This window comes from Rhizobium mesoamericanum STM3625 (assembly GCF_000312665.1).
Taxonomy (GTDB): domain Bacteria; phylum Pseudomonadota; class Alphaproteobacteria; order Rhizobiales; family Rhizobiaceae; genus Rhizobium; species Rhizobium mesoamericanum.
This window is the reverse complement of record NZ_HF536772.1, coordinates 1833604-1889874: the sequence shown is the minus strand read 5'-3', so window position 1 is coordinate 1889874 and position 56271 is coordinate 1833604. Positions and strand designations below refer to the sequence as shown.

The 56271-nt window shown below is 60.7% G+C and carries 51 protein-coding genes, 2 tRNA genes and 2 pseudogenes (1 of these 55 only partly in view); 22 read left to right on the top strand and 33 right to left on the bottom strand.

Annotated features, from left to right (window positions below):
- The 4 genes from BN77_RS09155 to BN77_RS09140 all read right to left on the bottom strand — a co-directional run.
- The coding region (locus BN77_RS09155; RefSeq protein WP_040676955.1) for a T1SS-143 repeat domain-containing protein at positions 1–7588 on the bottom strand (7588 nt) is incomplete at its 3' end.
- Positions 7589–7918: 330 nt separating this feature from the next.
- Complete coding sequence (locus BN77_RS09150; RefSeq protein WP_007530844.1) at positions 7919–8698, bottom strand: VOC family protein; 780 nt, start codon at positions 8696–8698, stop codon at positions 7919–7921.
- A gap of 51 nt (positions 8699–8749) precedes the next feature.
- Positions 8750–9217, bottom strand: coding sequence for a DUF1579 domain-containing protein (locus BN77_RS09145; protein WP_007530842.1), 468 nt, complete (start codon positions 9215–9217; stop codon positions 8750–8752).
- A gap of 32 nt (positions 9218–9249) precedes the next feature.
- Entirely contained in the window at positions 9250–9978 is a 729-nt protein-coding gene (locus BN77_RS09140; protein ID WP_007530840.1) for a DUF899 domain-containing protein, read from the bottom strand.
- Positions 9979–10067: 89 nt separating this feature from the next.
- On the opposite strand from BN77_RS09140, the gene BN77_RS09135 reads away from it, so the two are divergent.
- Positions 10068–10514, top strand: a complete 447-nt coding sequence (locus BN77_RS09135) for a MarR family winged helix-turn-helix transcriptional regulator (RefSeq protein ID WP_007530838.1) — start codon at positions 10068–10070, stop codon at positions 10512–10514.
- 21 nt (positions 10515–10535) lie between these two features.
- On the opposite strand, the gene BN77_RS09130 is transcribed toward BN77_RS09135, so the two are convergent.
- The 3 genes from BN77_RS09130 to BN77_RS09120 form a co-directional block, all read right to left on the bottom strand.
- Positions 10536–11291 carry an RES family NAD+ phosphorylase gene (locus BN77_RS09130; protein ID WP_040676952.1) on the bottom strand — a complete coding sequence of 252 codons (756 nt, stop codon included), beginning with the start codon at positions 11289–11291 and terminating at the stop codon, positions 10536–10538.
- Positions 11251–11634, bottom strand: a complete 384-nt coding sequence (locus BN77_RS09125; protein WP_007530835.1) for an antitoxin Xre-like helix-turn-helix domain-containing protein — start codon at positions 11632–11634, stop codon at positions 11251–11253. Before BN77_RS09125 ends, BN77_RS09130 begins: the two co-directional genes overlap by 41 nt.
- Before the next feature lie 86 nt (positions 11635–11720).
- Positions 11721–12143 carry an organic hydroperoxide resistance protein gene (locus BN77_RS09120; protein ID WP_007530833.1) on the bottom strand — a complete coding sequence of 141 codons (423 nt, stop codon included), beginning with the start codon at positions 12141–12143 and terminating at the stop codon, positions 11721–11723.
- 124 nt (positions 12144–12267) lie between these two features.
- On the opposite strand from BN77_RS09120, the gene BN77_RS09115 reads away from it, so the two are divergent.
- Positions 12268–12735: a MarR family winged helix-turn-helix transcriptional regulator gene (locus BN77_RS09115; protein WP_007530831.1), complete on the top strand. Its 468-nt coding sequence runs from the start codon at positions 12268–12270 to the stop codon at positions 12733–12735.
- 21 nt (positions 12736–12756) lie between these two features.
- Here the strand turns inward: BN77_RS09115 and BN77_RS09110 are convergent, their stop codons facing one another.
- On the bottom strand, positions 12757–13587 hold the full coding sequence (locus BN77_RS09110) for a winged helix-turn-helix domain-containing protein (protein ID WP_007530829.1): 831 nt from the start codon (positions 13585–13587) through the stop codon (positions 12757–12759).
- A gap of 190 nt (positions 13588–13777) precedes the next feature.
- Between BN77_RS09110 and BN77_RS09105 the strand changes: the two genes are divergently transcribed.
- On the top strand, positions 13778–14041 hold the full coding sequence (locus BN77_RS09105) for a DUF1127 domain-containing protein (RefSeq protein ID WP_007530827.1): 264 nt from the start codon (positions 13778–13780) through the stop codon (positions 14039–14041).
- 76 nt (positions 14042–14117) lie between these two features.
- Here the strand turns inward: BN77_RS09105 and BN77_RS09100 are convergent, their stop codons facing one another.
- From BN77_RS09100 to BN77_RS09080, 5 genes are all read right to left on the bottom strand, one after another.
- Positions 14118–14843, bottom strand: coding sequence for a L,D-transpeptidase (locus BN77_RS09100; RefSeq protein ID WP_007530825.1), 726 nt, complete (start codon positions 14841–14843; stop codon positions 14118–14120).
- A 166-nt stretch (positions 14844–15009) separates the two neighbouring features.
- Positions 15010–15846: a L,D-transpeptidase gene (locus tag BN77_RS09095; protein ID WP_007530823.1), complete on the bottom strand. Its 837-nt coding sequence runs from the start codon at positions 15844–15846 to the stop codon at positions 15010–15012.
- Positions 15847–15958: 112 nt separating this feature from the next.
- A complete protein-coding gene (locus BN77_RS09090; protein ID WP_007530821.1) occupies positions 15959–16882 on the bottom strand; it encodes an alpha/beta hydrolase family protein in 924 nt (307 codons plus the stop codon).
- A gap of 110 nt (positions 16883–16992) precedes the next feature.
- Positions 16993–18621: a cisplatin damage response ATP-dependent DNA ligase gene (locus BN77_RS09085; RefSeq protein ID WP_007530819.1), complete on the bottom strand. Its 1629-nt coding sequence runs from the start codon at positions 18619–18621 to the stop codon at positions 16993–16995.
- Positions 18621–19631 (bottom strand): ligase-associated DNA damage response exonuclease, encoded by a 1011-nt coding sequence (locus BN77_RS09080; RefSeq protein WP_040677662.1) that lies wholly within the window; start codon positions 19629–19631, stop codon positions 18621–18623. Before BN77_RS09080 ends, BN77_RS09085 begins: the two co-directional genes overlap by 1 nt.
- 120 nt (positions 19632–19751) lie before the next feature.
- On the opposite strand from BN77_RS09080, the gene BN77_RS09075 reads away from it, so the two are divergent.
- Together BN77_RS09075 and BN77_RS09070 are read left to right on the top strand one after the other, a co-directional pair.
- Entirely contained in the window at positions 19752–21122 is a 1371-nt protein-coding gene (locus BN77_RS09075; RefSeq protein WP_051177177.1) for a TIGR03808 family TAT-translocated repetitive protein, read from the top strand.
- A gap of 98 nt (positions 21123–21220) precedes the next feature.
- Complete coding sequence (locus tag BN77_RS09070; protein ID WP_007530813.1) at positions 21221–21880, top strand: glutathione S-transferase family protein; 660 nt, start codon at positions 21221–21223, stop codon at positions 21878–21880.
- Here the strand turns inward: BN77_RS09070 and BN77_RS09065 are convergent, their stop codons facing one another.
- Positions 21881–22777: a LysR substrate-binding domain-containing protein gene (locus BN77_RS09065; RefSeq protein WP_007530811.1), complete on the bottom strand. Its 897-nt coding sequence runs from the start codon at positions 22775–22777 to the stop codon at positions 21881–21883.
- A 359-nt stretch (positions 22778–23136) separates the two neighbouring features.
- On the opposite strand from BN77_RS09065, the gene BN77_RS09055 reads away from it, so the two are divergent.
- Positions 23137–23490, top strand: coding sequence for an MmcQ/YjbR family DNA-binding protein (locus BN77_RS09055; RefSeq protein WP_007530806.1), 354 nt, complete (start codon positions 23137–23139; stop codon positions 23488–23490).
- Between the two features lie 47 nt (positions 23491–23537).
- On the opposite strand, the gene BN77_RS09050 is transcribed toward BN77_RS09055, so the two are convergent.
- Positions 23538–24155, bottom strand: a complete 618-nt coding sequence (locus tag BN77_RS09050; protein ID WP_007530804.1) for a glutathione S-transferase family protein — start codon at positions 24153–24155, stop codon at positions 23538–23540.
- A gap of 90 nt (positions 24156–24245) precedes the next feature.
- Positions 24246–24602 (bottom strand): hypothetical protein, encoded by a 357-nt coding sequence (locus BN77_RS09045; protein WP_007530802.1) that lies wholly within the window; start codon positions 24600–24602, stop codon positions 24246–24248.
- A 121-nt stretch (positions 24603–24723) separates the two neighbouring features.
- Here BN77_RS09045 and BN77_RS09040 point away from each other — a divergent pair, with 121 nt between their 5' ends.
- Positions 24724–25479 carry a DeoR/GlpR family DNA-binding transcription regulator gene (locus BN77_RS09040; protein ID WP_040677660.1) on the top strand — a complete coding sequence of 252 codons (756 nt, stop codon included), beginning with the start codon at positions 24724–24726 and terminating at the stop codon, positions 25477–25479.
- Here BN77_RS09040 and BN77_RS09035 read toward each other — a convergent pair.
- From BN77_RS09035 to BN77_RS34715, 3 genes and pseudogenes are all read right to left on the bottom strand, one after another.
- Complete coding sequence (locus BN77_RS09035; RefSeq protein ID WP_007530798.1) at positions 25454–26203, bottom strand: hypothetical protein; 750 nt, start codon at positions 26201–26203, stop codon at positions 25454–25456. The two genes, BN77_RS09040 and BN77_RS09035, sit on opposite strands and share 26 nt — an antisense overlap.
- Before the next feature lie 139 nt (positions 26204–26342).
- Positions 26343–27350 (bottom strand): asparaginase, encoded by a 1008-nt coding sequence (locus BN77_RS09030; protein ID WP_007530796.1) that lies wholly within the window; start codon positions 27348–27350, stop codon positions 26343–26345.
- A 96-nt stretch (positions 27351–27446) separates the two neighbouring features.
- A pseudogene (locus BN77_RS34715) lies at positions 27447–27754 on the bottom strand (helix-turn-helix domain-containing protein); the annotation flags it as partial.
- On the opposite strand from BN77_RS34715, the pseudogene BN77_RS09025 reads away from it, so the two are divergent.
- Positions 27755–28207: pseudogene (locus BN77_RS09025) on the top strand (MFS transporter); the annotation flags it as partial.
- Here the strand turns inward: BN77_RS09025 and BN77_RS09020 are convergent.
- From BN77_RS09020 to BN77_RS09010, 4 genes are all read right to left on the bottom strand, one after another.
- The gene (locus tag BN77_RS09020) at positions 28204–29199 is read right to left on the bottom strand and encodes an NAD(P)H-quinone oxidoreductase (RefSeq protein ID WP_007530794.1); all 996 of its coding nucleotides are present in this window, start codon (positions 29197–29199) and stop codon (positions 28204–28206) included. The pseudogene BN77_RS09025 and the gene BN77_RS09020 overlap by 4 nt on opposite strands.
- A 78-nt stretch (positions 29200–29277) precedes the next feature.
- Entirely contained in the window at positions 29278–31083 is a 1806-nt protein-coding gene (locus tag BN77_RS09015) for a GGDEF domain-containing protein (protein WP_007530791.1), read from the bottom strand.
- 142 nt (positions 31084–31225) lie between these two features.
- Entirely contained in the window at positions 31226–31468 is a 243-nt protein-coding gene (locus BN77_RS31980) for a ribbon-helix-helix domain-containing protein (protein WP_007530789.1), read from the bottom strand.
- Positions 31469–31651: 183 nt separating this feature from the next.
- Positions 31652–32200: an HdeD family acid-resistance protein gene (locus tag BN77_RS09010; protein WP_007530787.1), complete on the bottom strand. Its 549-nt coding sequence runs from the start codon at positions 32198–32200 to the stop codon at positions 31652–31654.
- Positions 32201–32341: 141 nt separating this feature from the next.
- Between BN77_RS09010 and betI the strand changes: the two genes are divergently transcribed.
- The 3 genes from betI (at position 32342) to betA (ending at position 36268) form a co-directional block, all read left to right on the top strand.
- Positions 32342–32941 carry a transcriptional regulator BetI gene (gene betI / locus BN77_RS09005; protein WP_007530785.1) on the top strand — a complete coding sequence of 200 codons (600 nt, stop codon included), beginning with the start codon at positions 32342–32344 and terminating at the stop codon, positions 32939–32941.
- Positions 32938–34407, top strand: a complete 1470-nt coding sequence (betB, locus tag BN77_RS09000) for a betaine-aldehyde dehydrogenase (RefSeq protein WP_007530781.1) — start codon at positions 32938–32940, stop codon at positions 34405–34407. Before betI ends, betB begins: the two co-directional genes overlap by 4 nt.
- Before the next feature lie 208 nt (positions 34408–34615).
- Positions 34616–36268 (top strand): choline dehydrogenase, encoded by a 1653-nt coding sequence (gene betA, locus BN77_RS08995; protein WP_007530779.1) that lies wholly within the window; start codon positions 34616–34618, stop codon positions 36266–36268.
- 75 nt (positions 36269–36343) lie between these two features.
- Here betA and BN77_RS08990 read toward each other — a convergent pair whose 3' ends face one another.
- Positions 36344–36790: an RrF2 family transcriptional regulator gene (locus BN77_RS08990; RefSeq protein ID WP_007530776.1), complete on the bottom strand. Its 447-nt coding sequence runs from the start codon at positions 36788–36790 to the stop codon at positions 36344–36346.
- A gap of 411 nt (positions 36791–37201) precedes the next feature.
- Between BN77_RS08990 and BN77_RS08985 the strand changes: the two genes are divergently transcribed.
- The 3 genes from BN77_RS08985 to cysN all read left to right on the top strand — a co-directional run bounded on the left by BN77_RS08985 (position 37202) and on the right by cysN (position 40502).
- Entirely contained in the window at positions 37202–37948 is a 747-nt protein-coding gene (locus BN77_RS08985) for a phosphoadenylyl-sulfate reductase (protein WP_007530774.1), read from the top strand.
- 111 nt (positions 37949–38059) lie between these two features.
- Positions 38060–39013, top strand: coding sequence for a sulfate adenylyltransferase subunit CysD (gene cysD, locus BN77_RS08980; RefSeq protein WP_007530772.1), 954 nt, complete (start codon positions 38060–38062; stop codon positions 39011–39013).
- Position 39014: 1 nt separating this feature from the next.
- Complete coding sequence (gene cysN / locus BN77_RS08975; RefSeq protein ID WP_007530770.1) at positions 39015–40502, top strand: sulfate adenylyltransferase subunit CysN; 1488 nt, start codon at positions 39015–39017, stop codon at positions 40500–40502.
- A 44-nt stretch (positions 40503–40546) separates the two neighbouring features.
- Here the strand turns inward: cysN and BN77_RS08970 are convergent, their stop codons facing one another.
- Together BN77_RS08970 and BN77_RS08960 are read right to left on the bottom strand one after the other, a co-directional pair.
- On the bottom strand, positions 40547–42385 hold the full coding sequence (locus BN77_RS08970; RefSeq protein WP_007530768.1) for an ABC transporter ATP-binding protein: 1839 nt from the start codon (positions 42383–42385) through the stop codon (positions 40547–40549).
- Between the two features lie 264 nt (positions 42386–42649).
- A complete protein-coding gene (locus BN77_RS08960) occupies positions 42650–43471 on the bottom strand; it encodes a bifunctional allantoicase/(S)-ureidoglycine aminohydrolase (RefSeq protein WP_007530763.1) in 822 nt (273 codons plus the stop codon).
- 125 nt (positions 43472–43596) lie between these two features.
- Between BN77_RS08960 and BN77_RS08955 the strand changes: the two genes are divergently transcribed.
- Entirely contained in the window at positions 43597–43812 is a 216-nt protein-coding gene (locus BN77_RS08955) for a hypothetical protein (protein WP_007530760.1), read from the top strand.
- A gap of 81 nt (positions 43813–43893) precedes the next feature.
- On the opposite strand, the gene BN77_RS08950 is transcribed toward BN77_RS08955, so the two are convergent.
- Positions 43894–44127, bottom strand: coding sequence for a hypothetical protein (locus tag BN77_RS08950; RefSeq protein WP_007530758.1), 234 nt, complete (start codon positions 44125–44127; stop codon positions 43894–43896).
- Between the two features lie 221 nt (positions 44128–44348).
- Positions 44349–44425: transfer RNA gene (locus BN77_RS08945), tRNA-Pro, on the bottom strand.
- Positions 44426–44695: 270 nt separating this feature from the next.
- Here BN77_RS08945 and BN77_RS08940 point away from each other — a divergent pair.
- Together BN77_RS08940 and BN77_RS33440 are read left to right on the top strand one after the other, a co-directional pair.
- A complete protein-coding gene (locus BN77_RS08940; RefSeq protein ID WP_007530756.1) occupies positions 44696–45109 on the top strand; it encodes a hypothetical protein in 414 nt (137 codons plus the stop codon).
- A 239-nt stretch (positions 45110–45348) separates the two neighbouring features.
- The gene (locus tag BN77_RS33440; protein ID WP_007530754.1) at positions 45349–45510 is read left to right on the top strand and encodes a hypothetical protein; all 162 of its coding nucleotides are present in this window, start codon (positions 45349–45351) and stop codon (positions 45508–45510) included.
- A 93-nt stretch (positions 45511–45603) separates the two neighbouring features.
- On the opposite strand, the gene BN77_RS08935 is transcribed toward BN77_RS33440, so the two are convergent.
- A tRNA-Gln gene (locus tag BN77_RS08935) sits at positions 45604–45678 on the bottom strand.
- A gap of 160 nt (positions 45679–45838) precedes the next feature.
- On the opposite strand from BN77_RS08935, the gene BN77_RS08930 reads away from it, so the two are divergent.
- Genes BN77_RS08930 through BN77_RS08920 form a run of 3 tightly spaced genes read left to right on the top strand, consistent with a single transcriptional unit; the run spans position 45839 to position 47507 of the window.
- The gene (locus BN77_RS08930; protein WP_007530752.1) at positions 45839–46135 is read left to right on the top strand and encodes a cupin domain-containing protein; all 297 of its coding nucleotides are present in this window, start codon (positions 45839–45841) and stop codon (positions 46133–46135) included.
- Positions 46136–47053: an MBL fold metallo-hydrolase gene (locus BN77_RS08925; protein ID WP_007530750.1), complete on the top strand. Its 918-nt coding sequence runs from the start codon at positions 46136–46138 to the stop codon at positions 47051–47053.
- A 4-nt stretch (positions 47054–47057) separates the two neighbouring features.
- Positions 47058–47507, top strand: coding sequence for a thiol-disulfide oxidoreductase DCC family protein (locus BN77_RS08920; RefSeq protein WP_007530749.1), 450 nt, complete (start codon positions 47058–47060; stop codon positions 47505–47507).
- Positions 47508–47549: 42 nt separating this feature from the next.
- Here the strand turns inward: BN77_RS08920 and BN77_RS08915 are convergent, their stop codons facing one another.
- A complete protein-coding gene (locus tag BN77_RS08915) occupies positions 47550–48458 on the bottom strand; it encodes a DUF1499 domain-containing protein (protein ID WP_007530747.1) in 909 nt (302 codons plus the stop codon).
- Positions 48459–48676: 218 nt separating this feature from the next.
- Here BN77_RS08915 and BN77_RS08910 point away from each other — a divergent pair, with 218 nt between their 5' ends.
- Positions 48677–49063, top strand: a complete 387-nt coding sequence (locus BN77_RS08910) for a hypothetical protein (RefSeq protein ID WP_007530744.1) — start codon at positions 48677–48679, stop codon at positions 49061–49063.
- Between the two features lie 16 nt (positions 49064–49079).
- Here BN77_RS08910 and BN77_RS08905 read toward each other — a convergent pair whose 3' ends face one another.
- Positions 49080–49325, bottom strand: coding sequence for a hypothetical protein (locus tag BN77_RS08905; RefSeq protein ID WP_007530741.1), 246 nt, complete (start codon positions 49323–49325; stop codon positions 49080–49082).
- Between the two features lie 173 nt (positions 49326–49498).
- Between BN77_RS08905 and BN77_RS34710 the strand changes: the two genes are divergently transcribed.
- Positions 49499–49774, top strand: coding sequence for a hypothetical protein (locus tag BN77_RS34710; protein ID WP_051177175.1), 276 nt, complete (start codon positions 49499–49501; stop codon positions 49772–49774).
- Here the strand turns inward: BN77_RS34710 and ppdK are convergent.
- Together ppdK and BN77_RS08890 are read right to left on the bottom strand one after the other, a co-directional pair.
- Positions 49707–52424 (bottom strand): pyruvate, phosphate dikinase, encoded by a 2718-nt coding sequence (ppdK, locus tag BN77_RS08895; protein ID WP_007530736.1) that lies wholly within the window; start codon positions 52422–52424, stop codon positions 49707–49709. The two genes, BN77_RS34710 and ppdK, sit on opposite strands and share 68 nt — an antisense overlap.
- Positions 52425–52810: 386 nt before the next feature.
- Positions 52811–56271, bottom strand: partial view of a chromosome segregation SMC family protein gene (locus BN77_RS08890; protein ID WP_007530733.1) — the 3' portion only. It continues 1 nt past the right edge of the window; the window shows 3461 of its 3462 coding nt (coding positions 2–3462); the start codon is cut by the window's right edge — 2 of its three bases fall inside, at positions 56270–56271; its stop codon occupies positions 52811–52813.

The following is a 56271-nucleotide window of genomic DNA, read 5'->3' as shown; positions in this document are numbered from 1 at the left end:
AGAACACGTAGCTGGCGTTCGACCCTTCCGTCGTCGTCGAAGCCGTCAGCGACACCGTCGTCGGAGTAATCGTGTCGGTGATCTGTGCCGTTGCCGAGCCGTTGGCCGCATCGGGAACCACGCTCTCGAAGCCGCCTCCGGTCACAGACGTGATCTTGACCGTCAGGCTCGACGGGTCGGTGTAGACGTCCTCGTGGTTCGGGTTGTCCACCAGCAGCGTGCCGGTGGTTTGGCCGTCGTGGATCGTGATCGTGCCATGATCGGTCACGACCGTGGTATCGCCCTGCGAGGCATTGCTCAGCGTGATCGTGAATGCGATCTTGCCATCGGCTTCCGTTACGGTCGCGGGGGTGTTCGACGCAGCGATGCTCGCCGTCGTCACGTCCGTCGAGCCGTCCGTAACATTGAACGACACTTTCGCCGTGGACGTATCGCCGTCGCCGTCCGTTACCGTGACCTGGGAGCTGGACGATCCGCCGTCCTTGTAGACGTCAGCGCCCTGCGCAGTGAACTGATAGTGGCCGTCAGCCGTGACTTTGAGCGTGCCGTGCTCCATCGCAATGCTCTGCGACCATCCGTCGTTGCCGAACGTCAGGGTGACGTTCCCGATCTTCGAGACAGAGGCGCCGTCGGCGCCTTGGACGAAATCGAGCGTGCCGGTGACAACCGAGCCTTCGGCAACCGATTGTACGGTCACGTCACGCGCCGTCGGCACGTCGTCCTTGATGTCGACGACGACATTGGCGGTGCTCGTCGTGCCGCTCGTGTCCGCGACGCTCACTGCGAAGCTGTCGCCGCCTGTCACGATGTTGGTGCCATTGCCAGGGCCGGTCACCGACGAGGTGAGCGTGTAGGAGTAAGACAGCACGCCAGTCGAGCTGTCGTAGCCATAGACCGTCAGCGTACCATGGTCGCCGTTGACTGTCTGGCCAGTGGCGGCGGTGGTCCCCACGAGGGTTGCCACGGCGAAGGTGTGGCCACTAATGGTCACCGACTGGACGTCGTCATTGCCATTCGCATCGGCCACCGTGAGGGTGCCGCTCGTCGTGATACTGCCGGAGCCGGCATGATGCGAGCCCGCCGAAAGCGCGGCCTCGTCCACGAGATTGTGGCCACCAGCCACGCCGCCCGTTGGCGTCACCGTAATGGTCGGCGGGATGTTCGTTACGGCATGCACGTTAATCGTCGCGCTGAGGGCATCGCCGTCGCCATCAGTCAGGCCTGCGGTGAAGGACAGATCCGTGTTGGTCGAGACCGTGGTTGTCTTGGTTTCCGTCGTGACGGTGGCGCTGCCGAGGTCGATCTTGGTCTTGTCGCCGATGTTGTAGAACTCGACGTCCAGAATCATGGCGTTCCCATGAGCGGGGATGGTCAGGCCATTGGCCGCGGTAACCGTCGCATTATTGACGGGAACATTGGTGCCGTCAGAATAATGCACGACATAATTAACGGTCGCATTCTTGGTGAAGCTGAACGTCACGGTTGTCGGATCTGGCTGACTATCAACCGTTTGGTGGAAATTGAATTTCAGGTAATCGCTCGCGTCGAAATTATTGCTATGCAATCCGAAGCCACCGTTCGAGCCATTCACCTCCTGGCTGCCGCTCACCACTGCCACGATCGTGGCACCATTGTCGGTCGTGATGTTCACCGAAGCCGCCGGCGAATTGGCATGATCCAACTCACCATCTGCCTTGGTGAAGGTCTCGGTCGTCGTGTTGGTCGTCGTCGTCTGCAGGCCGAAGGTCGCATATTCCGTGAAGGTATAGCCCTTCCGGTCGTCGGCGATCTGGAGCTGGAAGACCTTGGTGCCGGTGTCAACATTGGCGCCGGTATAGGCGATCAGCGTCGCGCCATCGGCACTTACCCAATAATGCACCGTCTCGCCGTCCGAGACGAGGTTCTCAGGCGCAACGTTGCCGGCAAGGTTGGCATGGCCTGCGCCATCGGCGCCCGCGTGGAAGTCGAGCGTGCCGGTCACCGAGACCTGCGCGCCGGTTCCGATCACCGCAATCGTACTGACGCCGCCCATCGTCGGGCTGTCGTCATCGACGGTCACGCTCAGCGTGTTGCTGGCCTTGTCGCCGTCGCCGTCCGTCACCTGATAGGTGAAGTTCAGCGTCAGATCGTCTTCGTATTCGCTTCCGGCGACCGCCGTGTTCTGCTCGGTGGTGAACGGGTGGGCAAGCGGCGCGTTGATGGCGATGTTGTATTCGCCGGTTTGGCTGACGGTGACGATAACCGCCGCCGCGCCGCCATCGGCGCCGCCGAAATGGTCACTGGTGCCAACATACTCGTTCGTCGCCGAATTCCAGGTGAAGGTTACCGTCTCGGCATGAGCCACGCCGTTGCCATCCACATAGAGGACCTGGAGATCGCCGTTGCCCTGATGGGCGCTGTTCTGGACCGTCAGACCGGTGATCTCGATCGACTTCGAGCCATCCGCACCGGCGGTGAATGCCAGCGTGCCGGAGTACGACTTGGAATTGGCGCCGGTCAGATCGCCAGCGCCGGCATCGATGCCGTTCGGCTGGCCTTCATCGTCGAGCGAAGCAGCCACAGTCGCGTTGGCAGTTGGGGTAGCGTCGGTGAAGGTGATGTGGCCGCTGAGATCGATCTTGGCGCTGTCGGTCGCCTTGTCACCGTCATAGTCGGTGATCGTCACCGTTTCCGTCAGGGAGACGAGATTGCTGGCGAGCGAAATGCTCGAGCCATTGCCGCCATGATCGATCGCGCCGTATTGCGTCAGCGTCACTTCGCCGGTGGCGCTGTTCACCGACATCGCGAAGATCGTGTTCGCGGCGCTGATGTTGTGGGAATTCGACGCCGTCGAGCCGACGATCTGGCCGTGGACCTCATACAGATAGACCTGATGACCATGGCTGGCGAGGCCGGAAGCCACAAGGCCATCCTGCGCGTTGCCCGTTAGATCGAGCGAATAGCTCTTGATAACCGGATTTGCCGTTGCCGCGCCATCGGCGCCAAAGGACGCGTTGAACGAGAATGCCAGATCGAAGTTGGCTGTCGCCGTATCGGAACTGCTGCCGATTGTGCCGCTATCCTGCGTTGCCACGGTGACGTCTTGATTCTTAACCGTCACATCAATGCTCGGACCATCGTCTTCGAACCTGATATTGCCGCCCAGATCGATCGTAGCGTTGCTGCTCTTCTGGTCTCCGTCACCATCGGTGATCGTCGCCGTCGCAGTCAGCTTAACGAGATTGTCGGCGAGCGAGACCACCGTGCCGTCGCCGCCGTGATCGATGGCGCTGTACTGCGTCAGCTTGACCGTGCCCGCGTCTGTGCTCGCATTGTCCACCTCGATCTTGAACACGGCCTTCTGCAGGACGTCGGAGGAGTTCGATGAGGTCGAGGTCGAACCGTAGACCGTATTGCCGATCTTGTAGAGATAGATTGTCTGCCCGTGGCTCTCGAGCAGGGAGTCAACCCGGTTGTGGCTGTCCAGGTGACCGGTCACTGAAAGCGCATAGGTTTTAATGATGTTGCCGGCGCCGTCCGCGCCATAGCTGCTGGAGCCGACCGTGAATGCGCCGGCGAAGTTCTGGCTGGCCGTATCGGACTTGGCGCTGTACTTCGTGTCGATGGTGTCGGCGTCCTGCGTGGTCAGGGTGAGCGCGGCGTCGCTGCCCGCCGTCAGCGTGATCGACGGCGTGTCGTCGTCGAATTTGATATTGCAGCCGAGATCGATCGAAGCGCTATCGGTCGCCTTGTCGCCATCATGGTCGGTGATCGTCACGGTCGCCGTCAGCTTGACGAGGCCCTCGTCGAGCGAGATGACCGAGCCATTGCCGTTGCCGACATGATCGATGGCGTCGTACTGGGTCAGCGTGACCTTGCCAGTGCCGTCCACGGAGATCGTGAAGATGGTGTTGCTTAGCCCGACGCTGTGGGACGAGGAGGCGGTCGAGCCAACAATTACACCGTTGATCTCGTAGAGATAGATCGCATGGTCGTTGCTTTCGAGCCCGGAGTCGACGCGGTCGCCGAAGCCGCCGCGCTCCCAATCGTCATGGTCATCGTGATGCGAATTGCCGCTGAGGCTGAGCGCATAGGTGGTGTTTGTGGTACCGGCGCCGTCCGCGCCATAGGAAGAGGTGATCTTGAACGCCCCGGAGAAATCGGCGCTCGCCGTGTCGGTACCGCCGACCCCGCTCCCGATCGTGTCGTGATCCTGCGTCTCAAGGGTCGGTGCCTTCGAAGCGGAGGCAGAGATCGCCGCCACCGGCACGTCGTCGATGACGCTGACGAGGAAGCTTTTGGCGTCCAACGTTACGCTGTCGTTGTCGAAATCGGTGTACTGGACCAGGCTTGACAGGTCGAGCTTCAGCACGCCCTCGCCATTGTTGCCGTAGCTGTGGTCGAGATTGTCCTTGAGTTCGAATTTCCAGCTGCCGTTGTCATAGACGGTGAGAGTGAAGACGTCATGCGCGGCTTCGCCAGTGGTCCCGGCCGTGATGGTCTGATAGTGGCCGTTGGAGTCGACGCCTTCCGCGACCGAGGTTACCGAAACGAGGCTGCCGCCCGACTTCACGCTCGCGCCGCCGTCGGTCTCGATGGCGTTGCCGACCAGCTCCGAGCTGAACGAGAAATGCCCGCCTTCGTCGGCGCCGGTGTTGACCAGGGTGGCGAGCGAATTCGCGCCGCTGCCGCTGACGACCGCGGTGGTATTGTCTTGGAAATGGCCGTGGTGGCTGATGTCGTCATCCGTGGCCGAGCCCGAGCCGCCACTGGTATCCTCATTGCCGTTGAGCTGCTCTTCCTCGACCGTACCCGAGACATGGGCGCGACCGGCCGTAGTCGGCGCGTCGTCGGTGATAGCGATTTTCAGGCCGCCGGTCAGCGGAATGCTGTCGCCATCGCCATCGGTCGCCTGAATCAGGCCGCCGAAGTCGATGGACACGCTCCCATTGGTGGCGTCGGTGCCATGGTCGAGCTGATCGAAGAGCTTGAAGGTGTAGTCGCCGTCATTCGACAGGGTCAGCGTGAAGACGACGCGGGCCCCCTCACCCTCGCCCGCCGTTGCGGTGAGGACGCCGTTCGCGACGGTGTAGCTCAGCGCGTCGCCATGCGAGGACAGCGCACCGAGGCTGCTTACGTCGCCGGTGAAGGAAAAACCGCCCTTGCCGTCGCTTCCGAAGTTCACGACGTTCGCGATCGAGCCGCTGACAGTCGCGGGGCCCGGCAGACTGTTAGAGGCATTGCCGGTATAGGAGCCGTCCGCATTGCCGTCATTCGGGCTCGTACCCTGCGAAAGCGACGTCTTGATGTCGTCTTCAGCGACCGTGGCGCTCTGAAGTGCCTGCTGGTTGATGCTCGGGCTGTCGTCATCGACATTGACGCTGATCGTGCCGGACACGTGGTCGCCGTCGCCGTCATAGATGTCGAAACCGAAGTTCAGGACGAGATTGTCCTCGGTGCCCGTTGCGGGGTGAGCGAGGGCGGCGTTGAGCGTAACCGAGTAGGTGCCGTCGGCATTGACCGTGACGACGATCGCGTTTTGGACGTGCAGGCTGCTCCAACTCATGGAGCCGCCCTGTCCGTTCGGCGTCCAGACCCCTTCGCCGAGTGCCTCTGCTGTACCCTTGCCGGTGTCGTCAATGTACATGACCGAGAGCGCAGCGTTGCCGAGGCCGGCGACGGATTCAAGGCCGGTGACCTGAATATGGCCGAGCCCATCCGAGCCCGCGTCGAAATCGATCGTGCCGAACGCGGTGGCCCCGTGACCGTCGTCACCAGTGCCGCCCTGGTTGCCAGCTTTGCCGACGTCCTCGTCGTCAAGGATGGCACTGTTGCCGGTCACCGACACATTGGCGAGGAACGTGCCGTAGTAGTCGGCGTGCCCGGTTTCCTTGAATTCCAGCGTGTTCGATGCATTGCCGGCGCCGCCGACAATGGAGATGCTATAAGTCGTCATCTGTCCGGGCGGGTCGATTTCGAGCACAACGACGCCGCCGAAGGTGACGACCAGGTGCTTGCTGCCCGCCTGTGCCGCGCCGGCCTCGAATGTGAGGGTGTAGCTTTCGCCCTCTGCCAGTTTGAGCACCTGCGAGACCGCTACATCGCCCGGCGATGCGTCGAGGTCGATCATGTATCCGTTCGTCGAGGAATGCATGCCGAGATAGCCGTCGCCGACGCGCTCAAGCTGCGGGGTACCCTCGGAACCGTCCGCCCAGGCGATATGCCAGTTGCCCGAGACACCGGTGTTGTTGACGCCGCTGTTCTCGTTCCAGGCATTGCCGTTGGAGGTGAAGCCATCGAAGAAGAATGAGCCCGAATAGTCGCCGGCCGGTGCCGGGACCGAGATCAGAATTGGGCCATCGTCGCTGAAGCCAATCTTGTCGCCGATATCAACGGTTGCGTCGACTTTGTCGCCGTCGAAATCGCTGACCGTGACCTTGGCGAGGACCTGGCCGGACTTGATGAAGTCGATCTCGTCTTGCGAGTTGCTATCGGTGTTGTAGATCGAGACATACTGGACCATCGACAGCTGGCCAGTGACTGGATCGATTGCAAGGGCGAATGCGGCGGGATCGGCACTGGTGACCTCGCCGTTCTCGGCGTCATAACGACCGACGATTAGGCCATTTTCCTCGAAGAAGTATATTTCGTGGCCGCCCGTGGTCTTGAGGCCGGAATCGTGATCGTTGCCGGAGCCGAGTTCGAGCGACCACTGGACTGCATTCGTGGCGGCAGGACCATTGATGCCGAACTGGATATCGGCCTGCAGGAGGCCGGCGGTCGCGTATTGCGCCCCGTTCATATGCCCATCGAAGCCTTGGTTGCTAACACCTTTGAACAGGTCCGCAATATCGGAGAGCGCCGTATCGTTGTCCGGGCTGGTCTGGATGCCTGCCGATTCATCGAGTACGAGCGTCGCGGCAAGGTTGCCGAGGTTGATGACGTGCAGGCTGACTGTCGGCGAACCGTCCGGGACCGCTAGCGATGTCGGTGGGGTCGCATCTTGGCCGTGCCTGCCGACTCCGCCGAAGAGGCGGCCGGGCTGACCATCCGGCTGGTCCGTGTTCTGCAGGAGGTCCGCTATCAGCGGCGGCAGATGGGGAGGCTGCTGGATCGTGTCGAAGTTGCCGCCGGAGCTCGGCGACCCGCTGCTCGCCGAGTAGGAGCCGTCAGGACCAGCCGCGACGTTGATGTTGCTCTGCTCGAGGGCGGCGATCACGGCCTGCTGCGGCAGCTCGACTTCGCCGAGCAGGAAGGTCGGCACGTGCAGAGCGCCGTTGACGATGACAATCTCCGTGCCATCGGCCTGGACGAGCACGAGGTTGTTGCCCTCGACGCGGATGTCGTCGATCGACACGTCAGCCGGCAGATGGGCGACGTTGTGCTGATCCGGGACGATTTCCGCCGGATGGGCGTTGGCGGCCACCGTCTGCGGAGCCTCCGGCAGACGGTCGGTCTTCTCGGGCTGCTGGCTATTCTCGACTTGTGCGACCTCTACGCCCTGCTGTGCGGAAGCCTCAATACTTGCGTCTTCATGAATGTCCTGGCGGAAGTCGTGCGAGACGTTTTCGCTTGAAATAGCGGAAATGCGCGGATCTTCGATAGACATAACAAAACAACCCCAATGAGAACCTGGGGCCAATCAATTACGCAGAAGAGCCAAAATCAATACTTCCAGCTGCTCCAGACATAGCCGGTTATGCATCCACCCAAAAATGTTTTAGGAAGAGTTAACAGCAGGGGCTCGTTCATCGCCGGAAACGCTAAAATTCTAATAAAATTAATGAAATACAAACACGCTCCAGCATAGGCGGCAGCGCGCCTTCGGTTCCGATTCGATGTCTGCGCCATTCAGTCAGCACGCTTGAAAACTTCAAATGAACGCAGCGCAAGACGGCGTTCAGTCGTCTTGCGCTGCCTTCGTCATTGTCAGCCGCGCCTATCGATTGGGCGCCACGAGGCAGAAGAATGCACCCTGCGGATCCGTCGCCTGGATGATCCAGCTGCCGCCGGGCACTTCCATCGGGCCGTTCAAAACCGTGCCGCCGCCGGCCTTGACGCGTTCGATGGCCGCATCGATGGCCGGCACATTAAAGTAATAGCCCCATGCGGCCATCGACATGCTGGCCGGCTTCGTCATGATACCGCCAACGGGGGTGCCATGCTCGGCGAAGATCGTGTAGGCGCCCATCTCGCCCATGTCGAAGTCGTGATCCTTCGTCCAGCCGAAAAGCTTCGAATAAAATGCGAAGGCCTCAGCCCCGTTGCCCGCGTAGAGTTCGTGCCAACCGATATGCCCTGGTGTGCCCATTGGCGCAGGAGGCGCTGGATTGTCCCTCGGCAGCGGCGTCATGATACAGATCACGGCGCCGTGCGGATCGGCGACGACCGCAAAGCGCCCGACTGTCGGAATATCCTGCGGCGGCCGCCGGATCGAGCCGCCGTTGGCGGCAAAATCCTTGGCTGATTGGTCGACGTCATCGACAGCAACGTAGCCGGTCCAGTTCGGCGGGATCCCCTTCCCTTCCAATTCGGCTGGGAAATCCATGAGGCCGGCAACGCCCACTCCATTGGCTTCGAAAATCGTATAGGGCGGCAGGTCCTGGATCGTCATGTCGCTTGTCGTCCACCCGACAACCTTGCCGTAGAATTCGGCTGCGGCCTTGGGATCGGGGGTCATCAGTTCGCACCAGATGAATTTTCCGTGGGTTTCGGACATGGTGTTCTCCATTTTGGGTTTGACGAACGGCACGCCATTCTCTGCCGGCAGCTACCGCTTGCGGGTGTAATGCGCCCCCATGAACTGCTTCCAGGAACCGTCAGGCTGCCTGGTTGCAGAATTGAACGTGCAGTGATCGCAATCATGAAAGGTAATCTGCTCGCGGTAGTCGGCGAGCTTCTTTGTGTCGCCGAAATCGGGACCGGTCGTGTAAAGGCTCAGTATCTTGCGGTCATCGGACACCTCACCCTCGTAGACCCACAGGTAATCCATCATGGTCCCGATCCAGGTTCCAATGTATTTGCCCTTGTCGGCGCTGCAGCCGAGCGTGAGGACCGTCGTTGCCGCGCCACTGCCCGGCATCTGACCGGAGCCGTCGGCCACGAACCAAACGCCGTGGAGCGATCGCACGATTTCCGTCCACGGCTCCTGTCCGGTCATCTCGGGCGCCCTTACGTTCCAGACACCGACGAGGTCTTCGAGGAATTCATGCTCCTTGAGAACTTTCGCTAGCTGCATCGTCCTCTCCCGTCGGATGGTGGTCGCAGACCTCAGTGACAGCCGGATGGCGTAATCTTGGTGGGCTCGTATTCGTCATGACGCTTGACGAAGTCCATCGTGCTGTTTTCGTTGCGGCCTTTCGGAGCGCGATCAAGGATCATCAAGGTGCCGACCGCCTCTTCGAGGCCGCGGGCGTAAGTCGAATAGGTGTGGAAGATCTCGCCGTCGCCATTCTTATAGAAGGCGCTGAGACCGGGAAGTTCATCATTGGCGTTGGCGGGCTCGATGGCCGCGAAATTGTAGAAGACCTTGTCTTTCGCCAGATCTTCCGGGCTGAAGGAAACGTGGTAATCGAAATTGAATCTGTTATCGAAGGACGAGACCCACGGGAATTTCCAGCCCATGCGCTTCTTGTAGGCCTCGATCTTGGCGAGCGGCGCGCGCGAAACGGCGACCCAGGTGACATCGTGATTGTTGAGATGCGGCAGCGTTCCATCGACATGATCGGACACGAACGAGCAGCCGGGGCAACCCGCCTCCCAATCAGGGCCGAGCATGAAGTGATAGATGAGAAGCTGGCTGCGGCCATCGAAGAGTTCGGCAAGGCTTTTCTTCCCCTGCGGCGTATCGAAGACGTAGTTTTGTTCGATCTTGACCCATGGTAGGGCCAGGCGCTCGGCATTTATCTTGTCTCGCAGATGCGTTGCTTCCTTCTCTTTGAGAAGCAGCGCGCGACGGGCTTCCAGCCATTCTTCACGGGAAACGACTTGGTTCTGCATCACGTGCACCCTCCTCCGGCGCGATCGAGACGTTGGGATCCATGTTGCTTTTCCTTGATTAATTACATTGATATCAATATAAGTGGAGCATGTCAAACGCCGTAGAGATTCCTTTTCCGACGACGCTTCTGGTGCGCGATACGTGCCTTTGCCTGCATGTGCAGCGGGCAGCGCGCGCACTGGCGCGGCTTTTCGACGATGCCCTTCGCCCCGTCGGACTGACCAACGGTCAGTTCTCGCTGATGATGTCGCTGAACCGGCCGGAGCCGCCGCCGATGGGACCGGTCGCGACCCTGCTCGCAATGGATCAGACGACATTAACGGCAGCGCTCAAGCCATTGCAGCGCCGTGGTTGGGTAAATGTAACGCCAAACGAGAAAGACAAGCGCCGACGCCTGTTAAGTCTGACGCCGGAGGGCAAGGCGGTGCTTGCGGCTGCATTGCCGATCTGGGAACAGACACACGCCAGCATTGAAGACGCGCTGCCGGACCGCGACATGGGGAGACTACGGCGCGACCTGCAAGCGCTTTCCTGAAGAGGTCGCTTGCAGCCTGAGTCACTCAGGCACCATTCGCGGATCTTGCACGAAATCCTCGACCGAGAATTCAATTCTGACTTTCGGAAACTCGCAGAGCGCCTGGACCCCAATTTTCGAAAGCCGGATTCTCCACGTCTGGCGCTCCACAGGCTCGCGGGCAGCGAATGCCGCCGCCGTCAAAAGCGCGATGTTGCGGCCGCGATGCGGATCCCGCACGGATTCGTAGAGGATTGCCTGGCAGCCCGCCTCCCGCGCAGCGTCTGCGAGCGCCTGGCACGGCGCATAGTTCTGAGGATCCGTCCATATCTCATGATCGGCATTAAGCGGCGGGCGCGTGAGATCGATTGCTGACGGCGTAGCAATCGCCGCGGCAAAGGCCGTGTACTCCGCGGCGTTAGCGGGAAGCGATGTGGCGGGGGATTCAAAATAGAACAGCATCCTATAAAAGGACATTTCCGCAAGCGCGGTTTCCACCCGCTCGGATGCGTAAAAGACACCCAACGTGCGCCCTGCCCGGCGGAAACGGGAACCATGCGGGTAGACGGCGCCATAGCGGAACGGCGTGGCAAGCAGGTAGTCCAGGCCGACGCATTCCGGCGGCAGCGCCGGCTTGCTTTCTTCGAGCAATCTCTCAAGCAGCGCCTGTTCATCGAGGGTGTCGACGAGTTTCAGCGTCGATATCTGATGCTGCGCCTCGACCAGACGCCAGAACCGGCCCGAGATCGCCCGCGTCTCAGATGAGAGCGCGGCGGGCGTCCAGATAGGCAAGGACATCGGTCAATCCCGAGATGCTGACGATCTTTTCGAGTGGTTTCGCGCCGAGCGCCGTGTTGGCGTTGCGTAGCCATTGCCGGGCAATGGCCTCATCGCCGCCGACAATTGCGTCGAGCGAGCGAAACAGGCGAACGAGCAGGATGGCGAGTTCAAAGGACTTTGAGCCGCGCTCAAGCAGATAATCCTGCCGCTTCATGCGCGAGACCGTTGCCTCGGAAACGCCGAGGACCGCCGAAAGCGTTCGGGCATTGAGGCCGAGATGGTCGGCAGCATTGACGGCGGCTTTGGTGATCACCGCCGCTTCGGGGGACCGGGTGCCGAAGATCGGTTGCGCTATAGCCATGCCATATTCCTTTCACTGGAAAGAATATAGCACTTTATTTTCAGATGAAAAGAGCGTCGCGATGCACGACGCTCCTTTCGGTCTTATCAGGCAACGGTGACCGGAACCTCGGTGGAGGTCCGCATTGCGTGACTATAGGGGCATACGATGTGGGCGGCGGCGGCAAGCCTTTCAGCGGTCGGCTTGTCAAGGCCGGGAATGTTGACCGTCAGGGCAACCTCAATGCCGAAACCCGCGCCGTCTTCGCGCGGACCGATGCCCACCGTGGCGCTGACCGTCGTCTCTTCCGGAATCTTGACCTTTTCCTTGCCGGCGACAAATTTCAAGGCACCAAGAAAGCAGGCCGAATAGCCGGCCGCAAAGAGCTGTTCAGGGTTGGTGCCGGTTGCACCGTCGCCGCCGAGTTCCTTCGGAACCGTCAGCGTCACATCGAGTACGCCGTTCTCGGAAACGGCGCGGCCCGCGCGGCCACCGGTGGCGGAAGCTTTGGTCGTATAGAGGATAGGCATGTCAGTCTCCTTTGCGATTGGGTTGGATTTTGTATAACGCGCAATTAAATTGTACGCAAGTGAATTTTGCAAATTGCATTTTGAATTCGAAAGGAGGACAATTGTCCCCTTGGAAAGGACGACGATGAAAGCGCACCTGGCAAAGACGATGGAAATTCCGGAAGAGGAAAAGCGGCTCGAGAACCAGCTCTGCTTTGCGGTCTATTCGACGGCCCACGCCTTCACCCGCGCGTACAAACCGATTCTCGACAAGGTCGGCCTCACCTACCCGCAATATCTTGTCATGCTGGCGCTTTGGGAAAAATCCGAGCAGGCGGTCAAGGCGATTGGCGAACAGCTCGATCTTGATTCGGGCACACTATCGCCGTTGCTCAAGCGGCTCGAACAGAATGGCCTGATCAAACGCACCCGCGATTCCCGCGATGAACGGCAGGTCGTCGTGTCACTGACAGACAAGGGCCGGGCGATGCGCGGCGAGATCGACACGATCATGACCGCCATCGGTCAGGCGGCGGGCTGCACACTTGAAGAAATGAAGACCATCAGGGGCCTGCTGAGGGGCCTTCGCTCAAACCTTACGGCTGCGGTTTAGGGATCGCGATCGCGGTCGGGTTTAACCATCTTGCCGACCCAACAGCGCAGCCTGGCTGGAACGGATGCGCAAGTCGAATTCTCGATGGTTTTCGATGGTGGCAGCGGCTCGACTTTCCGGCAAAAGCTCGGTCTTCAGCCGCTCGACTACGGCCGACGTTATTTCGTCCTGAACCGCGAAGACCTGCCCGAAGTGACGATCAAAGCGCTCCGCCCAGATGATTCCACCTGTTCGCGCATCGACGAGCTCGGTCGTCAGACGCAATTCGTGACCGCTCACGCGAGCGCTTCCGCTAAGGACGTAGCATACACCGAGCGCTAGGGCCACGTCGGGCAGGCGGGCGACCTTGTCGCGATAGGCAAAGCTCAAGTTCTTCGATGTGACAAAGAGATCGGGAATTTTTGCCAAGGCAGTGATGATGTCCTCGACAATACCGTCGGCAATCCATGTATGCCGACCGCCGGGCACCGCTACTGTGAACGGAAGAACCGCGATCGAGGGCCGTCCCAACGGACAGATCGCGGCAGGCGGCGGCGGAGTCTCGCGGCGGAGCACGAGCTTCTCGTCCAAGGCATAACCGCGGCATGGAATGGTGCGAATGAGCTGTGCCGCGCCCTCTCCCAGCGTCCTGCGTATATCCGTCACACACTGGCTGAGCGAGCCGTCAGTGACAGCCACGTTCGGCCAGATGGCAGAAACCAGTTCGTCCTTGGTGACGACGCGTCCCGAATTCTCAAGCAGATAAGTCAGCAACGCGAGGGATTTGGGGCGCAAACGGACATCCAGCCCGCCCTTGCGCAGCCGGCCCTGTTGCAAATCGAGCTGGTGTCCCGCGAATTCGAACATCGACATTGGATGCTCCGAATGTTGGTGCGCAATTTAGCAAACGCTTCCCACCACGACAACGAAGTGTGTAAAAGCACGACACCGAAACCAAAGAATTTCAGAGAAATTTCAAAAGCGCATCAGCGGGTGTTCACGACAACCGCACGGGTAAATGGGAGGCTTGCCAATACAACTTCAGCTTTTTTTGGGGGATACCATGAAGACATTCCTGCACCTGCACGTCGTTGGGGCTTTTTCGCCAACAGCGGCTTTTTCTGGAACGTGGCACGCACTCGCGCATCTGGTTCCGAATCACCATGCGCCTCCAGATCACGTTGCGTGCCGGGCGTTGGACAAGCTTGACGACGAACAGCTCGCCGATATCGGCATCGTCAGACACGAAGAGTTCGCCGGTTGGCATGAGGCAGCGAGGGGCTCCGATCCCGACGCGATCATGTCCAAAAGCTACTCGTGGCGCTAGACCTCAACGCTGACAAATTCGCTCCACGCGGCCCACTGTCTGCCTGCGGCAAGCGAGACAGTGGGACGCAAATTGATCACTGCAGAACGAGGACCGGCGCCTTGTTCGGCACGCGATCATAAAGGTCGATAATGTCCTGGTTCAGCAGTCGCACGCAGCCTGACGACACGGCCTTGCCGATGGAACGCCAATCCGGGTTGCCGTGCAGGCGGTAGAGCGTGTCTTCGCCATTCGAGAAGATGTAGAGCGCACGCGCGCCGAGCGGGTTCTTCAGGCCTGGCTCCATGCCGCCGTTTTCAATTGAAAATTTGGTGAGCTCCGGCTGGCGCGCGACCATTTCATTCGGCGGCTTCCAGCGTGGCCACCTCTGGCGCCACTGAATGACGCCCGTGCCCTGCCAGGCAAATCCTTCGCGACCGACACCAATGCCGTAACGCATCGCGGTACCGCCTGGTTGCACGAGGTAGAGGAAACGCGAGGGGGTATCGACGACAATCGTGCCGGGCGCCTGGCCGGTCGGATCGACGACCTGCTGACGATAAAAGCGGGGATCGATCTTCTGGTAGGGCACGGCCGGAATGAGAAAGCCGCCGTCCTCTATCGGGCCGTACATGACCTCCAGCTCGGCATCACCCGGAGCCAGTGGCGCCTGGAACGTGTTGACCGGGGGAGTGCGCATGACGACCGGCTGAGCCATGGGAGGCGGCCCGGCCGTTGACGCGCAGCCAGCCAGGGCCGAAGCCGCGGTCATGGCCGAAAGCGAAAGGAAGCTGCGGCGGGAAAGGGATGGTTCAAAGCTCATAACGCGGGTCTGGGTTCCTGTTGCGCTGGAAGGACGACGCCCTTCGCGGAGTGTGGTTCAACGCCGGTGACGACACAGGAAATTACCGCCTTGCGCTAAATAAACCACTACCTCACGAAGTCGTGTCCGCCCGAGGACCGACGATATCGCCCGCGCTGTTGCGCGTCTACATCACGACGATCTCAGCCTTCGCCGGAACGCGGTTGTAGAGGTCGACCACGTCCTGGTTCAGCATGCGAACGCAACCCGACGACGTGGACTTTCCGACCGACTGCCAATCCGGAGTCCCGTGAATGCGGTAAAGCGTATCCTGACCATCCTTGAAGATATAAAGAGCGCGCGCACCGAGCGGGTTTCCAAGACCGGGGTTCATGCCGCCGTTTTCCGCCGAGAAGGCCCGGACGTCGGGCTGGCGCGAGACCATTTCGGCGGGCGGCGTCCAACGCGGCCATTTCTGCTTCCACTGAATGACGCCCCGACCAGACCATGCATAGCCGTCACGGCCGAGGCCGACGCCGTAGCGCATCGCCTTGCCGCCAGGTTCAACGAAATAGAGGTGTTTGGTCTTCGTATCGACGACGATCGTACCGGGATTCTCCTTGGTCGGATAGTCAACCTCCTGCCGCAGATATTGCGGATCGATGCGGCTGATCGGTATGGCCGGCAAGGTGAAGTCGGTGTCACGCACCTGGCCATACATGGCGCCATTCACGGGATTGGTGACCGGCAGGCCGTAGGTTCGGCTGAAGTTAGCACCCGGGATTCCATAGGTCTGATTATAGATTGTCGGGGGCACACCCGACCTCTGCGGGACCGGTGTATCCACCGGCCTAACCCGCATGGGATCGACACCGGGGGGATTATAGAAAACAGGGGACGTTTCCTGCACGAAGCGGGCGGGATCAGTGGCACCGGTATCCGGCACGAGGATATTGCAACCACTCAGGCAAAGAGCAGCGGCCGCAAGCCCGGCAAATGGCGACACCCGGCTGGAAACAGTCATAAAACACCCTCATCGACGACAGCGAGACGTATAGCTGCGGCAAGGATGGCACGTGCGGCTGGCGCGAGGCTGGTCAACAGATCAGCTTGCATCAATGGCCGTCAGATTGCGATCAGGCGGCAACGCCGTGGAAAAACTTTATACTCTGTTCAATCTCCGCCGGCAGCGCCGAGGTGTGGTTGCCGGTCACCGTGTCCGTTTCGATCTGGACACCGCCGGAGCGGGCGCGGCTGGCAAGCAGGCCGGCGCGGTCGTTGAAATGGGCCTCCTCGGTGCCGTGCACGACACGGACTGGGCATTTGAAGCTTTTGGCATAGCAGAGCGCACTGCGCACTTCGAATTCATGGGCATTGCTATCGTCGAAACGAATGTCCTGCGGGTAGCGATTGAAGAAACGAAACGCGTCCGGATTGCCGGAGATCGGTGCCGCCGCGCGGAATTTGTGGCTGCTCATCGCCGCCAGCATGGTCAGCGTGCCGCCAATGCTGTGGCCGGCGATAAACAGGCGGTTGCCATCGACGCCGGGAAGATGCTGCAAGCGGTCGGCCGCTGAGAGCACATCGTCGACTTCGTCGTAGAAACCCGAGAAATTGCCCATCTGGCCGTTTTCGCCGCGCAGCGACGGCATCATCACCACGAAGCCCGCGTCGACATAGGCTTTGAGCAGAACCCAATGACCAAGCCCCATGGCGTTGCCGCCGTGTAGGAACAAAATGCCCGGCTTCGGCTTGCTGCCGCGCTTGTATTTGGAGACCCACGCGACCAGTTCCAATTCGCCGCCATAGCCGGACCGGTAGAAGATCTTCTCACCCTCCGCGGGAGCGTCGAGCGGTTCATACTTGTCTGGAGCCGGCCCCTTCTGCAAGAGCTTGGTATGGAAGTGTTTGCGGATCTTGGCATAATCGTGATCGATCAGTCTCGGCACGTCAGGAACGTCGAATGCACTTGCAGTGCGCGGGAGCAGGAGGGCTCCAGCCAGGCCTGCAAGAACAGTGCGGCGCTGGCGGAGAAAAGAATTACCTTCGTCTGACGTCATTTCACACTTCCATGGTTCCCGGCGATTCGAAAATTGCACCGGAAGCGCATGGTCGCCAACACACGTTGTGTTGAAAACGGTGGACATGCGGCGTTTTGCGGCAGAAAAACCTACTGCTCGCCCTTGGCATCGATCATGGCGACCAGCGTCTGGAGGCGATCCGCCTCGTAGGACGGCTTGTCGGGACGCAGACGGGAGATCCGCGGAAAGCGCATCGCAACGCCTGACTTGTGGCGGGTTGAGCGATTGATGCCTTCGAAGGCGACTTCGACGACGAAGCCGAAATCCTTGTCCGCCCTGACGGCCCGCACCGGGCCGAAGCGCTCCGTCGTGTTGTTGCGCACGAACTTGTCCAGTAGTTCCAGCTCGGCATCCGTGAAGCCGAAATAGGCCTTGCCAACAGGAACCAGCTGTTCACCTTCCGGTGTCTCGGTCCAGACGCCGAAGGTGAAATCCGAGTAGTAGCTGGAACGCTTGCCGTGGCCGCGTTGCGCGTACATCAGCACTGCGTCGACATTGTAGGGATTGCGCTTCCACTTGAACCACGGACCCTTCAACCGACCGGCCTGATAGACGCTGTCGCGACGCTTGATCATCACCCCTTCAATGACAGGATCCGGCGGCGACGACCGCAGCTGATCCAGTTTGTCCCATGAAGAGAACTCGACAAGGGGCGAAAGATCGAAGCGGTCGTGCGGTGCACGGTCAATGATCTCCGCAAGCCGTTCACGACGATCGATGTAGGAGCGGCCACGCACGTCCTCGTCCCGATCGAAAAGCAAATCGTAGGCACGAATGAAGGCCGGATACTCGTCGAGCATCTTCGTCGTCACCGTCTTGCGGTTCAGGCGTTGCTGCAGATCGGAAAAGGTACGCGTCGGGCTATTCGAACGCGTGGTTCCGCCCACGAGCAACTCACCGTCCATCACGCCGTCAAAGCTGATCGAGTCGAGGATATCTGGAAATGCACCGGAGATATCATCGCCGGAACGCGAGTAGATCTTGCGCCTATCGCCGGAACGCGACAGCTGCACGCGAATGCCGTCCCACTTCCACTCCGCGGCGTATTCGGCGGGATCGAGCTGATCGAGATCCCCCTCCTCGACCGGATTGGCGAGCATGACGGAATGGAAGATCGCCGGCGTTGCCAACACCGGTCTGTCACCCTGCCCTTCCAACCAGCGAAACAACGGTTCGTAGGGAGGCTGCAGGCCATGCCACAGCGTCTCGATTTCGGTCACGTCGCGTCCGCCCATATCGGCGAGCGCCTGCTTTGCCAATCGCGAGGAGACGCCGATGCGGAGCGCCCCGGTTGCGAGCTTGATGAAGGCGAAACGACCTGACGTGTCCAGCCGATCGAGCAGATCGCGCACGAAGCTGCGGACCTCGGTGCGCCCGAGCGCGTTCATTTCCCTGACGACCTCGCCAAGCCGCGGCTGGGCAAGCGCCGACCGTTCGATGTCCTTCTCGGCGTCCCAGACAAGCGAGATCGTCTCGGCGAGATCACCGACATAGTCGTAGGAATAGCGAAAGAGCACCTCGTCCATCCGCTCCAGCACCAGCTCGCGCAGCATTGCTGGCTTGACGTTGCGCACTTCAAGTGTGCCGGCGATGGCAGCAAGGCCGTAACCACGATCCGGGTCCGGGGTGCCGCGGAAGTAATCGGTGAGCAGCTTGAGCTTGCTGTTGCGACTGGGGGTCAGCACGAGGCGATCGAGGAGGTCGGCGAATGCTTTCATCAGTCAGCCTCGTCTTCATAACCGACCAGGTGGAGCGGCCGGGCCCTGACGCCTTGCAGCTGGCACCAGCGAACCAGCGCCTCCTCGCGGCCATGCGTCACCCACACTTCCCCGGGGCGCAGATCGCTGATCGTCTCGATCAGTTCGGGCCAGTCGCAATGGTCGGAGATGACCAGCGGCAGCTCGACGCCCTGCTGTTTGGCGCGCTGACGCACCATCATCCAGCCAGAGGCAAATGCCGGCAGCGGCTCATTGAAGCGTCGCGCCCAACGATCGGCAAAGGCGGAGGACGGGCCGACGACGATGGCTCCCTTGAAGGCGGATTTGTCGCGGCTTTCGATTGTCGCCGGGCGAAGCTCACCAAGATCGATGCCTTGTTCCACATAGTAGTCACAGAGACGTTCCATCGCGCCGTGGATATAGATCGGCTGGTCGTAGCCGGTGTCGCGCAGCAGGCGGATGACGCGCTGCGCCTTGCCGAGTGCATAGGCGCCGATCAGATGGGTGCGCTCCGGAAATTGGCGCAGCGAGGCGTAGAGCTTGCCCATCTCATCGACGGGATCGGGGTGGTGGAAGACAGGTAGACCGAAGGTGGCTTCGGTGATGAAGACATCGCAGGGCACCGGCACGTAGGCCGCGCACGTCGGGTCTGCGCGCCGCTTGTAATCGCCCGAGACGACGATGCGGGTGCTGTTCTTCTCGATGGCGATCTGCGCCGAGCCGAGCACATGGCCGGCCGGATGAAAGCTGACTTTCACGCCATTGATCAGGATCTCCTCGCCGAAGACGGCAGCCTGCTCGCTTGCGCAGAAGCCGTCGCCATAGCGGATCTGCATGATGTCGAGCGTCTGGCGCGTCGCGAGTACGTTCACATGGCCGGGCCGCGCGTGATCGGAATGGCCGTGGGTGATCAGGGCTCGCCCGACCGGACGCACGGGGTCCACATAGAATTCTCCCTCGGGACAATAAAGCCCTTCGGGGGCGGGATAGAGCAAGGCGTCTGGTCTCATGCCAGCAAAGATAGCGGGAAAGAGCGCAAGGGCCAGTGGGATGTGTGACCAGGCCGGACGACGCTTGCCTGTACTAAAATGAAACAGGTGCGCTGGCACGTTTCCTGCAGAACGATCGCTATGAGGAAAACTTCATTAGCATCGTCGCGCCGCGACTTCTTCCACCTTGCGGGAGTATCGGCGCTCGCGCTGATTGCTTCCCGCAGCTTGGCGGCAACGCGCGACCGTAATCTGCGGGGAGCTACCGGGTCAGTCCAATATAAGATGACGCCCGGGGCGGACGACCGCGTAAGACTGCAGAAGATGATCGATCAGGCCGCAGCGGAAAACGTGCCGGTTTTCCTGCCACCCGGCACCTACAGGGTTTCCAATCTCGTGCTGCCGGAGAATACGCGGATAACAGGCGTACCGGGAGCGTCGCGCATCGTCTATACGGGCGACGGCCACCTCTTCAGCGCTGACAGTGTCAAGCGCGTCGAACTGTCGAACATAGCCATCGACGGGCAGAACCGCTGGCTTGGCGACTATGCCGGCGCGCTACTGCAATTTACCGGCGTCGAAAAGGTGATGATCGACAATTGCGATATCGCCGGCAGCCGCAAGCACGCCGTTCAACTGGAGCGATGCGGCGGCCGGATCGAGCGCAGCCGCATATCGGGTGCGGGCCAGTCCGGCATCTATGCCGTCGAATCCGACGGACTTTCAATCACCGCCAATGACGTCTCCGACTGCGGCAATGGCGGCATTCTCGTGCACCGCTGGAAGAAGGCGGCTGATAACAGCGTCGTTGACGGCAACCGCATCTGCAGGATCAAGGCCAATGACGGCGGCACCGGCCAGAACGGCAACGGCATCAACATCTTCCGCGCCGACAACGTGATGGCCGCAAACAACCACGTTTCCGATTGCGCTTTCACCGCCATCCGTGCCAATTCGGCCTCCGACGTCCAGATTACCGGCAACCAATGCCAGCGCTCGGGCGAAACGGCGATCTATGTCGAATTCGAATTCCAAGGTGCCATCGTGTCCGACAATGTCGTGGACGGTGCGGCAAACGGCATCTCGATCGCCAATTTCGACCAGGGCGGCAGGCTGGCCAGCGTGACCGGAAACGTCGTGCGCAATCTGACGCTCAAAGGCCCCTACGAGCATGAGGTCGGCTTCGGTATCGGCATTGCTGCCGAAGCCGACACGCTGATCTCCGGCAACATCATCGAAGGTGCTCCACGATGGGGTATGCAGCTCGGCTGGGGACCCTATATGCGCAACCTCGTCGTGGCCGGAAATATCATCCGCAAGGCGCCCGTCGGCTGCGCGGTCTCGGTGGTAGAGGGCACAGGCGCGGCCGTCATCACCGACAATGTGTTTCAGGAGACGGTCGATGGAGCTGTCCTCGGCTTCGAATGGAACAAGAAGGTATCGGGCGAACTGGCGACCACCGGTTCCTCGCGTTTTGCGCAGCTGACGGTCGAGCGCAACCGTATCTCCTGAGAAACATCAAAAGCTTTCATCGATTCATAAGGCACGGAGTCTTCCGCCAAGACGTTTCCGCTTCTACCCTGGAGCCAGCGAATTAAGAGGACATCGACATGCTTACGATCTACGGAGTCTATCGCTCGCGCGCCTCGCGCGTTTACTGGATGGCCGAGGAACTGGGGCTCAAATTCCAGTCGGTGCGGGTCATTCAGGCAAGGCGCCTTGCCAACCCGCTTGCCACCGATGCGCCTGTCAATACGCTGTCACCGGACTTCTTGGCAATCAATCCGATGGCACTGATCCCGAGCATCAAGGATGGCGACCTCGTGATGCACGAGTCGCTTGCCATTACACTTTACCTCGCACGCAAACATGGCGGACCGCTTGCCGGCCAAACCGTCGCAGAGGACGGTTTGATGACGATGTGGACGGTTTGGGCGGCAACCGAGGTTGAACCGCATACCGTGAAGATCGTTTATGTCTACGACGACGAGAAGCAGAACAGCGAGGAGGGCAAGGCAACGATCAGCGTTGCCGTCCGATCGCTGAAGAAGGCGTTCGCGATGCTGGAAAAGCATCTCGCGACGAACGAATACGTCGTCGGCAATCGCTTTACGGCCGCCGACCTCAACATCGCGGAGGTGCTTCGCTACGCTCAGACGGAACAGGCGCTGTTCGATGCCCATCCCAATATCAGCGCTTGGATCAAGCGCTGCCAGTCGCGACCCGCCTATATCGCGATGCAGGCGACGCGGTCACAGGAACCGGTCTGATCAGGGAAAGAGCTTGAGCGTACTGGTCATTTCCTCACGGATCCAGACCTTGAAATCCTTCACCTTCTTGGGTTCGCGCGCGCCTTCGGCCGTCACGAAATAGTGGCCGAAACCGGTTTTCGCGCGAATGCCGAAGGGTGCAACCAACTGTCCCTGCTGCAGGGCGAAGCTCGCCAGTGTCTGCCATGCAAGCATCACGCCTTGCCCAGCAATCGTGGCATCGAGGCAAAGCGAGGCGTCGTTGAAGACGTGGCGCGTTTCCAGCGTCGCGCCCGAGAGACCGGCCTCGCGCATCCAGACATCCCAGGTGAACATGGCGCGGCCATCGATCACCGCCGGCAGCGACACGATATCGGCGGGCTGGCGCAGTCTCGCCGCCATGGCGGGCGAGCAGACCGGAAAGACCTCCTGCTGAAGCAACAGCTCCGCCTTCACGTCGGGCCACTGCCCGCTGCCAACCCGGATGCCGACATCCACGTCGCAGAGCGCCGGATTGACGAGCCGGGTGGTCGCATCCATCCGCAGGCGGATCTCGGGGTGCCGCTCGGCAAATCGATCGAGCCTATAGACGAGCCAGCGCGCGGCAAAGACCGGCGCCACGGAGATCGTCAGGACGCTGTCGTCGCGCCGCTGTGTCGTCGCCACCGCTTGCGACAACGCTTTGAAGCCTTCCGTCAAGCTCGGAAGCAAGCGCCCGCCAGCTTCGGTCGCGACCATGCCTTTCGGCGTGCGCTCGAAAATCGCTTGGTCGAGCTGGGCTTCGGCCTTGATAACCTGCTGGCTAACCGCGCCGACGGAGACGCCGAGTTCTTCGGCCGCGGCCTGCAGCGAGCCGAGCCGGCCTACTGCCTCGAGGGCGCGCAATCCATTCAGGTGAACCGAGTTCAAGTTTTTCATATAGTTTTTCTATACTGAGATGATGGCAATCTCAATTGAAACGCGGCCGGATGGCCGCAATAATCGGGCAGTGTTGAGCAGATACTTCGTTCGCCACTCTGGAAGGAAGCGAGGCACGTCATGCGAATATTCAAGTTTTTCTCGAGCATCGAAACGATAGAACCGCCCTACAGCGCAGATAGCAAGCGGGATCCGCTCTACCATCCCGATCTCGCCAGGATGTCGCCGACGGCATTAGCCGACCTGCCGCTCGGCCCGCAACCGCACACGCCCGCGTCGGAACCGCGACAGCTAGCAAAATGCGCATAGGCCCTTGAAATTTGTTAATCTGTGCCCGCTTCAGTTTCGAGCGAGCTCAAATGTCCGACAAGGTCGATACCATCTTTGCACGTCTCAAGCGTCTTTCCGTGGAAGCCAATCTTCCTGATGTCGAGCAAAGCACGTCTTACGGCAACCCGGCGCTGAAGGTCGGCGGCAAAGCCTTCGTGGTGGTCAAGAACAACGAAACGATCGTGCTTTCCATCTCGATCGACGACAAGGAACGGCTGATCGAGATGGCGCCCGATATCTACTATCAGACATCCCACTATATCGGCTGGCCATCTATGCCGCTGCGCGCCGCGATGATCAGCGACGCGGAACTCAAGGAGCGGCTGATCGGCGCGTGGCGATTCCGCGCACCAAAGCGGCTTGCCGTGAATTTTCAGGGCTGAGCGCACCCCCGACATGCCTCCGGCGGTGCTTTGGGCCGCAACACGGCCTAGGCCTGCTCCAGCTCCAATGCCCGCTGAACGGCCGGGCGCTCCATCATCTGGGCATAGTGGGCCGTCGCCTTCCTGAAGCGGGCCGGGTCAACGCCGTCGGACCGCAGCCAGCCGGTCATGACGAAGAGGTAGGGATCGGCAACGGAGTAGTATTCGCCCATGACCCAGGGGCCCTCCAGCATCTTCTCATCGATGATCTCGAAGCACTCGGTCATGGTCTGCGGAACTTTCGCCTTCATTGCCTCATGGGCAGCCGGATCATCGGCCCAGCGGCTGCCTCGGCGCCCATGCGCGTGGTTCACATGCACGGTCGAGCAAATATAATTGTTGAACGCCTGCATCCGGGCGAACTCGAAGGGATCGAGGGGCGCCAACTGCGCGGTCGGCGCGACCTGCGCAATAAACGCCAGGATTGCCGGCGTTTCGGTGAGGACGCCGCGATCGGTCACCAGCGCGGGAACCCTGCCCTTCGGATTGATTTCGAGATATTCAGGCGAACGCTGTTCCGTTTCGGCGAAGTTCAGCTTCTTCGTTTTGAACGGCAGACCGGACTCCTCCAGCGCAATCAGGCTTGCGAGCGCACAGGTATGCGGAGCAAAGTACAGTGTCAACATGATCGACTCCCTTCGAGGCTGACTTTATAGCGCGGCTGGCTGCAAACGCCAGATCGAGGCCGGCAGGCCGGCCTCTTAAATCATCCCACCTCAAGTGCAGCCTGGCACATCCTCGACCCTGTACCACACGGGAATGCCGCGTTCGCGTGCAATGCGCACGTCGTTATCGGCACCCTTCGATTCTCCTTCGAGCCTGAGCACGCCGTCGCAAAGCTGCAACAGTCGGCCGGCGACGGGGTGGAAGATCTGTTCGTAGAGATCATCTCCGACAGCTTTGCCGCCCGCAGCATTCCACACCGGGAGAGCCACCCACTCTCCAATCATCGGTACGTGACCCGCCTTGAACAGCCTGTGTGAGGGTTGTTCAAGGCGCTGCAAATTAGCCGCCATTTTCGCCGGGTCGTCGCCGGTTCCGGACCTGTAAGGCCCTGCAATCAAAATCATCATGGTCAAGCTCCATTTCCCTCGGCTTCATGCTCGAGACGACAGATAACTGCACGATATTTCTTGAATGTCGAATCATTTCGTGCAAGTTCATGCTACTTCGTGCAATTATTGGATGGACGCCGTGCTCACCAGTCAACGCAAATCACTAATCCTCGATCTCCTTCGGCGGGATGGCCAGGTCATCGCAAAGCGCGTCGCCGAAGACTTCTCGCTGTCGGAAGACACGATCCGCCGTGACCTGCGGGAAATGGCAGCGGAGGGCTTGCTGAAGCGAGTCCATGGCGGAGCAATGCCTGTCGCACCGGAGCTTCCTGACTTCTCGGCGCGCAAAGGCCTTTCGTCTAAGATGAAGGCGCGCCTCGGAAAAAAGGCTGCCTCACTCGTGCGACCGGGGCAGCTGATCTTTCTCGACGGCGGCACAACGACGGCGGAGATTGCCCGGCAGCTGCCGCGCGAGTTTGCGTTCACAGTAGCGACGCACAGTCCGACGATCGCCGCGGAGCTCGAACATCATCCGACGGCAAGCGTGGTCCTCATCGGCGGCAAGCTCTATAAGCACTCAATGGTGGCAGTCGGTTCCGTTGCCATGGCTGCGATCTCGCAGCTCCGGCCGGACATCTTTTTTCTTGGAGTGACGGCGGCCCATCCCGTACATGGCCTTTCGACCGGCGATTTCGAAGAAGCGGCCATCAAGCGCCACATCGCCGCCTGCGCGGCGGAGACGTACGTGCCATTGACGGAGGAGAAACTAGATCACGTCTCTCCTTGCCAAGTCCTTTCGATCTCGGGTGCGTCGGGACTGATCGTCGTCGCGGACATAGCCGCGGCAACCATTAAACCCTATCGCCACCTCACTGCCGAGATCCTCGAAGCATGAACGGCTGAGCAAGGCGCGCCCTGAGTTCCTCCAGGTTCTGCGGCAACAAGCTTGCGGCGAGACCGGCGACGAAAATTGCAAATACAACATAGGCGAACGTATCGCGCCCCCGCCCGATGATCAGGAGTTCGTGCAGTCCGGGCTGCAGCGCCGCAATCGACGCCGAAAGCCGCATGTCGCCTAAGAACCGACCGGGGATGGTGGCGAAGGCCGGTGCCTCCGATAACGCAAACAACGCGCCATAGACGGCCGAGAAGCGGATGATCGTTCGCAGCGGACGCCAGGCCCCGAGTGGTCGCGCGCCGCTCTCTTCGAAGGCCCAGCCGATATAGGCACAGAAGACGATGAGGAATAGGAACGCCACCGGAAGCCCTTCGAGCACCGTCTCGGGTTTCAACTGGCCGGTCCAGCCATTGGCGAGCAGCAACGGAAACGGCGCCGATGCCACGAACCAGATTGTAACGACGGCGCCCCAGGCCCAATTCATCGAGAGATAGTGGATGCGAGCAAGAGTAACGACGAGGATGATGGCTCCCGCGAGGTAGACGCCGGACGGCTTCATCGATCCGGTCATGGTCACCACGATCGGTCCGCAAGAGCCGGCAACGCGAGCGCAACCGGATGAAACGACGGTCAGCCACGTCACATAATCAAAGCACATCGTGAAAAACAGAAAGATCGCTATGGCGATCAGCATCCACCAAAGATAGCGACCCGCAAACATATCCTGCCCTCATGGCGTTCGATGTACTGGGCAAATGGTAACTCAGCCGTCTAAAACCGCATCCGTTCTCGTGGGCTGTAGTTTCACATACATTAGCAATTTCTGTTCGTGCGGCGCGACTGTCCCGTTCCGGAACGGCTTATGCCGACAGCGCATCCGTCGCGCGAATATCACCAACATGAATACCGTTCCAATTGTGCATCTGGACAGTCGCCATCGCCGCCAAGCTCGCGCGAATCGGATCGTCCTTGCCGAAGAAGCGGCTGAGCGTTGCCGCGACCATTGTCTCGGAGGCACGCGAATGGCCGTCGTCGCACTTGACTGCGACTGCAATTCCCTGCTCGGGAACGGCCGCGCAGAAAACGCCTTCGGCACCGGTTTTGGCGAAGATGCGGCCAGGTGCCACGTTCATCAACTCGGTGCAAGCGCGGCCAGTTCCGGCGACATAGAACGGCTCGGCCATGCAGGCATCGAACAGCCGGCGGGAAGCCTTGGCGCGAAGCGGCTCGAGGTCGTGGCCGGTCGCCATCTTGGCAAAGCCGTGCGCCAGACCACGCAGGGGAACCGCATAAGTTGGGATGGAGCAGCCGTCCGTGCCGCAGTTGTCATGGCCGAGCGCCGCACCCGTCAGGCTTTCCATGACGCCGCGGATTTCGGCCTGCAGCGGATGGTCGTAGCCGACATATCCTTTGGGATCGATGTCCTGATGGCAGCAAGCACAGATGAAGCCGGCGTGCTTGCCCGAGCAGTTGTTATGCAACGGCGTCGGCTTCCCAATGGCACGCGCCTGATGGATCAGCACCTTTTGGCTCGAGGACCAATGCGCTCCGCATTCGAGCGTTTCGACATCGCGCCCAGCTTTTGCCAGCATGGCAGCGGCGAGCGCGACATGCTCGTCCTCGCCATTGTGCGAGGAGCAGGCAAGCGCCAATTCCTTGTCACCGAAGCCATAGGCATCCGCCGCGCCACTTTCCATCAGCGGCAGCGCCTGCATCGCCTTGCAGGCAGAGCGCGGAAAGGTTGCTGCATCGATATCTCCGATCGAGAAGACGATCTTCCCATCGCCATCCACAGCAACGACGGCACCGCGATGCCGACTTTCCACGAGCGCCCCGCGGGTGACTTCAACGGTGACGGGATTTGTCATAGCGTGATCCTGATCGTTTGCGCAGATGCGTCACGCATAACGAGTCGCGTTGATAATGCAATTGTCTTTTTGGCACCTGCGGCGCGGTAATGAAGGTTAGAGTGGCGCGATACGATAGGCACAGCGGCGGGCGCCAAGCAGTGGGTGCTCCTCGCGCTCCACTTTGGCGCCGAGAATGGCTCGAAAGGCCTCAAGCTGCGCGCGGCAGAAGCCGGCGCAAACAGTTGCCGTTGCGCAGATCGGGCGACGGTTTTCGACGAGCAGCAGGAACCGTCCGCCATCTACCAGCTGTCGGCCATTTAGCCTTCCCGCGTGCGAACGGCGGCGAGCTGCCTCACTCGCGACTGAACGTCAGCCGCATCCACTTCTTCGCGGTATCGCTTGAGAGTGTCTGCTTTGCGGGCGATGTCGGTTTCATGGCCGCCCTCGTCGCCTTCCTGAAATGCCGTTCATGCCGATGTGGGGCACGCTGCAGCGCCGCTTGCGCAAGCGTGCATGTTCTTGCCCTGGGAGCGCTGATCTATTGTCTCTGTCTGACATTCCTGAGCTTTGCCTCGGCGCCCTTTCAGATCTGTGCCCTCGTGCTGAACAACGCCTGCGGCGCTTCAGCCATCCTCAGCGTGCCGACACCTACCCGCAGGACCTGATTGCCGATCGCCCGGAGCTGGGCAGCTCGCGGTTTTCGGTTAACACGTTCATCGCCAACGGCATCAGTGCGTCGATCTTCGCGGCCGGCCCTGCCTATTCGGGCACAGCACTGCTGCCGCCGTCATCGCCTTGCTTCAGTTGGCCTTCTGCTGTTCCTTGAGCGATCTCCCCGATCCGGCAGCCGGACTAGAGCCCTTCAGGGCCTCTAGAGCCGAAGCATGATCTTGCCGACGTGGCCGCTCGTTTCCATCAGCCGATGCGCCTCGGCAACATCCTCGAAAGACACGACGGTATCGATGACAGGCGCAAGCTTGCCTTCATCGAGAAGCGGCCAGACCTGGGAAAGAAGATCGTCGCGGATCGCGCGCTTCTCCTCGGCAGTGCGTGGGCGCAGCGTCGAGCCGGTGATCGTCAGCCGTTTGACCATGATCGGTGCCAGATTGACCTTCTCCGCGACGGCCCCGCCGAGAAAGGCGATGATCGACAGGCAGCCGTCTTTCGCCAGTGATGCCACGTTCCGCTCGAAATAAGCGGCACCGATCATGTCGAGGATGACATCAACACCATGACCCGTTTCGGCCTTGAGGACTTCCGCAAAATCCTCCGTTTTGTAGTTGATTGCCCGCTTCGCGCCGAGCTTGATGCAGGCATCGCATTTTTCCTGCGAACCGGCCGTCGCGTAGACCTCGGCGCCGAAGGCTCGCGCAAGCTGGATGGCTGTCGTTCCTATGCCGCTCGAGCCGCCATGGACGAGAACCTTCTCGCCTTCGGTCAGCCCGGCCATCTGGAACATGTTCGCCCAGACGGTGAAGTAGTTTTCCGGAAGTGCCGCAGCTTTGACGGCGTCATAGTCCTTTGGAAAGCGCAGAGCCTGGCCGCTGGGCAGCAGGCAATATTCGGCATAGGCGCCGCCATTGGTCAGCCCGCACACTTTGTCGCCAACGGCAAAATCCCTGATGCCCGGGCCGATGGCGACGATCTCTCCTGCCATTTCGAGGCCGAGAACCGGGCTTGCGTCCTTTGGCGGGGGATAAGTTCCTTGACGCTGTGCGACGTCGGGCCGGTTGACGCCGATCGCCGCAGTGCGAACAAGGAGCTGGCCCTCCCCCGGTATCGGCAACGGTCCGGTGGCAATCCGCATCACCTCCGGCGCGCCAAAGCTCGGCAGGTCGATGAAGCGCATTTGTTTGGGCAAAGACATGATCCGGTCTCCTCGTTCCGAAAGCATGTCAGATAGTCCAGCGCTACGGAGTTGAGAAGGCAGGAACAGCGGGTGGCGTCAATTGGTCTCGCCCAGGAGGTGGAAAACGAGCCCTTCCTCGCTTTCCTTGGCTTCCGCCTTGATATGGGCGATTTCGGCGCTGACGCGATTGATGTCGTCGATGACGAGACCTTCCGGCAGTTCAAGCACGCCGATCGAGCAGCGCATCAGCGGGAATAGCGCCTCGACGCCGGCGCGGTCATGGCCCCGAATGCGGCCGGCGGCACGATCCGCATCGGAATAGAGGTCGAGCACATCGCCGTGAAAATCGCTAATCAGGCGATCCAGGATTTCGGTCAGTTCCTCCTTGGTCCAACCGCGCACGCCAATGAAGAAGTCGTCGCCGCCGACATGCCCCAGGAAATGACGCTCGGCGAAAAAATAGCGGCGCATCAACGCAGCGAAGAGCGAAATGGCGTGGTCGCCGAGGTGAAAGCCGTAAGCATCGTTGAACGGCTTGAAGTTGTCGAAGTCGCAGTAGCAAAAGTGGCGCTTCTCGTCGCCATCAAGGCTCGACTCGCGCATGAAGTCGCGGATCGCCCGGTTGCCCGGCAGCCCAGTCAGCGGGTTCTGGTCCTGCGCCGTCTTCAGCTTCTTTTCGTTCATGACCTTGATGAGCGAGGCGGCCGAGACGACGCCCGCGTAGCGCATGTTATCGGTCAAGAGCAGGCAGTTCGAGCCTTCCATGTTGGCGAAGATCGCCATCAGCTGCTCGGTATCGGAATCCAGGCCGACGATCGGCGCCATCTCGACGAAGTGAGAGATCGTTCGCTCGTAGACCTTGTTCTTCAGGAGATCGCGACCGAAGGGCTGGTAGATGTATTCCTTCAAATGCCGCTCGTGCAGGATGCCGCGGGGCTCACCGTTCGCGTTCAGGACCGGGAAAAACGCCTGCTGCGGATTGCGGCGGAAAAGCTCGAAGACGCTGTCGATCGTGTCGTTCTCGTAGACCGTCGGCAGCATCTCGATCTGCTTGCGGATCAGGATCTCATCCAGGGATTGCGGGATGCGCTTGCTCTTGCCGAGATCCAGCAGGTGCGGAAACGCGGGCTGCAATTCTGTGATGTGGGTCGTCGGGCGGGAGATGAACCAGCCCTGGACGAGATCGACGCCGAACTCGCGGCAGGCGATGAACTCCGCCTCGGTCTCGATCCCCTCCGCGATGACCCGGGTGCCGAGCACATGCGCGATGTGGACGATGTTCTTCAGCAGGTGGCGCTTGCGTGGGTTGCTGTCGATGTCGGCGATGAAATGCCGGTCGATCTTCAGGTAGTCGACCGGGTGATCGCAAAGCAGTTTGATTTCGCCGTGACCAACACCGAAATCGTCAATCGCCAGTTTGAAGCCGGCTTTGCGCAGCAGTGATACAAGCGCCGCAAACTCCGGCACGCTGGTATTGTCGAAGCGCTCGGAGAATTCGAAGCAGATGGACGACGGGGGAATATTGGCAAGCTTTAAATGCTGTAGCAGACCCTCCACCAGCCGCTCGCCATGCGGGATCAGCCGGACATCGAGATTGAGGAACAGCGTCGAACTTGAGAAATGCGCGAGCGTGGCGAACTTCGCTAGCGCCCTGCTTGCCACCATCTGCTCCAGTTGCAGCAACTGGTGGTTTTTGTGCGCCTCATCCAGAATCTCTGCGGGGGTACCGAAACCGATGCGCTCCTGCCCGCGCATCAGCGATTCATAGCCGAACGCCACTCCCGTACCTGCTTCCACAATGGGCTGAAACGCGTTCTCGACGACAAGCTTTGCAAGGTTCACAATCTGATCGCTTGCGTAACGACGAACAAGCGCCGGATCGACGGTGGCCGCCAAAGACATGCCAATCTCCACTGTGTCTTGTTGTTTTGCGCGCGGACACTGGCGGAGAAGGATCAACGAACCCTTTCCCGAATGTGAAACTTTTATGAAAACCTTCTCACTCAGTCAGTCGATCGAATTTTTCGATCAATCAACAGCTTGGTCAAGCTCTACGCCGATGTTCGGCCTCGTGATCGGCGAACATCTCGGCGACGCATTTGCCACCACCTGGGGTGCAATCCGGATTTAACATTTCATCGCGGTCCCCGCCAAGTTTGCGGGCGGCGTCCCACATACGCAGAGCTTCGCGCACGACTTCGCTGCTTGAAGCGTAGGTGCCGTTGTCAACAGCGGCCCGGATATCCGCAGCCTGTAATGGTGAAATAGATACGGTGACCATCGGCATGAGATTCCTCCCTTTCCCTCGTGGGCACGTAGGCCCGATCGGGGGACGGTTGACCCGTCCACGGCATTACCGATGCGCGCCGCCGCCTCGGCTGCCTCTTCGCATTCAAATTTTAGCTCTCCATCACATAGTTGTCAAAAAAGAAACAGTCCGTGATGTGAGCCTGTGAATTGTGAGTACAACTCAGCGACGGACAGCCAGACCAAAGGCGAGCATCGACCAGCCCTGAACTAGAAGATCGCAAGCGAGGAAAAGCCCTAGGATCCAGAGGCTGTTGACGGGCCATCCAGTGGCAATCACAACGCCGGCCAGCGCGGTGATGATCCCGCTGGCAAGAACCCAGCCCCACCCTCTGACCGGGCGCATGCGCCAGCCGACCCAGGTACGGAACACGCCCGCGATCAGCAAGGCGACGGCAAGAAACAGCGTCAACACCGCCGATGCCAGGAGTGGGTTCTCGAAGGCAAAGAAGCCGGCCAATATATAGAGGACGCCGCTCAGAGCCCAAACCAACACCTGTCCCCAGGTTCTCACCTGAAACGCGTGAACCAAGTAGACGATGCCGCCGATCAACATGAGTATTCCGACATAGTAGACGGACACAACGGTCGCGAGCGCGACGTTTGCCAATGCGATTAGGCCGCAGACGATGAGCAGTACGCCAAGCAAGGCGAACCAACCCCATTTCGATTGGAGAGATGAAAAGCTCAGTCGATCAGACATATCTGCCATGGCACACCTCCTGGTTGGTAGGGAATATGTCTCAAAAACGCAGAATTGGAAGAGGTTGCTCCATCGCGCCCGCCTCAGATTTTTGTTGATTGATCAGTCAATCAAAATTATATTGGATGTCATCTTCAAGGGGGTGATGCGATGCCCAAAGTCGGAATGGAGCCTGTTCGCCGTAAGGCGCTCGTCGATGCCGCGTTGCGCGTGATCGGGGACCAAGGCTCGCTGACGGTGACCATGTCGGAAATTGCTCGGCAGGCCGGTGTATCGCCGGCACTGGCGCATCATTATTTCGGCAGCAAGGAGCAGCTTTTGATCGAGTCCGTCCGCTCTCTTCTAAAGCAGCTCCGCGACGACGCGGTGACGGCGCTGAAGACGGCGGATGCGCCGCGCGAGAAATTGTCCGCCGTCATCCGCGTCAGCTTCCAGGCCGACCAGTTCGCCCCGGCGACGATCGCCGCCTGGCTTGCTTTCTATGCCGAGGCGCAGCGTTCCGAGGAAACCCGACGCTTTCTTGTCATCTATGCCCGCCGTCTGCGGTCGAACCTGATCGCCAACCTGAAAGCGCTCTGCCCTCACGATGCCGCAGAACGCATCGCTGAGGGCGCGGCTGCGATGATCGACGGGCTCTACATCCGCCAAAGTCTGAGGTCTGCGCCCGTCAGCATCGAGGCATCGATCGCGCTTACGGAAGACTACATCAATTCACAGCTTGCCGCCCTTGCGAAAGGACAGATCCAATGATCCTCAAAGCCCAGCCGAAAGCCTCCCATTTCATCGACGGCGAGTATGTCGAGGATGAAGCCGGTAGCGTCATCGAAAGCATCTATCCGGCGACCGGAGAGGTGATCGCCCGGTTGCACGCAGCAACGCCCGCCATCGTCGAAAAGGCGATCGCGGCCGCCAAGCGTGCCCAGCCGGAATGGTCCGCGATGAGCCCGACCGCTCGTGGCCGCATCCTGAAGCGGGCGGCCGACATCATGCGTGAGCGCAATCGCGAGCTATCCGAACTCGAGACGCTGGATACCGGCAAGCCGATCCAGGAAACGATCGTCGCCGATCCGACATCCGGCGCCGACAGCTTCGAGTTCTTCGGCGGCATCGCCGCTGCCGGCCTCAACGGCGCCTACATCCCGCTTGGTGGCGATTTCGCCTACACGAAGCGCGTGCCACTCGGCGTCTGCGTCGGCATCGGCGCATGGAACTACCCGCAGCAGATCGCCTGCTGGAAGGGTGCACCGGCGCTCGCCGCCGGCAACGCCATGGTCTTCAAGCCATCGGAAAACACGCCACTCGGCGCGCTTGCCATTGCCGAAATCCTTCACCAAGCGGGCCTGCCGAAGGGGCTCTATAACGTCATCCAGGGCGATCGCGAGACCGGCCCGCTACTCGTCAACCACCCCGACGTCGCCAAGGTTTCGCTGACCGGCTCGGTGCCGACCGGGCGTAAGGTCGCCGCGGCGGCTGCCGGCAGCCTCAAGCATGTCACCATGGAGCTCGGCGGCAAGTCGCCGTTGATCGTCTTCGATGACGCCGATATCGACAGCGCCGTCGGCGGCGCGATGCTCGGCAATTTCTATTCGACGGGCCAAGTCTGCTCGAACGGCACCCGTGTCTTCGTGCAGCGGAAGATCAAGGCGGAATTCCTGAAGCGGCTGAAGGCCCGCACCGAGGCGATCGCCATCGGCGACCCGATGGACGAGGCGACGCAGCTCGGGCCGATGGTGTCCTGGGCGCAGCGCGATAAGGTTCTCTCATATATCGAGAAGGGCAAGGCGGAGGGCGCGACGCTCGTCACCGGCGGCGGCATCCCGAACAACGTTTCCGGCGAGGGCTACTATGTGCAGCCGACGGTGTTTGCGGACGTCACCGACGAGATGACGATCGCCCGCGAAGAGATCTTCGGGCCGGTGATGTGCGTGCTCGATTTCGATGACGAGGCCGAGGTGATCGCCCGCGGCAACGCTACGGAATTCGGCCTCTCCGCCGGGGTCTTTACCGCGGATCTGACGCGCGCCCATCGCGTCGTCGACCAGCTCGAGGCCGGCACGCTGTGGATTAACACCTACAATCTTTGCCCTGTCGAAATACCGTTCGGCGGCTCCAAGCAATCCGGTTTCGGACGCGAGAATTCGCTGGCGGCGCTGGAGCACTATTCGGAGCTCAAGACTGTTTACGTCGGCATGGGGTCGGTCGTTGCGCCGTATTGAGTGGTGCGGCCTGCCCTCGCCCTTTCGAAGGTCGCTTCGCCGCGCTTCAGGGGGCGGGCAGGAAGGCTCGGCTTCGAAGGCGAAAGCAGGAGAACCGGAAGCAGTGGGAGACATCAATCCGGCTCATGGTGAGGAGGCCCGAGGGGCGGTCTCGAATCACGAGGCGGCTCAAGGCGGCGCGGGACGATAAAACACTAGAGGAAGTAGCATGCAGCAGGCAGATTTCGTCATCATCGGCTCCGGCTCAGCGGGCTCCGCCCTTGCCTACCGTCTGTCGGAAAACGGCAAGAATACCGTCATTGTCATCGAGGCGGGCGGTTCCGATTTCGGGCCGTTCATTCAGATGCCGGCGGCCCTTGCCTGGCCGATGAGCATGAAGCGCTACAATTGGGGCTATCTCTCTGAGCCCGAGCCGAACCTCAACAACCGGCGCATCACCGCACCGCGCGGCAAGGTGATCGGCGGCTCCTCCTCGATCAACGGCATGGTCTATGTGCGCGGTCACGCCGAGGACTACAACCGCTGGGAGGAACTCGGCGCACAGGGCTGGGCCTATGCCGACGTGCTACCCTACTTCAAGCGGATGGAACACAGCCACGGCGGCGAGGAAGGCTGGCGCGGCACCGACGGGCCGCTGCACGTCCAGCGCGGTGTCTTCCGCAACCCGCTGTTCCGCGCGTTCATCGAGGCCGGTAAGCAGGCGGGGTTCGAGGCGACGGAGGACTACAACGGCTCGAAGCAGGAAGGCTTCGGGCTGATGGAGCAGACAATTTTCGGCGGCCGCCGCTGGTCGGCAGCCAACGCCTATCTAAAACCGGCTCTGAAGCGGCCGAATGTGGAGGTCGTCTACGGCCACGCCCACAAAGTGGTGATCGAGGACGGCCGGGCTACCGGTGTCGAGATCGAGCGCGGCGGCAAGGTCGAGGTCGTCAAGGCGAACCGCGAGGTGATCGTCTCGGCTTCGTCCTTCAATTCCCCGAAGCTCCTCATGCTGTCGGGCATCGGCCCCGGCGCGCATCTGCAGGACATGGGCATCGAGGTCAAGGCGAACCGGCCGGGCGTCGGCGCCAATCTGCAGGACCACATGGAATTCTATTTCCAGCAGGTCAGCACCAAGCCTGTTTCGCTCTATTCCTGGCTTCCCTGGTTCTGGCAGGGGGTCGCGGGCGCGCAATGGATGTTCACCAAATCGGGGCTCGGTACCTCGAACCAGTTCGAGGCCTGCGCCTTCCTGCGCTCGGCGCCTGGCATCAAGCAGCCTGACATCCAGTACCATTTCCTGCCGGTCGCGATCAGCTATGACGGCAAGGCGGCGGCAAAAAGTCACGGCTTCCAGGTACATGTCGGCTACAATCTATCGAAGTCGCGCGGCAATGTTACGCTGGCTTCCTCGGACCCGAAGGCCGACCCGGTCATTCGCTTCAACTATATGAGCCATCCGGAGGACTGGGAGAAATTCCGCCATTGCGTGCGGCTCACCCGCGAGATCTTCGGACAAAAGGCCTTCGACCATTATCGCGGACCTGAGATCCAGCCAGGCGAGAACGTGCAGACCGACGAACAAATCGACGAATTCCTGCGCGAGCACCTGGAAAGTGCCTATCACCCCTGCGGCACATGTAAGATGGGCGCAAAGACCGACCCGATGGCCGTCGTCGATCCCGAAACGCGTGTCATTGGCGTCGATGGGTTGCGCGTCGCCGACTCGTCGATCTTCCCGCATGTCACTTACGGCAACCTCAACGGCCCGTCGATCATGACCGGCGAGAAGGCGGCCGACCATATACTTGGCAAACAACCGCTGCCGCGCTCCAACCAGGAGCCGTGGATCAATCCGCGCTGGGAAGTGAGCGATCGGTAGGACTGCCAATCGCCATCAGATAAAGCCGAGCCCAGTGGCGGGCTTTCGTGAGCGCCGCGGGGTCCGCGGCCGGGCCTAAGCCAACAGGCGGGTGACCTGCGCACCCTTTGCCGGAGCGACGGCATCGGCGATCGTGGTCGAGAACAGCACCTTGCGGGTGGCATCTGCCACCTTGGCGAAGACATGACGGATCTCGCAGTTCTGTTCGCCGTCGCAGTCATCGCATTTGCGATAGGCGGTGATTGAGAGGCAGGGAAGTGGCGCGATCGGGCCGTCGATGATGCGCAGCACCTCGCCAAAGGTGATCATGTTGGCCGGCTTGAGCAGGAGATAGCCGCCCGTCTTGCCGCGACGGCTGACGACGATGCCCTGGTGTTTCAGGTCGAGCAGGATCTGTTCGAGGAACTTTTTCGGTATCTTCTGCTGCGCCGCGATGTCGGAGATCATCACAGGTTCGCCGTCCTCGGCTGCCGCCAATACCGTCAGCGCTCTCAGCGCATATTTTGCCTTCTGCGTAATCATTTTTGACCGTCGACACACACATGGCGGGCGGAATCACCAACCCGCAGCAAGCTCGATCCTGCCTCTATGGCATGCGCAGCATGAACGGAATTTGAACAAACCTGCGAAACCCTTGAGAGACAGGGTTTTTGGCCTTGTTTTTTCACCTCAGCCAATATCCCAAATTTAAGCCAAAATGCGCTCCTGATGTCATCAATTCACATTTCCGATTGACAGGCAACGTGTTACTCTACTAAATCAATAGACATTGAGCTGGCCGTCGGCAAAACATCGCCGGTGCGGCTGCTTTTCCGCATTGCAGCGGCCGGGGAGAGATATTTGCTCCTATCGCGCCCGCTTTCGAAATCTGTTTTTCTGTCCGACCCGAGCCTGACCTGCGATACTCCGGCCAACATCAAGGACAGGATCCCCATGACTGTTGCTGCCAATCCAAACGCTCAGGCGGAAACGCTGAATGCGAGACTCGCAACCCTTGACCTTGCGGGACGTCTGTCGCTCGTTGCCAGTCTCGGCGGCCGCGTCGTCTTCACTACCTCTCTCGGCATCGAGGACCAGGTCATCACCGCCGAAATTGGCAATCATCGCCTGCCGATCGAGGTGGTGACGCTGCAGACCGGGCGACTGTTTCCGGAAACACTCGCCCTGATCGACGAGACCGAGACGCAGTACGACATCCGCATCAGCCGCTACGAACCGGAACAGGCCGACATCGACGCCTATGCCGCGAAATACGGCATCAACGGTTTCTACGAGAGTGTCGAAGCAAGGCATGCCTGTTGTGGCGTGCGCAAGCTGAAGCCGCTTGCGCGCGCACTCGATGGGGCGACCATCTGGATCACCGGTCTGCGCCGAGGCCAATCGGCGAACCGCGCGGAGACGCCGTTTGCCGAGTATGACGCCGAGCGCCACCTGTTGAAGGTCAACCCGCTAGCCGATTGGGATATCGACGCAATTAAAGCCTACGTCGCCGACAACGACGTGCCGGTCAATCCACTGCATGCCCGTGGCTATCCCTCGATCGGCTGCGAACCCTGCACCCGGGCGATCAAACCCGGCGAGCCGGAGCGAGCCGGTCGCTGGTGGTGGGAACAGGATGAAAAGCGCGAATGCGGCCTGCACGTGGCTGAAGAGGCCTCGGCGATTGCCGCGCAACAGTAACCCGTCGATTTCGGGATCGGAGCGCGGCTTTCGCCTGCGCTCCTCGAAGTCTGAAATGCACCTCATTCCGTAAGCCTCCCTTACCGGTATGATCGAAGTCTGGAGTTAGAAATGCCCGATAGTCGTCCGGATGCGGAACTCGACAATCCGCGGATCACGAAGCCGCCGCTTGACCCACATTTGAAGGCGCTGGAAAACGAGTCGATCCACATCTTCCGCGAAGTGGCTGCCGAATTCGAGCGGCCCGTCATGCTTTACTCGATCGGCAAGGACTCGTCGGTCTTGTTGCACCTTGCACGCAAGGCCTTCTATCCCGGTCGCGTCCCCTTCCCGCTGCTGCACGTCAACACCGGTTGGAAATTCCGCGAGATGATCGCGTTTCGCGATGAAACCGCGAAGAAATACGACCTCGACCTGATCGAGCATATCAATCCGCGCGGCGCGGCTGAAAACGTGACACCATTCACCCATGGCTCGGCGGCCTTCACCGACATCATGAAGACCGAAGGCTTACGCCAGGCACTCGATGCCGGTCAGTTCGATGCCGCCTTCGGCGGTGCCCGACGGGACGAGGAAGCAAGCCGCGCCAAGGAGCGCATCTATTCCTTCCGCACGCCCGACCATCGCTGGGATCCGCGCAACCAGCGCCCGGAACTCTGGAACATCTACAACGGCCAGATCCGCAAAGGCGAAAGCGTTCGTGTCTTCCCGCTCTCCAACTGGACCGAAGTCGACATCTGGCGCTATATCCAGGCTGAGGACATTCCGCTGGTACCGCTCTACTACGCCAAGAAGCGCCCCTATGTTGAGCGCGATGGCATGATGATTCTCGCAGAGGATCCTCGGCTGGAACTGCTTCCCGGCGAAGTGCGCCAGGAAGGCATGATCCGTTTCCGCACCCTTGGCGACTTTCCGCTGACGGGCGCCATCCCATCGAAGGCGACCACGCTCGAAGAGGTGATTGCCGAACTCGAAATTGCCACTGTCTCCGAACGCCAGGGCCGGGCCATCGACCGCGACCAGTCCGGCTCCATGGAGAAAAAGAAGCGTGAAGGATATTTCTGAGATGACCGCAGCCGTAACCGCCGCACACGCCCTTGCCGTGCCCGCCGCAGAACCAGCGACGGCAACACGCGACTCGCGACCGCTGCGTCTCATCACCTGCGGCAGCGTCGACGATGGGAAGTCCACCCTGATTGGTCGCCTGCTCTGGGACACCAAGGCGGTCAAGGAGGACCAGGCCGCCACGCTGCAGCGCGATTCCACCGGCAAGCAGAACGATCTTGGCCTGCCCGATTTTGCGCTGCTGCTCGACGGACTGCAGGCCGAGCGCGAACAGGGCATCACCATCGACGTCGCCTATCGCTACTTCTCGACCGACAAGCGCTCCTTCATCGTTGCCGACACCCCTGGCCACGAGCAGTACACCCGTAACATGGCAACCGGTGCATCCACCGCCGATCTCGCCGTGCTCCTAGTCGACGCACGCGCAGGCATTTTGGAGCAGACGCGCCGCCACGCGACGATCGCCTCGCTGCTCGGCATCAAGCAGTTCGTGCTTGCAGTCAACAAGATCGACCTGACGAACTATGACCGTTCCGGCTTCGAGAAGATCACGCACGAATTCCGCGAATTCGCGCTGTCGCTCGGCGTCAAGCAGATCACCGCGATCCCGATGTCGGCTCTGAAGGGCGAGAACGTCGTCTACTCCGGCGAAGCCTCGATGCCTTGGTACGCGGGCCCGACGCTGGTCGAAACCCTTGAGCTTGCCACCGTCCGCTCCTCGCAGGCAACCGGCTTCCGCTTCTCCGTGCAGCGCGTGTCGCGCCCCGGCGAAAGCTTCCGCGGTTACCAGGGCACGGTTGCCGGCGGCTCCGTCAAACCGGGTGATAGCGTCATGATCCTGCCGTCGGGCATGGTCGCCAACGTCTCCAAGATCGTTACCTTCGATCTGGTACGCAACGCCGCCGTTGCAGGCGACGCGATCACGCTGGTTCTCGACCGGCAGGTGGACGTCGCGCGCGGTGACATGATCGTCTCGATCGACAGCCAGCCGCAGGTCGGCCTTGCGTTCGACGCGCAGATCGTCGCGCTGCAGCCGGAAGGCATCGAAGCCGGAAAGCGCTATTGGCTGAAGAGCGGCAGCCGTCGTCAGCGTGTGCAGGTGCAGCCGGTGGCGCAACTCGAACTGAAGACGGGCGCCTGGGCTCCTGTCGATACGCTTTACATGAATGCGATCGGCAAGGTGCGCCTCGCCTTTGACGAGCAGGCGATCTTCGATCCTTACGAGCAGAACCGGGCATCCGGCTCTTTCATTTTGATCGACCCCGACACCAACAACACGGTGGCAGGCGGCATGGTCAGCGGGAAGCGCAGCGAATTGGGCGGCATCCACGGCGGCGACGCCCGCGTGATCCTGTCGCTGCCGGCCGATCTCGCTGATCAGATCATGGCGAGCGAACTCTTCGCCAACCGCCGCCACGAGGCGGAGGTTCGGCGCATGACGGCCGCCCAGGCCGCCGATCTCTGGTCGAACGCGGCAAGCGATATCTGACGAGGGTTTCGTCGTGGCTCGCTCAAATGAAGCGGCCACGACTTCTACATGCTCGCCTGCACCCGGTGCAGATTGGCATAGACCCCCTCATAGGCCATGAGATCCTCATGGGTTCCGTGCTCCACGATACCATCGCCTGTGAGAACCAGAATGCGGTCGGCGTGGCGAACGGTCGAGAGACGGTGGGCGATCACCAGCGTGGTTCTTCCTTCCGCCAAGCTCAGCAAAGCGCGCTGCACTGCACGTTCGCTCTCGTTATCCAGCGCACTGGTCGCTTCATCGAAAATCAGGATCGCCGGGTCCTTGAGGAAAACGCGAGCGATCGTGAGACGCTGGCGCTGACCTCCCGAAAGCTTGAGGCCGCGTTGACCAATATCGGTATCGTAGCCATCTGGAAGGGCCATGATGAAGTCATGCGCATTCGCGGCACGAGCGGCAGCCACCACTTCGGCATCGGTTGCATCCGGCCGTCCGTAGCGGATGTTCTCCGCTATCGTGCCCGCAAACAGGTAGACGTCTTGCTGGACAGTGCCGATGTGGCGTCGCAGCGACGCCAACGTCACATCGCGAACGTCGACGCCATCGATGCGGATCCTCCCAGCCTGGATATCGTAGAAGCGTGGGATCAGTGCACAAAGCGTACTCTTGCCCACACCTGAAGGACCGACCAAAGCCACGAATTCGCCCGGCGCTATGGTCAGAGAAACATTGTCGAGAACAGTGGCGCCGTCGTCAGCATAGCCGAACGTGACCTCAGAGAAGCAGATTTCGCCACGTTGAACCGACAAAGGCCGGGCTTCTGGCCGGTCCGTGATGTCAGGTGCGATCTCCAGTATCTCCATGGCCCTGACGAAGCCGGTGTAGCCTTCCTGCCAAAGACGCACGAAGTTGGTCAACCGCCTTACGGGATCGACCAACACCGCCACGCAGAGCAGGAACGTAAGCAGGTCGGCGACGGTGAGCTCCGCCGTCAGGATACGGAGAGCCCCGACAACGATGACTAGGATGGTGATGAGCTGCGCGAAAGTCTCCGTGCCGACGGAGAACCAAGCTTCGCTGCGATAGCCGTCAGCGCGGCTCTGGAGAAAGCCTTCATTGAGATCGGCGAAACGCTCTTTCTCCTTGGCCTCGTTGGCAAAGGACTGGACGACACGAATGCCGGCCAGAGCATCCTCGACACGCTCGTTGACGGCGGCAATCTGTTGTTTGCTGGCGTCAAGCGCCCGGTTCATGCGTCGATTGAAATGGAACGCATAGGCGATTGCCAGCGGTGTGAGCAGAAGGATGATGCCAGCCAACGGAGGATCGATGAAGAACAGGACAGCCATTGCCCCGCCATATTTGAGCACAGCAATCGAGAGATCCTCGGGGCCATGGTGGAATAGCTCACCCAGCCACAGTGAATCATTGGTGATGCGGCTCATCAGCTGTCCGGTGCGCTGCGTATCGTGGAAGCTGAACGAGAGCTTCTGGCAATGCTCGAAGAGCTCCTGGCGAACCGCTGCCTCAATCCGGGCGCCCATGACATGCCCCTGATAGTCGACAAAGAAGATCGCGACGCTCTGGACCCCCAGGATCGCGAGCATAGCGGAGCCGATAACGAGGATTTCGCCGAAGGCCTGCGGCGTATCGGTTAACGTCAGGAGGTAACGCGAAACGTAGTTGGCGCATAGCGGCAAAGCTACCGCCGTGCCAGCAACAAGAATTGCGCAGAACAAGTCCGCCAGCAGCAAAGGCAAGTGCGGTCGATAGTAGGAGAGGAACTTGCGCCAGCGCGAACGCCGGCGCTCACGGTCGGCATTGTTCTGCTGGGTCTGGAAGAACCAAAGAGAGGGCTTATGGCGTGGCGTGCTTTTCCTTGCGCGCAGGAACCGAGAAATCATGAAGCGACATGTCCTTGTGGTCGATGTTTCCTTTCTGGTTGGACATGATCTTTTTCATGATGGTCTCCCGAAGCTGCAGGAATTGAAGCCCGAGCATCGCAGACAAGTGCGGCCTTCTCAATATCGGAGCTGGAGAAAGGTGCTGGATGTCATCTGCGCGCAACAGTCGGCGCTGGCGTCGCCATAATGCAAAGCCAGCGCTAGTATGTCAGTTCGTATGCCAGGTCGTGCCGGACCGCCCTGATTGCCGCCTCGCCCGCTCGCCTACCACAGCGGCATGTGGCGATTGACGTCCTTGTAGAGCAGGTAGCGGAAGCGGCCGGGACCGCCAGCGTAGCAGGCCTGCGGGCAGAAGGCGCGCAGCCACATGAAGTCGCCGGCTTCCACCTCGACCCAATCCTTATTGAGACGGTAGACGGCCCTGCCCTCGAGCACATAGAGGCCGTGCTCCATGACATGCGTTTCCATGAAGGGGATCACCCCGCCTGGCTCGAAGGTGACGATGGTGACGTGCATATCGTAACGCAGATCAGCCGGATCGATGAAGCGGGTTGTGGCCCAGGCGCCATTCGTATCGGGCATCGGCTGCGGCGGATGATTTTCCTCATGGGTGAAGATCGCTGGCGGCGGCTCCTGCCCTTCGACCTCCTGGAAGGCTTTGCGGATCCAGTGGAATTTCACCGGTGCTGCGCTCTTGTTCCACAGTGTCCAGCGGGAGCCGGCAGGAAGGAAAGCGAAGGAACCCGGGCGCATCGCATGCGAGGCACCATCGAACTCCACGATCATCTCGCCCTCGACGACGAAGAGCGTGCCTTCGGCACGCTTCTCCGGCTCAGGCCGATCGCTGCCACCGCCTGGCTGCACTTCCATGATGTACTGCGAAAACGTTTCGGAAAAGCCGGTCATCGGCCGGGAGATCACCCAGGCCCGCGTGCCTTCCCAGTGCGGAAAGTAGCTGGTGACGATATCCGTCATCACAGTGCGGGGGATCACCGCATAGGCCGTGGTGAACACGGCTTTGCTGGACAGGAGTTCGGTCTGCGGCGGCAGACCACCCATGTTGGAATAGAGGTTCGAGCTGCTCATTGGTTCACTTTTCACCGGCCGGGATTGTCAATCTGCTTTAAGCGCCGCATCTCTTCTAGGCAACCTTTAGATTGCTGCCACCGTGGCGGAATGTCCGCGGCGCCTGGCCAGGCAGGAGGGATGAGATGACTCTGAAAAAAATTCGCGAAGAGTATGTTCAAAGAGTCAAGGAGTACGAGGACAATCTGAAGTCCATGACCGAGAATGAGGTGAAGCACTTTCGCTCCGAAGGTGACGGCCCTCTCTCCGACATAACGGAGCAGATACGCAACGAGTATCATCGGCACATTGAGACCTATGCTGCCTTGATTGCCCAGATCGATGCCATTCTCGGGGCTTGAGGCTCGGATGTGCCGGCACTGAAGCACGGGCCGCCCGCTCGGGCGCAACGGAGAGCGACACCCTTGGGGTTAAGGCCGCCATCAGGCAATTCTGGCGAGCCTGACATCGGTGTCGTCGGCTAATATCTCAGCTTGCGCAACGGAGACGTTTGCCGATGCCATCAACAGCAGGCACAAGCCGACCGCGCGCGGCACTTCGGCTTCGCCCGACGCCCAGCGACGCGTCGTCAGCTGATCCACACCAAAGAGCTTTTCGACACCAGCGGCGCTCAGTCCCGTAACAGCAACCGCAGCTTTGTATTCTGAGGCTTTCATGCACTGTTCCCCGCCCGCTCGAAGCGCGCTTACTCTGATATATCTTCATGTGAAGGCGGGTACTTTAGTTTTCCCTTATTTTTATGGATACCGATACGCGACATTTGTGCGCCTATTTGCGACGCAATCGCCGCGACGTATCGTTCGGGTGCATTGGGAAAACAGCCCAGGAAGGCTCTTCTGCAGGCAAAAGAATAAAGCCCCCACGCGGGCTTTTCGGCTGGTCGGAGTGGAGTGATTCGAACACTCGACCCCCACGTCCCGAACGTGGTGCGCTACCAGACTGCGCTACACTCCGTGACCAGCGGCGCCTCTATAGACCGGCCCATTCCGTTTCGCAAGCACCAAAATTCAAAAGCCTGCGCATTTTTTTCAAGCATGATGGCGCACCCCGTAGCAGGCCTAAGTGGAACAAAAAGACACACTTGCGGCAAATTTTGCGATTGCGAAGGCGGGCCGATTTTCTTTTGCCGGGTTCCGCGCTAAAGCGCTCGCGGGACAAGCGGAAACCGCTGCAGGCCAGCGATTCCCGCCGTCGAATGCGCGACAACTTTTCAGGGACGATAGAATGAAACTCCGCACCTTTGCCGCGGCTGGGCTTGCCATTGCGCTTGCCGGCTGCACAACGATTCCGACTTCCGCCGATCCGATCTCCAGCCGCTGGGTTGGCCAGTCTGCCGGCAAGTTTTTTGCCGCCTTCGGTCCGCCGATCAATGACATCGAAAACGACGGCGGCGTCACCTACACCTGGAAGGGCGGCTACAAGACGGTCCGCACCCCGGCGAAGTACGCAGACGGTGCGGATGGCAAGCGAGGCAAGCAGATCTCGGCCGCCCGCACGCAGTACCTGCGCTGCCAGGCCGAAATCGTCACCAACGCTGACTACACGATCCGCAGCATTCACGTCGTCGGCGATATCCCGGGCGTGAACGGCCCCTCCTATTGCGCCGAGTTCCTGGCGCCGACACAGCCTGCGCAGTAATGAACGGCAGAGGAAGCAAAGTTGGAAGGCGGCCCTTGGGTCGCCTTTTTTTGTACTCAAGACCGATTGGGCCCCATACGTGACTTCAGTTCGCGACACCCGCGATACGAGGTTTCGACTTGCTGGTGTCCTTCCCGAGAGGGGTCAGTTCATCTCGGAGATGGGGTATTCGGCCTTCGCCGCATGATGTGAACTTTGTTCTATGAGGCTGCCCAAATCCTCCTGGCGCGCGTGAGGAAATGATCGTCGCTGAAGCCCTGGGCGATGAAGAGCTCGAGCGGCGCGGCATGGCGAAAGGAAAAGTCGCACCGGCTCGTGGCTTAGAGGTCGCCATGTATCGCATGTGGCTCGACGGCACCGAATTCATATCTGGCCGACAGCTTATGGATTACGATCCGTAATACTTCGAGACAATACAGGTAGGCTTGAACCTTTACCGAACTCTTCGGTCCAAAAAGTATTACCTATGTCTCCGGGCTGGACAAGAAGTTCAATGGCTGGGGCGCCAGGATTCGAACCTGGGAATGCCGGTACCAAAAACCGGTGCCTTACCGCTTGGCGACGCCCCACCAGAGCTTGAAAGCGGAGACCGCTTGCCAAATCGACGCCTGCTTAGCAAAGCTCGCCTGACGTCACAATCATTAAGTTTCGGGCCATCGCATATTTCTGTGCGCTTTTTGCGTCGCCATGCTAGGTCTCGCGTCAGCCGTCCAGGACGATGGAGTAACAATGAGCCAGTACCGCGCCCGCCCGCCTGCCCTCGCAACCCTGCTGCTCGACGATGCCGTGGTTCGGATCACGCGTTGGGATTTCGAACCGGGTGCCGATACGGGCGTCCATACACATGGGATGGGCTATGTCGTCGTACCAATGACCGATTGCCAGTTTCTGCTGGAGGAAAAGAGCGGCAGCCGCAGGGTCGAAGTCACCAAGGGCGCGGCCTACCGGCGCGATGCCGGCACCGAGCACAATGTCGTCAATGCCGGCGATCAGCCGATGTCCTTCATCGAGATCGAATACAAGTAAATGGCAAGTCCCGAGTTCAATTTGGCGTTCGAGCCTTCTTACGGCCAAGCTGTGCCGGTTGCGCCAGGCGTGCAGCGCATAACGGTCCATAATCCGAGCGCCTTCACCTTCCACGGCACCAACAGCTACATCGTCGGGCATGGCTCCGTTGCGGTCATCGATCCAGGCCCCGAGGACGAAGGGCATTTCCAGGCATTGACGGCGGCGCTTGCCGGACGCGAGGTCACCCATATCTTCGTCAGCCATACCCACCGCGACCACTCGCCGCTGTCGCGTCGCGTGCAGGCGGCAACCGGCGCGCAGATCGTCGCGCAGGGGCCGCACCGCGCCGCCCGCCCGCTGCACCAAGGCGAGATCAATCCCTTCGCAGAGAGCTCGGACCTGGATTTCCGGCCCGATATTGCAATCGAAGATGGCGATACCATCGAAGGCGACGGATGGAGTCTGACGGGCGTGTTGACGCCCGGACATACCGCCAATCACGCGGCCTTCGCGCTCGAGGGTACAGGCATCCTGTTTTCCGGCGATCACGTCATGGGGTGGGCCACATCCATCGTCGCGCCGCCCGATGGATCGATGTCCGACTACATGACCTCTCTCGACAAGCTGATCGAGCGGCACGACCGCATCCTGCTCCCGGGGCATGGTGGTCCGGTGCGCAAGCCGATCTCGTTTATGCGCGCCCTAAAGACCCACCGGCGGATGCGCGAACGCGCCCTGCTCGACCGCATCCACGCCGGCGACAGGAACATCGCTGACATGGTGAAGGTGATCTATCGCGAGACTGATCCGCGCCTGCATGGCGCTGCCGCACTCTCAGTCCTCGCCCATATTGAGGATCTGGTGGAGCGAGGCGAGATCGAAACTGACGGACCACCTGCCCTGCTTGGCTCGTACAGACCGGCGACCCGGAGGTAGGGTCATGCACGGTCCTTACAGCTATCGTGCCGATCCCGGCGTAGCTTATTTTGCCGATGACAAACCTCTCATCGTCTTCGACGGCGAGTGCGTGTTCTGCTCCGCCTGGATCCAGTTCGTGCTCAGGCATGACACGGCGAAGCGTTATCGTTTCCTCGCTGCGCAGTCGCCGCTTGGCGAAGCGCTCTACCGGCACTACGGGCTGGATGGCCGCGACTATGAGACCAACCTTCTGATCGAAGACGGGCGCGCCTACTTCAAGTCTGGCGGGACGATCCGCATGGCTGCGGGCCTTGGCTTTCCCTGGTCCCTGGTGAAGGTCCTTCGGCTGCTGCCGCAGGGATTTGCCGACAGTGTTTACGAAGTTATCGCCCGCAATCGGCTTCGCATTGCCGGTCGACGCGCGACCTGCTTCGTACCGACACCTGAGCAGAGGGAACGCTTCTTGGCATAGGGGCACGAAGGCGGTTCACCAATTGCCAAAGGGCGGATGAGGCTAGCTGCCGGCGATGCCGAGCAGTTCGGAATCGAGAGCCTTCAGATATTCCTCGGCGATATCGGCACTGAGGCCAAGGTCGTGCGGGCCGTAGCGCGAGGCGACGCGAACATCGACGAGAGTGGTTTCCGCTTCCTCACGCAAGCGGATGACGACGTCGAAACGCAGACCAAGGACCAAGGTGCGGGTTTCGCCCTGCAGCGTTACGCCATTGGCCCGGCGAATCAGCTGCGCGACATCGTCGTCATAGGGCCGTGGCGTCGGGATAGGCACGGCCTCTGGCGCTTCGGCCACCGCGCCTTCGTCCGGCTGTTGCTTCATCGGCCGGTCTTCAAGATCACGGCTTGGCTCGCGATCGCCATCAGCGCGGGTGATGCGGATACCGCTTTGCTTTGCAACCTTCTTCACGGCCTCCAGCACGCGGTCGATCGCGCCGTCGTAGCGACGGCCTGTCAGTTCCGGATAGGCTTCGAGCTGCCTCTCGCGATCCTCAGCTGTCACCGCCGGTTGGCGCTTCAGCCAGATCTGATCGGCATTCGGCGTCTTCAGCCAATCGGGCGCGGAAACGAGATCGGTCGACACATCATATATGGGCGGTAGTGTGAAATAGCGCTCGGCCGCAATCCCGCCAATCGCGAGCGGAAGGGCCGCAAAAATCAAGGCTTTCAAGGCATCCAGCCCGCCTTCGGCGCCTGTCAGCCAAAGGCTGCGCAGCCCGGCGATCGCAAGCAGGGCCGCAAGCAGCGCGAAGCCGGCGGAGACCAAGAGAACCAGCACCAGATAGGGCGTGACAAGACCGGCAAAACGGTGACCAACCAGAGCCGCAACGCAAAGAACCAGGGCAAATGCTGCGAAGCGCCGCGAGAAGCGGGCAGCACTTGAAATGGGGCGGTCGAAACGGATTGCCATCAAACTTACCGGTTACTCGCAAGCGGCGCGTCCCGCATGAACGCGCAAAATCGCCCTCGACTTGTTTAGTGCAAAATTCGCCTAAATTGAAACTGTTGTGTCGACCTGCGGCACGCAATCCACGGAGAAGACGACAATGGCGTGCGTGAGCATTTTCTGATATTCCTTGATTTGCAGTTGTGTGTTTGCGTCGCACACCGACCCACAGGAGAAGGGCAATGATTGCACCGGAGCTCGCATCGGGGACCCAGGCGCCGGCACTCGGGCCAGCTGATCATGCAGATCCGCTTCTGCCGATAGAGCTGCTGGAACTGGAACTGTCGCTTGACGGATATGACGGCAAATCCGACTTCTGCGAAACGGTCCGCCTGGCCTCGGCCAAGGCCGGCGGAGAATTTCTCTTCGATCTTCCCGCAGAAGGGTTGATGGACGACTGCAAGCGAATCGCCGTGCTTCGCATCCCCTCACCTGGCCAGCAGATGCGCGTTGTTCTTGCCGTGCTCGACCACAACGGAACGGAAATCCGCATGGAAGCGCCCGACCACGCGACAGCCCATCTCGTCCGCTTCGCCGAAGCTTTCGTCAAAGTTCTCGAACGGTTCTGACCTAGCGTCTTCCGGGCTAGTCGCGCTGAGCGACCGATTCCGCCAAACTGCGGAACGGAAATTTGCGCCCGCATTCGCACTTGATCATGCTGGTCTCCTGATGATTGGACGCGCGCTGGATAAAGAAGCCGCGCGGCAGATGATCCACGCTGAAGCCGGGATGCTTGCGCTTCGGATCGTCGATTTCGGAGGCTTCGGCAAAGCCGCTGTTGCCGCATTGCGGGCAGGTCAGTTTCTTTGAGAATCGATCACGCAGTGCCATGCTTGCTTTTCCAATGTCATCTTAACCGCCTTCTTACAGACGATCCTCCGCGGACGAAAGCCACCGGCATCCAGGATGCATCCAAGACCACAATCCTTCAGCTCAAGTCATTGACTGTAGGCGGCGATTGGCGTCATCTGACGGTCCAGAATTTCGATTGCAAAGACACGCCGATGCGTCCGTTCTTCTTACCTCTTGCGCTTGCCGCTGCATCAATTGGCCTTTCGGACTGCCAATCAATGACGCCCGAAGAGCGACGTGCCGCCGATGAGGCACAATGCCTACATTACGGCTTCAGACGCGGCACGGACGGATTCGCAGGCTGCCTGCAGCGCATAGATCTCGACCGCCGCGCGCAGTCACGCTACAACAGCGACATGCTCATGATGCAGATGTCCTATGATCTCGACCATCCTTACTACGGCCATCGATACGGGCGCCATTGGTGATGACCGCCTGTGCCGCGGCTAACCGGGCGATCGGCACACGGAAGGGTGAACAGGACACGTAGTCCAATCCGATTTCCTCGCAGAAATGGATGGAGGCGGGATCGCCACCATGTTCGCCGCAGATTCCGAGCTTCATGTCGTTACGCGTGCGCCTGCCGCGTTCAGCGGCGATGCGGATCAGCTCGCCGACACCATCAAAATCCAGCGAAATGAAGGGATCGTGCTCTATGATCCCCTTACGCTGATAGGTCGGAATAAAGGCTGACGCATCGTCGCGGGAGATGCCGAAAGTCGTTTGCGTCAGGTCATTGGTGCCGAAGGAGAAGAATTCCGCAGCTTCCGCAATAATATGCGCCCGGAGGGCTGCACGTGGCAGCTCAATCATCGTGCCGACCAGGTAGTCGATCCGCATGCCGGCCTCCGCCGTGACATCCCGGGCGATGGCGTCGATGCGCTCCTTGACGTAGTCCAGCTCCGAGCGCAATCCGACGAGGGGCACCATGATTTCAGGCACGACGGCAGCACCCGTTTCATGGGCTGCCGCCACCGCCGCCTCGAAGATCGCGCGCGCTTGCATCTCGACGATCTCGGGATAGGAAATGGCCAGCCGACAACCGCGATGGCCGAGCATCGGATTGAATTCATGCAACGCATCGACGCGCTGGCGCAGCACCGCGGCGTCCATGCCCATTGCGGCGGAAACGTCAGCGATCTCGTCGTCTGTCTTCGGTAGGAATTCATGCAGCGGCGGATCAAGCAGGCGGATCGTCACCGGCAGGCCGTGCATGACATTGAACAGGCTGATGAAATCGTGCCGCTGCACCGGCAATAGGCTCTCCAACGCGGCGCGGCGGCCGGTTTCATCCTCCGCCAGGATCATCTCGCGCATCAGATGTATGCGGTCGCCCTCGAAGAACATGTGCTCGGTACGGCAAAGCCCGATGCCCTCAGCACCGAATGAGCGAGCCGCGCGCGCGTCGGCGGGCGTATCGGCATTGGTGCGCACGGTCATCCGACGCGCCCGGTCGGCCCATTGCATGATGCGCCCGAAATCGCCCGAAAGCTCGGGCTGGATCATCTGTACATCGCCCTTCAAGACCTGTCCCGCAGATCCATCAATGGTGATAACATCGCCCTTCTTCAGCGTGACGCCGACACCGATCAGCCGCTCGTTGCGCGCGTCAATGCGCATGCTTCCCGCCCCGACGACGCACGGGATGCCCATGCCGCGCGCGACAACGGCGGCGTGGCTGGTCATGCCGCCACGCGTCGTCAGTATGCCCTCTGCCGCATGCATGCCGTGAATGTCTTCCGGGCTTGTCTCGACGCGCAGCAGGATGACCTTGCGTCCCTCCTCCGAAGCTATGACGGCCTCCTCGGCCGTGAACACGATTTCGCCGGTTGCCGCGCCTGGAGATGCCGGCAGACCAGTACCGATGATCTCGCGCGATACGCGTGGATCGATCGTGGGGTGCAGGAGCTGATCCAGTGACGAGGGCTCGATGCGAAGCACGGCCTCTTCTTCGGTGATAAGCTTCTCATCCACCATGTCGACGGCGATCTTCATCGCAGCGCGCGTCGAGCGCTTGCCGGAGCGGGTCTGCAGCATCCAGAGCTTTCCGCGCTCGATGGTGAATTCGATGTCCTGCATGTCCCGATAATGCGCTTCAAGCTCGGAACAGATGCGCGACAGCTCCTTGAATGCATCCGGCATCAGCTTTTCCATCGATGGTCGTTCGGAACCGGAGCTGATACGGCCCTCCTCGGTGATGCTCTGCGGCGTGCGGATACCGGCGACGACATCCTCGCCCTGCGCGTTGACGAGGAATTCGCCGTAAAGCGACTTTTCGCCCGTCGACGGATTGCGAGTGAAGGCAACGCCGGTTGCGGATGAATTGCCGTGGTTGCCAAAGACCATCGCCTGGATGTTGACTGCCGTCCCCCAGCCTTCAGGAATATTGTGAAGCTGACGGTAGGTGACGGCGCGAGCGCTCATCCAGCTGGCGAAGACGGCCCCGACGGCGCCCCATAGCTGCACCTCGGGGTCCTGGGGAAACTCCTCGCCCAGTTCCTCCTCGATAATGCTTTTGTAGAGCGCGACTACGTGCTGCCATTCGCTGGCACTCAGTTCCGTGTCGAATTCATAGCCGAGGCGCGCCTTCTCGTCCTCGAGGATTTCCTCGAACACCTCGTGATCAAGCCGCATAACGACGTCGGCATACATCTGAATGAAACGGCGGTAGCTGTCCCAGGCAAAGCGCGCGTCGCCCGCATCGTGGCCAAGCGCTTGGACGGTTTCGTCGTTGAGGCCGAGATTAAGGACAGTGTCCATCATCCCTGGCATCGAAACCCGAGCTCCGGAGCGCACGGACAGCAGCAACGGCCGATCGCCCGCACCGAACCGTCGGCCCGTCGTTGCCTCGATGCATTCGATGCCGGCCCGGACCTGCGCTTTCAGGTCCTCGCCTATCTGTCGCCCGATCTTGTAGTAGGCAGAGCAGGCCTCGGCGATAATCGTTAGACCGGGAGGAACGGGAAGGCCAAGATTGCACATCTCCGCGAGGTTTGCGCCCTTGCCGCCCAAACGCTCGCCGTCGAGGGCGCTACCCTCTGCCTTACCGCTGCCAAATGTATAGACCCACTTGGTCATATTCCCCCCAACACCAAATCCGGATCAACTTAATCCGTTGGTGTTGAAATGAAAATCGACAAATGCGGCCGAAATGTTGCATCGCACAACAATGCGACGGACTGACGCGATAGGATGGGAAAAGCTTTGCGGGACTGCAACAAAGTCCCGCAAAGCCTTATGTCCGTCCGGCCAGGAAAACCGGACGGGGGGTTCCGCCCAAACGACTGCCGGGGCATATTGCTCCGAGCGCGTCGCGCAGGAAACTATGCAACCGACAACCTTTCGCGGTAATTCGACTGCGACAAGAAGCAATCTCTAATACAAGATCGGTACAAACACATTACCCGAATGGCGGAGATGCCCCATTCAGGCCGACTTTTTTTGGGCTATTCACAGTCGATTGCTCAGGCGATCTCACGCAGTTGTTCGGCGGTCTGAAGATCGACCGACACGAGCTGCGATACACCCTGCTCCGCCATCGTTACGCCGAACAGCCTGTTCATGCGCGCCATGGTGATCGGATTATGGGTGATGATGACGAAACGCGTCTCGGTGGAGGCAGCCATTTCGTCCATCAGGTTGCAATAGCGCTCGACGTTGTGGTCATCGAGCGGTGCGTCCACTTCGTCCAGCACGCAGATCGGGGCGGGATTGGTCAAGAAGACGGCAAAGATCAGCGCCATTGCCGTCAGCGCCTGCTCGCCGCCCGAAAGAAGCGTCATCGTCTGCGGCTTCTTGCCGGGCGGACGGGCAAGAATTTCCAAGCCGGCTTCAAGCGGATCATCGGATTCGATCAGCTGCAGTTCGGCGGTGCCGCCGCCGAAGAGATGGGTAAAAAGACGTTGAAACTGGCCGTTAACAACGTCGAAGGCGGCGAGAAGTCGCTCGCGCCCCTCACGATTGAGGCTCTGAATCGCGCCGCGCAATTTGCGGATCGCATCGATCACGTCGTCGCGCTCCTTGATCAGGGCCTCGAGCTTGCCGCTTAGTTCCTTCTGCTCTTCCTCGGCGCGCAGGTTGACCGCGCCAAGGCGCTCGCGCTCCATCTTGAGGCGTTCGAGTTCGCGCTCGACCTCGCGAAGATCAGGCGCTGTCTGCAGCGATTCCAGTCCGGCAATCCGAAGAGCCTCGTGTGGCGCAGCGTTCAGTGCCTCACGAATTCGGGCCTCGTTTTCCTGTCGCTTTTCGCGTGCCGAGACCAGCCGTTCTTCGGCGCGACCGCGACGCTCGCGGCTTTCGGCAAGTTCCGATAGTGCCGTCGCCGCCTTGTGGTCGGCGTCGCGCTGGACGAGCTCGGCTTCAGCAAGCACATCGGCCGCGTGGCGACGTGCTTCGTCAGCCTTCTGGAGTTCCGTCAGCAGCGCACGGCGCTTGTCGTCGAACTCATCGGGCGCCATTTCAAGCTCGGCTGCTTCCTCCCGCGCCTCCTCCTCGCGGTCACGAAGTGTGGCAATGTGATCCTCGGCGCTGGCAGCGCGCTGACGCCAGGTCTCGCGCTCCTGCCCGATGGCAATGATGCGGCGCTGACGGGCTTCGTTCTCGCGGTTTAGGCTTTCGTGGCGTGCCCGCGCCTCCGCGAGTGCACCACGATCGGTCGCAACCTCGGCCTGCTGCGCTCGAAGCCGTTCGTCGATCGCCGTCAAATCGGGAGCGTCTTCCAACTCGATCCGGGCGTTCTCTTCTTGGATCGAGAGATCTTCAACCTGGATCTGAAGTTGGCTGATTGCTTCTGCAATGACATCGCGCCTGCGGATGAGATCGCCCGAGGCTCGCTCGGCCGCTGTCAATGCTTCGCGAGCTTCGGCAAGTTGCCGCGCGGAGATACGGCTCTTCTCGCGCGCATCGGCGAGGCGCTCCTCCTGAACGCGAATGGAATCCACGGCACTCGCCAAGCGCTCTTCGGCTTCGTCGAGTATATCCCGGGCAAGCGCCGCTTCGCTTTCCAGTTCGGCGAGCCGGTTCTTCTGCGCCAGCTTCAGCGCGGCCGCACTCGGCGCATCCGCGCCGGTGACGTGACCGTCCCAGCGGTAGACGGCGCCTTGCTTGGTCACCAGGCGTTGGCCTGGCTTCAGGTCCTTCATCAGTGCCGCCGCATCCGAACCGGAGACGAGGCCGATCTGCTTCAGACGGCGCATCAGTGCCGCAGGAGCGCGAACATAATCGATCAGCGGCGTCACGCCGGCCGGCAGGGCCGGGTCCGCGGCACCGTCACCATTGCCGGACCAATGAACCGCCGCGTTGGGATCAAGAGGGGATTCGATATCGTCACCGAGCGCCGCACCCAGAGCCGTTTCGAAGCCGCGATCGACGCGAAGCTCATCGGCAACCGGTGCAAACTCGCCTGCGGCTGCGCCGGCCGCCAGCATGCGCGAAATGGTTCGGGCTTCCGTTTCGATGGCGTTCAGCTTCGCGCGCGCCTGATCGACCGGCGATCGGGAGAGAGCCTCGGTCTGGCGGGCAGCGGCCAAGGCGTGCTCGACGCCCTGGATTGCGGCTTCCGCCTCGGCAAGCGCTAGCTCGCCCGCCTCGACCACGGCCCGCTTCTCGTCCGGATCGGGCAGGCCGGCAATCTTCTCCCCGATAGCCTGCAGTTCGCGGTTGGCCTCGTCCATCTGTCGCTCAAGACGCATCTTGCGATCGGCGATATCGCGAATCGCGCGCTCGAGTTGGTTGCGCCCCGCCGCTGCCTCGGCGCGTTCCGCCGTCAGCGCAGTGAAAACGCGCTCGCTGTCTGTGAGCTTTGCCGCTGCCTCCTCGAAGGCCTCGCGCGTTTCTTCGGCAAAACGGCCGGAATCGGCGAGAATTTCGGTGATCTCGGCCTCTTCGGCGTCCAGACGTGCCAGGATTTCGGCATTGTCGGCAACCAGCCGTTCCTCGCGGCGGATGTCCTCGCCAAGCTGCGCAAGGCGGCGGGTCAGTTCATCGCGACGGCGCAGGATGCGATTGGCATCCTCCTCCAGCTGCGTCTTGGCGATCTGCAGGCGCTGCAGCGCGGCAGCGGCGCGCGCTTCACCTTCGCGCAGTTCCGGCAGCTTGAGGCTAGCAATACCTTGGGTCTTGGCGGCCTCCATCTGCATCTGTGCCTTTTCGGCGACAACGACGGTGGCCTGGTTGAGGGCGCTGTCGGCCTCGGCTTCCGCCTCCTTGGCCTGAACCCAGCGGATATGCAGAAGCAACGCCTCTCGCGCGCGGATATCGGCAGACAGGGACTTGAAGCGGTTTGCCTGACGGGCCTGCCGTTTCAAGCTCTCGATCTGGCTTTCCAGCTGCGAGGTCACGTCATCGAGGCGTTCCAGATTGCTTTCGGCGGCACGCAGACGAAGCTCGGCTTCGTGACGGCGCGAATGCAGGCCTGATATGCCCGCTGCCTCTTCAAGAAGCTGGCGGCGAGCCTGCGGCTTTGCCGAGATCAACTCGCCGATCCGCCCTTGGCCGACCATGGACGGGGAACGCGCCCCGGTGGATGCGTCGGCAAAAAGAAGCTGCACGTCCTTGGCACGGCTTTCCTTGCCGTTGATGCGATAGATCGAACCCTGCTCGCGCTCGATGCGGCGCGTGACCTGGATTTCGTCGCTATCGTTGAAGGCGGCGGGCGCCATACGCTCGGCATTATCGAGATAGAGCGCGACTTCGGCGGTATTGCGGGCGGGACGATTGCCAGAGCCGGAGAAAATGACGTCGTCCATGCCGGACGCACGCATGTTCTTGTATGAGTTTTCACCCATCACCCAGCGGAGCGCTTCGACGAGGTTCGACTTGCCACAGCCATTCGGCCCGACGATGCCAGTCAAGCCGCGCTCGATAATGAATTCGGTGGGTTCCACGAAGGATTTGAAGCCGACGACGCGAAGCTTGTTGAACTTCA

Excerpts from the sequence above, each read along its gene's own strand:
- BN77_RS09085 (WP_007530819.1), bottom strand. The coding sequence starts at position 18,621 with ATGAAAGCATTCGCCGACCTCCTCGATCGCCTCGTGCTGACCCCCAGT.
- BN77_RS09140 (WP_007530840.1), bottom strand. The coding sequence starts at position 9,978 with ATGCAGAACCAAGTCGTTTCCCGTGAAGAATGGCTGGAAGCCCGTCGC.
- BN77_RS08910 (WP_007530744.1), top strand. The coding sequence starts at position 48,677 with ATGATTGCACCGGAGCTCGCATCGGGGACCCAGGCGCCGGCACTCGGG.
- BN77_RS08915 (WP_007530747.1), bottom strand. The coding sequence starts at position 48,458 with ATGGCAATCCGTTTCGACCGCCCCATTTCAAGTGCTGCCCGCTTCTCG.
- BN77_RS09065 (WP_007530811.1), bottom strand. The coding sequence starts at position 22,777 with ATGAAAAACTTGAACTCGGTTCACCTGAATGGATTGCGCGCCCTCGAG.
- BN77_RS08925 (WP_007530750.1), top strand. The coding sequence starts at position 46,136 with ATGGCAAGTCCCGAGTTCAATTTGGCGTTCGAGCCTTCTTACGGCCAA.
- BN77_RS31980 (WP_007530789.1), bottom strand. The coding sequence starts at position 31,468 with ATGCCGATGGTCACCGTATCTATTTCACCATTACAGGCTGCGGATATC.
- betA (WP_007530779.1), top strand. The coding sequence starts at position 34,616 with ATGCAGCAGGCAGATTTCGTCATCATCGGCTCCGGCTCAGCGGGCTCC.
- BN77_RS09020 (WP_007530794.1), bottom strand. The coding sequence starts at position 29,199 with ATGTCTTTGCCCAAACAAATGCGCTTCATCGACCTGCCGAGCTTTGGC.
- BN77_RS08940 (WP_007530756.1), top strand. The coding sequence starts at position 44,696 with ATGAAACTCCGCACCTTTGCCGCGGCTGGGCTTGCCATTGCGCTTGCC.
- BN77_RS08985 (WP_007530774.1), top strand. The coding sequence starts at position 37,202 with ATGACTGTTGCTGCCAATCCAAACGCTCAGGCGGAAACGCTGAATGCG.
- BN77_RS09135 (WP_007530838.1), top strand. The coding sequence starts at position 10,068 with ATGTCAAACGCCGTAGAGATTCCTTTTCCGACGACGCTTCTGGTGCGC.
- BN77_RS09015 (WP_007530791.1), bottom strand. The coding sequence starts at position 31,083 with ATGTCTTTGGCGGCCACCGTCGATCCGGCGCTTGTTCGTCGTTACGCA.
- BN77_RS08930 (WP_007530752.1), top strand. The coding sequence starts at position 45,839 with ATGAGCCAGTACCGCGCCCGCCCGCCTGCCCTCGCAACCCTGCTGCTC.
- BN77_RS08955 (WP_007530760.1), top strand. The coding sequence starts at position 43,597 with ATGACTCTGAAAAAAATTCGCGAAGAGTATGTTCAAAGAGTCAAGGAG.
- BN77_RS09100 (WP_007530825.1), bottom strand. The coding sequence starts at position 14,843 with ATGAGCTTTGAACCATCCCTTTCCCGCCGCAGCTTCCTTTCGCTTTCG.
- BN77_RS09090 (WP_007530821.1), bottom strand. The coding sequence starts at position 16,882 with ATGACGTCAGACGAAGGTAATTCTTTTCTCCGCCAGCGCCGCACTGTT.
- BN77_RS09030 (WP_007530796.1), bottom strand. The coding sequence starts at position 27,350 with ATGACAAATCCCGTCACCGTTGAAGTCACCCGCGGGGCGCTCGTGGAA.
- ppdK (WP_007530736.1), bottom strand. The coding sequence starts at position 52,424 with ATGACCAAGTGGGTCTATACATTTGGCAGCGGTAAGGCAGAGGGTAGC.
- BN77_RS09035 (WP_007530798.1), bottom strand. The coding sequence starts at position 26,203 with ATGTTTGCGGGTCGCTATCTTTGGTGGATGCTGATCGCCATAGCGATC.
- BN77_RS09070 (WP_007530813.1), top strand. The coding sequence starts at position 21,221 with ATGCTTACGATCTACGGAGTCTATCGCTCGCGCGCCTCGCGCGTTTAC.
- BN77_RS34710 (WP_051177175.1), top strand. The coding sequence starts at position 49,499 with ATGCGTCCGTTCTTCTTACCTCTTGCGCTTGCCGCTGCATCAATTGGC.
- BN77_RS09055 (WP_007530806.1), top strand. The coding sequence starts at position 23,137 with ATGTCCGACAAGGTCGATACCATCTTTGCACGTCTCAAGCGTCTTTCC.
- BN77_RS09045 (WP_007530802.1), bottom strand. The coding sequence starts at position 24,602 with ATGATGATTTTGATTGCAGGGCCTTACAGGTCCGGAACCGGCGACGAC.
- BN77_RS09125 (WP_007530835.1), bottom strand. The coding sequence starts at position 11,634 with ATGGCTATAGCGCAACCGATCTTCGGCACCCGGTCCCCCGAAGCGGCG.
- BN77_RS08905 (WP_007530741.1), bottom strand. The coding sequence starts at position 49,325 with ATGGCACTGCGTGATCGATTCTCAAAGAAACTGACCTGCCCGCAATGC.
- BN77_RS08990 (WP_007530776.1), bottom strand. The coding sequence starts at position 36,790 with ATGATTACGCAGAAGGCAAAATATGCGCTGAGAGCGCTGACGGTATTG.
- betB (WP_007530781.1), top strand. The coding sequence starts at position 32,938 with ATGATCCTCAAAGCCCAGCCGAAAGCCTCCCATTTCATCGACGGCGAG.
- betI (WP_007530785.1), top strand. The coding sequence starts at position 32,342 with ATGCCCAAAGTCGGAATGGAGCCTGTTCGCCGTAAGGCGCTCGTCGAT.
- BN77_RS08920 (WP_007530749.1), top strand. The coding sequence starts at position 47,058 with ATGCACGGTCCTTACAGCTATCGTGCCGATCCCGGCGTAGCTTATTTT.
- BN77_RS09080 (WP_040677662.1), bottom strand. The coding sequence starts at position 19,631 with ATGAGACCAGACGCCTTGCTCTATCCCGCCCCCGAAGGGCTTTATTGT.
- BN77_RS33440 (WP_007530754.1), top strand. The coding sequence starts at position 45,349 with ATGATCGTCGCTGAAGCCCTGGGCGATGAAGAGCTCGAGCGGCGCGGC.
- BN77_RS09120 (WP_007530833.1), bottom strand. The coding sequence starts at position 12,143 with ATGCCTATCCTCTATACGACCAAAGCTTCCGCCACCGGTGGCCGCGCG.
- cysN (WP_007530770.1), top strand. The coding sequence starts at position 39,015 with ATGACCGCAGCCGTAACCGCCGCACACGCCCTTGCCGTGCCCGCCGCA.
- BN77_RS09010 (WP_007530787.1), bottom strand. The coding sequence starts at position 32,200 with ATGGCAGATATGTCTGATCGACTGAGCTTTTCATCTCTCCAATCGAAA.
- BN77_RS09075 (WP_051177177.1), top strand. The coding sequence starts at position 19,752 with ATGAGGAAAACTTCATTAGCATCGTCGCGCCGCGACTTCTTCCACCTT.
- BN77_RS09130 (WP_040676952.1), bottom strand. The coding sequence starts at position 11,291 with ATGTCCTTGCCTATCTGGACGCCCGCCGCGCTCTCATCTGAGACGCGG.
- BN77_RS09095 (WP_007530823.1), bottom strand. The coding sequence starts at position 15,846 with ATGACTGTTTCCAGCCGGGTGTCGCCATTTGCCGGGCTTGCGGCCGCT.
- BN77_RS08970 (WP_007530768.1), bottom strand. The coding sequence starts at position 42,385 with ATGATTTCTCGGTTCCTGCGCGCAAGGAAAAGCACGCCACGCCATAAG.
- BN77_RS09050 (WP_007530804.1), bottom strand. The coding sequence starts at position 24,155 with ATGTTGACACTGTACTTTGCTCCGCATACCTGTGCGCTCGCAAGCCTG.
- BN77_RS09145 (WP_007530842.1), bottom strand. The coding sequence starts at position 9,217 with ATGCAGCTAGCGAAAGTTCTCAAGGAGCATGAATTCCTCGAAGACCTC.
- cysD (WP_007530772.1), top strand. The coding sequence starts at position 38,060 with ATGCCCGATAGTCGTCCGGATGCGGAACTCGACAATCCGCGGATCACG.
- BN77_RS09110 (WP_007530829.1), bottom strand. The coding sequence starts at position 13,587 with ATGTCGATGTTCGAATTCGCGGGACACCAGCTCGATTTGCAACAGGGC.
- BN77_RS08960 (WP_007530763.1), bottom strand. The coding sequence starts at position 43,471 with ATGAGCAGCTCGAACCTCTATTCCAACATGGGTGGTCTGCCGCCGCAG.
- BN77_RS09115 (WP_007530831.1), top strand. The coding sequence starts at position 12,268 with ATGAAAGCGCACCTGGCAAAGACGATGGAAATTCCGGAAGAGGAAAAG.
- BN77_RS08950 (WP_007530758.1), bottom strand. The coding sequence starts at position 44,127 with ATGAAAGCCTCAGAATACAAAGCTGCGGTTGCTGTTACGGGACTGAGC.
- BN77_RS09150 (WP_007530844.1), bottom strand. The coding sequence starts at position 8,698 with ATGTCCGAAACCCACGGAAAATTCATCTGGTGCGAACTGATGACCCCC.
- BN77_RS09105 (WP_007530827.1), top strand. The coding sequence starts at position 13,778 with ATGAAGACATTCCTGCACCTGCACGTCGTTGGGGCTTTTTCGCCAACA.